61 protein-coding genes, 1 pseudogene and 1 riboswitch (2 of these 63 only partly in view) are annotated in these 56,064 nt (G+C 70.6%); of the genes and pseudogenes, 4 read left to right on the plus strand and 58 right to left on the minus strand.

Annotated features, from left to right (window positions below; all coding sequences use genetic code 11):
• The 7 genes from thiC to thiE form a co-directional block, all read right to left on the minus strand.
• Window positions 1-358 carry the start of a phosphomethylpyrimidine synthase ThiC gene (gene thiC / locus PVK37_RS02315; protein WP_275032015.1) on the minus strand. It extends 1,235 nt beyond the left edge of the window, so only the first 358 of its 1,593 coding nucleotides appear in the window; its start codon is at window positions 356-358; its stop codon lies beyond the left edge, outside the window.
• Between the two features lie 17 nt (window positions 359-375).
• Complete coding sequence (gene thiD, locus PVK37_RS02320) at window positions 376-1,164, minus strand: bifunctional hydroxymethylpyrimidine kinase/phosphomethylpyrimidine kinase (RefSeq protein WP_275032016.1); 789 nt, start codon at window positions 1,162-1,164, stop codon at window positions 376-378.
• Complete coding sequence (locus tag PVK37_RS02325) at window positions 1,161-1,769, minus strand: thiamine phosphate synthase (protein WP_275032017.1); 609 nt, start codon at window positions 1,767-1,769, stop codon at window positions 1,161-1,163. Before PVK37_RS02325 ends, thiD begins: the two co-directional genes overlap by 4 nt.
• A 179-nt stretch (window positions 1,770-1,948) precedes the next feature.
• Window positions 1,949-2,716: a thiazole synthase gene (locus PVK37_RS02330; protein WP_423790984.1), complete on the minus strand. Its 768-nt coding sequence runs from the start codon at window positions 2,714-2,716 to the stop codon at window positions 1,949-1,951.
• 5 nt (window positions 2,717-2,721) lie between these two features.
• Window positions 2,722-2,922 (minus strand): sulfur carrier protein ThiS, encoded by a 201-nt coding sequence (thiS, locus tag PVK37_RS02335; protein WP_275032019.1) that lies wholly within the window; start codon window positions 2,920-2,922, stop codon window positions 2,722-2,724.
• Window positions 2,913-4,223 carry a glycine oxidase ThiO gene (gene thiO / locus PVK37_RS02340; RefSeq protein ID WP_423790985.1) on the minus strand — a complete coding sequence of 437 codons (1,311 nt, stop codon included), beginning with the start codon at window positions 4,221-4,223 and terminating at the stop codon, window positions 2,913-2,915. Before thiO ends, thiS begins: the two co-directional genes overlap by 10 nt.
• Window positions 4,217-4,843 (minus strand): thiamine phosphate synthase, encoded by a 627-nt coding sequence (gene thiE / locus PVK37_RS02345; RefSeq protein WP_275032021.1) that lies wholly within the window; start codon window positions 4,841-4,843, stop codon window positions 4,217-4,219. Before thiE ends, thiO begins: the two co-directional genes overlap by 7 nt.
• A riboswitch (TPP riboswitch) is annotated at window positions 4,838-4,947 on the minus strand. Its footprint overlaps the gene before it by 6 nt.
• A 358-nt stretch (window positions 4,948-5,305) precedes the next feature.
• Between thiE and PVK37_RS02350 the strand changes: the two genes are divergently transcribed.
• From PVK37_RS02350 to PVK37_RS02360, 3 genes are all read left to right on the plus strand, one after another.
• Window positions 5,306-11,143 (plus strand): ThuA domain-containing protein, encoded by a 5,838-nt coding sequence (locus PVK37_RS02350; protein WP_275032022.1) that lies wholly within the window; start codon window positions 5,306-5,308, stop codon window positions 11,141-11,143.
• Between the two features lie 71 nt (window positions 11,144-11,214).
• Window positions 11,215-11,763 carry a hypothetical protein gene (locus PVK37_RS02355; RefSeq protein ID WP_275032023.1) on the plus strand — a complete coding sequence of 183 codons (549 nt, stop codon included), beginning with the start codon at window positions 11,215-11,217 and terminating at the stop codon, window positions 11,761-11,763.
• 301 nt (window positions 11,764-12,064) lie between these two features.
• Window positions 12,065-12,997, plus strand: a complete 933-nt coding sequence (locus PVK37_RS02360; RefSeq protein WP_275032025.1) for a hypothetical protein — start codon at window positions 12,065-12,067, stop codon at window positions 12,995-12,997.
• 56 nt (window positions 12,998-13,053) lie between these two features.
• On the opposite strand, the gene PVK37_RS02365 is transcribed toward PVK37_RS02360, so the two are convergent.
• Genes PVK37_RS02365 through PVK37_RS02375 form a run of 3 tightly spaced genes read right to left on the minus strand, consistent with a single transcriptional unit; the run spans window position 13,054 to window position 16,357 of the window.
• Complete coding sequence (locus PVK37_RS02365) at window positions 13,054-13,998, minus strand: aldo/keto reductase (protein WP_275034923.1); 945 nt, start codon at window positions 13,996-13,998, stop codon at window positions 13,054-13,056.
• A gap of 38 nt (window positions 13,999-14,036) precedes the next feature.
• Window positions 14,037-15,710, minus strand: a complete 1,674-nt coding sequence (locus tag PVK37_RS02370; RefSeq protein ID WP_275032026.1) for an ABC-F family ATP-binding cassette domain-containing protein — start codon at window positions 15,708-15,710, stop codon at window positions 14,037-14,039.
• A gap of 41 nt (window positions 15,711-15,751) precedes the next feature.
• Window positions 15,752-16,357, minus strand: coding sequence for a class I SAM-dependent methyltransferase (locus tag PVK37_RS02375; RefSeq protein WP_275032027.1), 606 nt, complete (start codon window positions 16,355-16,357; stop codon window positions 15,752-15,754).
• 606 nt (window positions 16,358-16,963) lie between these two features.
• Between PVK37_RS02375 and PVK37_RS02380 the strand changes: the two genes are divergently transcribed.
• On the plus strand, window positions 16,964-17,689 hold the full coding sequence (locus PVK37_RS02380) for a hypothetical protein (RefSeq protein ID WP_275032028.1): 726 nt from the start codon (window positions 16,964-16,966) through the stop codon (window positions 17,687-17,689).
• A 122-nt stretch (window positions 17,690-17,811) separates the two neighbouring features.
• Here PVK37_RS02380 and truA read toward each other — a convergent pair whose 3' ends face one another.
• The 48 genes and pseudogenes from truA to nusG form a co-directional block, all read right to left on the minus strand.
• Window positions 17,812-18,642, minus strand: a complete 831-nt coding sequence (gene truA / locus PVK37_RS02385; protein WP_275032029.1) for a tRNA pseudouridine(38-40) synthase TruA — start codon at window positions 18,640-18,642, stop codon at window positions 17,812-17,814.
• A 69-nt stretch (window positions 18,643-18,711) separates the two neighbouring features.
• Window positions 18,712-19,290, minus strand: a complete 579-nt coding sequence (rplQ, locus tag PVK37_RS02390) for a 50S ribosomal protein L17 (RefSeq protein ID WP_275032030.1) — start codon at window positions 19,288-19,290, stop codon at window positions 18,712-18,714.
• A gap of 34 nt (window positions 19,291-19,324) precedes the next feature.
• Window positions 19,325-20,347, minus strand: a complete 1,023-nt coding sequence (locus tag PVK37_RS02395; RefSeq protein ID WP_076466647.1) for a DNA-directed RNA polymerase subunit alpha — start codon at window positions 20,345-20,347, stop codon at window positions 19,325-19,327.
• A 96-nt stretch (window positions 20,348-20,443) separates the two neighbouring features.
• Entirely contained in the window at window positions 20,444-21,070 is a 627-nt protein-coding gene (gene rpsD / locus PVK37_RS02400; protein ID WP_275032031.1) for a 30S ribosomal protein S4, read from the minus strand.
• Window positions 21,071-21,084: 14 nt separating this feature from the next.
• The gene (gene rpsK / locus PVK37_RS02405) at window positions 21,085-21,492 is read right to left on the minus strand and encodes a 30S ribosomal protein S11 (protein ID WP_030329919.1); all 408 of its coding nucleotides are present in this window, start codon (window positions 21,490-21,492) and stop codon (window positions 21,085-21,087) included.
• A gap of 18 nt (window positions 21,493-21,510) precedes the next feature.
• Window positions 21,511-21,891 carry a 30S ribosomal protein S13 gene (rpsM, locus tag PVK37_RS02410; protein WP_007073012.1) on the minus strand — a complete coding sequence of 127 codons (381 nt, stop codon included), beginning with the start codon at window positions 21,889-21,891 and terminating at the stop codon, window positions 21,511-21,513.
• A 267-nt stretch (window positions 21,892-22,158) separates the two neighbouring features.
• Window positions 22,159-22,272: a 50S ribosomal protein L36 gene (gene rpmJ, locus PVK37_RS02415; RefSeq protein WP_012184307.1), complete on the minus strand. Its 114-nt coding sequence runs from the start codon at window positions 22,270-22,272 to the stop codon at window positions 22,159-22,161.
• Window positions 22,273-22,370: 98 nt separating this feature from the next.
• Entirely contained in the window at window positions 22,371-22,592 is a 222-nt protein-coding gene (gene infA / locus PVK37_RS02420) for a translation initiation factor IF-1 (RefSeq protein ID WP_007073013.1), read from the minus strand.
• 350 nt (window positions 22,593-22,942) lie between these two features.
• A pseudogene (locus PVK37_RS02425) lies at window positions 22,943-23,518 on the minus strand (DUF1707 SHOCT-like domain-containing protein); the annotation flags it as partial.
• 444 nt (window positions 23,519-23,962) lie between these two features.
• Entirely contained in the window at window positions 23,963-24,814 is an 852-nt protein-coding gene (gene map / locus PVK37_RS02430; RefSeq protein ID WP_275032048.1) for a type I methionyl aminopeptidase, read from the minus strand.
• Between the two features lie 88 nt (window positions 24,815-24,902).
• A complete protein-coding gene (locus PVK37_RS02435; RefSeq protein ID WP_275032049.1) occupies window positions 24,903-25,556 on the minus strand; it encodes an adenylate kinase in 654 nt (217 codons plus the stop codon).
• A complete protein-coding gene (gene secY / locus PVK37_RS02440) occupies window positions 25,557-26,885 on the minus strand; it encodes a preprotein translocase subunit SecY (RefSeq protein ID WP_275032050.1) in 1,329 nt (442 codons plus the stop codon).
• 238 nt (window positions 26,886-27,123) lie between these two features.
• Complete coding sequence (rplO, locus tag PVK37_RS02445; RefSeq protein ID WP_275032051.1) at window positions 27,124-27,567, minus strand: 50S ribosomal protein L15; 444 nt, start codon at window positions 27,565-27,567, stop codon at window positions 27,124-27,126.
• Window positions 27,567-27,749 (minus strand): 50S ribosomal protein L30, encoded by a 183-nt coding sequence (gene rpmD / locus PVK37_RS02450; RefSeq protein ID WP_088982062.1) that lies wholly within the window; start codon window positions 27,747-27,749, stop codon window positions 27,567-27,569. Before rpmD ends, rplO begins: the two co-directional genes overlap by 1 nt.
• Window positions 27,749-28,363 (minus strand): 30S ribosomal protein S5, encoded by a 615-nt coding sequence (gene rpsE, locus PVK37_RS02455; protein ID WP_091290339.1) that lies wholly within the window; start codon window positions 28,361-28,363, stop codon window positions 27,749-27,751. Before rpsE ends, rpmD begins: the two co-directional genes overlap by 1 nt.
• Before the next feature lie 34 nt (window positions 28,364-28,397).
• Window positions 28,398-28,787, minus strand: a complete 390-nt coding sequence (gene rplR, locus PVK37_RS02460; RefSeq protein WP_091102576.1) for a 50S ribosomal protein L18 — start codon at window positions 28,785-28,787, stop codon at window positions 28,398-28,400.
• Window positions 28,784-29,326, minus strand: coding sequence for a 50S ribosomal protein L6 (rplF, locus tag PVK37_RS02465; RefSeq protein WP_275032055.1), 543 nt, complete (start codon window positions 29,324-29,326; stop codon window positions 28,784-28,786). The genes rplR and rplF overlap by 4 nt, the downstream gene beginning before the upstream one ends.
• 16 nt (window positions 29,327-29,342) lie before the next feature.
• Entirely contained in the window at window positions 29,343-29,750 is a 408-nt protein-coding gene (gene rpsH / locus PVK37_RS02470; RefSeq protein ID WP_275032056.1) for a 30S ribosomal protein S8, read from the minus strand.
• A gap of 96 nt (window positions 29,751-29,846) precedes the next feature.
• Entirely contained in the window at window positions 29,847-30,032 is a 186-nt protein-coding gene (locus PVK37_RS02475) for a type Z 30S ribosomal protein S14 (RefSeq protein WP_007073023.1), read from the minus strand.
• A 1-nt stretch (window position 30,033) separates the two neighbouring features.
• Window positions 30,034-30,603 (minus strand): 50S ribosomal protein L5, encoded by a 570-nt coding sequence (gene rplE, locus PVK37_RS02480; RefSeq protein ID WP_341483414.1) that lies wholly within the window; start codon window positions 30,601-30,603, stop codon window positions 30,034-30,036.
• Window positions 30,603-30,923 carry a 50S ribosomal protein L24 gene (rplX, locus tag PVK37_RS02485; RefSeq protein WP_186499712.1) on the minus strand — a complete coding sequence of 107 codons (321 nt, stop codon included), beginning with the start codon at window positions 30,921-30,923 and terminating at the stop codon, window positions 30,603-30,605. The genes rplE and rplX overlap by 1 nt, the downstream gene beginning before the upstream one ends.
• Window positions 30,920-31,288, minus strand: a complete 369-nt coding sequence (gene rplN, locus PVK37_RS02490) for a 50S ribosomal protein L14 (protein ID WP_007465279.1) — start codon at window positions 31,286-31,288, stop codon at window positions 30,920-30,922. The genes rplX and rplN overlap by 4 nt, the downstream gene beginning before the upstream one ends.
• A gap of 97 nt (window positions 31,289-31,385) precedes the next feature.
• Window positions 31,386-31,667, minus strand: a complete 282-nt coding sequence (rpsQ, locus tag PVK37_RS02495) for a 30S ribosomal protein S17 (RefSeq protein WP_088982057.1) — start codon at window positions 31,665-31,667, stop codon at window positions 31,386-31,388.
• The gene (gene rpmC, locus PVK37_RS02500) at window positions 31,664-31,900 is read right to left on the minus strand and encodes a 50S ribosomal protein L29 (protein WP_091650250.1); all 237 of its coding nucleotides are present in this window, start codon (window positions 31,898-31,900) and stop codon (window positions 31,664-31,666) included. Before rpmC ends, rpsQ begins: the two co-directional genes overlap by 4 nt.
• Window positions 31,900-32,325, minus strand: a complete 426-nt coding sequence (gene rplP, locus PVK37_RS02505) for a 50S ribosomal protein L16 (protein ID WP_007465292.1) — start codon at window positions 32,323-32,325, stop codon at window positions 31,900-31,902. The genes rpmC and rplP overlap by 1 nt, the downstream gene beginning before the upstream one ends.
• Before the next feature lie 3 nt (window positions 32,326-32,328).
• Window positions 32,329-33,204, minus strand: coding sequence for a 30S ribosomal protein S3 (gene rpsC / locus PVK37_RS02510; protein WP_275032058.1), 876 nt, complete (start codon window positions 33,202-33,204; stop codon window positions 32,329-32,331).
• Window positions 33,204-33,665, minus strand: coding sequence for a 50S ribosomal protein L22 (gene rplV / locus PVK37_RS02515; RefSeq protein WP_275032059.1), 462 nt, complete (start codon window positions 33,663-33,665; stop codon window positions 33,204-33,206). The genes rpsC and rplV overlap by 1 nt, the downstream gene beginning before the upstream one ends.
• A gap of 35 nt (window positions 33,666-33,700) precedes the next feature.
• Complete coding sequence (rpsS, locus tag PVK37_RS02520; protein ID WP_013735950.1) at window positions 33,701-33,982, minus strand: 30S ribosomal protein S19; 282 nt, start codon at window positions 33,980-33,982, stop codon at window positions 33,701-33,703.
• A gap of 12 nt (window positions 33,983-33,994) precedes the next feature.
• Window positions 33,995-34,834 (minus strand): 50S ribosomal protein L2, encoded by an 840-nt coding sequence (gene rplB / locus PVK37_RS02525; RefSeq protein ID WP_275032060.1) that lies wholly within the window; start codon window positions 34,832-34,834, stop codon window positions 33,995-33,997.
• A 12-nt stretch (window positions 34,835-34,846) separates the two neighbouring features.
• Window positions 34,847-35,149 carry a 50S ribosomal protein L23 gene (gene rplW / locus PVK37_RS02530; RefSeq protein WP_007465304.1) on the minus strand — a complete coding sequence of 101 codons (303 nt, stop codon included), beginning with the start codon at window positions 35,147-35,149 and terminating at the stop codon, window positions 34,847-34,849.
• The gene (gene rplD, locus PVK37_RS02535) at window positions 35,146-35,796 is read right to left on the minus strand and encodes a 50S ribosomal protein L4 (protein WP_275032061.1); all 651 of its coding nucleotides are present in this window, start codon (window positions 35,794-35,796) and stop codon (window positions 35,146-35,148) included. Before rplD ends, rplW begins: the two co-directional genes overlap by 4 nt.
• A complete protein-coding gene (gene rplC, locus PVK37_RS02540; RefSeq protein WP_275032062.1) occupies window positions 35,793-36,458 on the minus strand; it encodes a 50S ribosomal protein L3 in 666 nt (221 codons plus the stop codon). Before rplC ends, rplD begins: the two co-directional genes overlap by 4 nt.
• Window positions 36,459-36,469: 11 nt before the next feature.
• Window positions 36,470-36,778, minus strand: a complete 309-nt coding sequence (gene rpsJ / locus PVK37_RS02545; RefSeq protein ID WP_007073037.1) for a 30S ribosomal protein S10 — start codon at window positions 36,776-36,778, stop codon at window positions 36,470-36,472.
• 351 nt (window positions 36,779-37,129) lie between these two features.
• Window positions 37,130-38,323 carry an elongation factor Tu gene (gene tuf / locus PVK37_RS02550; protein WP_275032063.1) on the minus strand — a complete coding sequence of 398 codons (1,194 nt, stop codon included), beginning with the start codon at window positions 38,321-38,323 and terminating at the stop codon, window positions 37,130-37,132.
• A gap of 172 nt (window positions 38,324-38,495) precedes the next feature.
• The gene (fusA, locus tag PVK37_RS02555) at window positions 38,496-40,601 is read right to left on the minus strand and encodes an elongation factor G (protein WP_341483437.1); all 2,106 of its coding nucleotides are present in this window, start codon (window positions 40,599-40,601) and stop codon (window positions 38,496-38,498) included.
• Window positions 40,602-40,670: 69 nt separating this feature from the next.
• Window positions 40,671-41,141, minus strand: a complete 471-nt coding sequence (gene rpsG, locus PVK37_RS02560; protein WP_046567226.1) for a 30S ribosomal protein S7 — start codon at window positions 41,139-41,141, stop codon at window positions 40,671-40,673.
• A 1-nt stretch (window position 41,142) separates the two neighbouring features.
• Window positions 41,143-41,517: a 30S ribosomal protein S12 gene (gene rpsL / locus PVK37_RS02565; RefSeq protein WP_014440718.1), complete on the minus strand. Its 375-nt coding sequence runs from the start codon at window positions 41,515-41,517 to the stop codon at window positions 41,143-41,145.
• Window positions 41,518-42,025: 508 nt separating this feature from the next.
• The gene (locus PVK37_RS02570; protein WP_275032065.1) at window positions 42,026-42,451 is read right to left on the minus strand and encodes a hypothetical protein; all 426 of its coding nucleotides are present in this window, start codon (window positions 42,449-42,451) and stop codon (window positions 42,026-42,028) included.
• 473 nt (window positions 42,452-42,924) lie between these two features.
• Window positions 42,925-43,293 carry a hypothetical protein gene (locus PVK37_RS02575; RefSeq protein ID WP_275032066.1) on the minus strand — a complete coding sequence of 123 codons (369 nt, stop codon included), beginning with the start codon at window positions 43,291-43,293 and terminating at the stop codon, window positions 42,925-42,927.
• Window positions 43,294-43,397: 104 nt separating this feature from the next.
• Window positions 43,398-47,291: a DNA-directed RNA polymerase subunit beta' gene (locus PVK37_RS02580; RefSeq protein WP_275032067.1), complete on the minus strand. Its 3,894-nt coding sequence runs from the start codon at window positions 47,289-47,291 to the stop codon at window positions 43,398-43,400.
• Between the two features lie 90 nt (window positions 47,292-47,381).
• Complete coding sequence (rpoB, locus tag PVK37_RS02585) at window positions 47,382-50,822, minus strand: DNA-directed RNA polymerase subunit beta (RefSeq protein WP_275032068.1); 3,441 nt, start codon at window positions 50,820-50,822, stop codon at window positions 47,382-47,384.
• Window positions 50,823-51,394: 572 nt separating this feature from the next.
• Window positions 51,395-51,781: a 50S ribosomal protein L7/L12 gene (gene rplL, locus PVK37_RS02590; RefSeq protein ID WP_275032069.1), complete on the minus strand. Its 387-nt coding sequence runs from the start codon at window positions 51,779-51,781 to the stop codon at window positions 51,395-51,397.
• Window positions 51,782-51,835: 54 nt separating this feature from the next.
• On the minus strand, window positions 51,836-52,381 hold the full coding sequence (gene rplJ / locus PVK37_RS02595) for a 50S ribosomal protein L10 (protein WP_275032070.1): 546 nt from the start codon (window positions 52,379-52,381) through the stop codon (window positions 51,836-51,838).
• Between the two features lie 462 nt (window positions 52,382-52,843).
• Window positions 52,844-53,536, minus strand: coding sequence for a hypothetical protein (locus PVK37_RS02600; protein WP_275032071.1), 693 nt, complete (start codon window positions 53,534-53,536; stop codon window positions 52,844-52,846).
• A complete protein-coding gene (locus PVK37_RS02605) occupies window positions 53,533-54,360 on the minus strand; it encodes an ATP-binding cassette domain-containing protein (RefSeq protein ID WP_275032073.1) in 828 nt (275 codons plus the stop codon). Before PVK37_RS02605 ends, PVK37_RS02600 begins: the two co-directional genes overlap by 4 nt.
• Window positions 54,361-54,443: 83 nt before the next feature.
• Window positions 54,444-55,160 carry a 50S ribosomal protein L1 gene (gene rplA, locus PVK37_RS02610; protein ID WP_275032074.1) on the minus strand — a complete coding sequence of 239 codons (717 nt, stop codon included), beginning with the start codon at window positions 55,158-55,160 and terminating at the stop codon, window positions 54,444-54,446.
• A gap of 83 nt (window positions 55,161-55,243) precedes the next feature.
• Complete coding sequence (rplK, locus tag PVK37_RS02615; RefSeq protein WP_275032075.1) at window positions 55,244-55,675, minus strand: 50S ribosomal protein L11; 432 nt, start codon at window positions 55,673-55,675, stop codon at window positions 55,244-55,246.
• Window positions 55,676-55,866: 191 nt separating this feature from the next.
• Window positions 55,867-56,064, minus strand: the 3' end of a protein-coding gene (nusG, locus tag PVK37_RS02620; RefSeq protein WP_275032076.1) for a transcription termination/antitermination protein NusG. It continues 525 nt past the right edge of the window; the window shows 198 of its 723 coding nt (coding positions 526-723); its start codon lies beyond the right edge, outside the window — the gene reads right to left on this strand; the stop codon is at window positions 55,867-55,869.

Consider the following 56,064-nt stretch of genomic DNA (forward strand, 5'->3'; position numbering starts at 1 on the left):
GCACCGCCCGGCCGGCCGCGATCTCGTCCCGGACGAACTCGGGTGCCGTCCCCTCCCGGATCGCCACGAACTCCATCTCCGGCGTGACGGTCCCGGCGCGGGCGTACGCAAGCTGCGTGGGCCGTTTCCCGTCGGCCCCGCCCAGCGGCGTGCCGGCACCGCGCACCGGGGCCACGTCGCCCCGCTCGGCGATCCACGGGCCGCGCAGCGGCGGCAGCCCGACCTCCGGGTCCGAGCCGGGGCCGGACGTGTCGTAGAGCCGGACCGGCGGATTGTCCCCGGTCAGATCCACCTCGGCGAAGGGCACCCGGACGTCCGGCCGGCTCCCGGTGACGTAGACCTTGCGACGTGCCTGCATGACAGCCTCCCTGATGATCAACAGGACCAGCCGAAGTGGTCCAGCGGGCCGCGCCCGGATCCGAGCGCCCAGTCCCGCGCGCCGGCCAGCGCGCGGGTGACGTACTCCTTGGCGGTCTGCACCGCCACCGGCACCGGGTCGCCGGCCGCGAGCCGGACGGCCACCGCCGCCGAGAACGAGCAGCCGGTGCCGTGGTCGTGCCGGGTCGGCACCCGGGGCGCGCGCAGCAGCGTGGTGCCGCCGTCGCCGTGCAGCACGTCGACCGCCTCCCCGGCGGCGGCCACGTCCCCGCCGGTCACCACCACCCAGGCCGGGCCGGTGGCGGCCAGCGTCTCGGCGGCGGCGACCATCTCCTCGACCGTGGTGACCCGGGCTCCGGTGAGGGCCTCGGCCTCCGCCCGGTTCGGCGTCGCCACCAGCGCGTACGGCAGCAGCCGTTCGACCGCCTCGGCGACGCCGAGCCGGTGTCCACTGGTGGCGACCAGCACCGGGTCGACGACCAGGTTGGGCAGTCGACCGGCCCGTGCCGCCTCCGCCACCGCGTCGGCGACCGCCGGGGTGCCGAGCATGCCGGTCTTCACCGCCCGGACCCGGAAGTCGGCGAGCACGCTGTCGAGTTGGTCGGTGACGGTCCGGGGTGGCAGCGGCAGGACGGCGTCGACACCCCGGGTGTTCTGCGCGGTGACGGCGGTGAGGACACTGGTGCCGTACGCGCCGAGGGCGGCGAAGACCTTCAGGTCGGCCTGGATGCCGGCTCCGCCTCCGGAGTCGGAGCCGGCGATGGTGAGCACGGTCGTCGGGGTCACGGGTTCTCCCTCTGGTTCCGGTCGGCCTGGGCGAAGGCGCTGGTGAGGGTGGTGGCCGCGGTGGCCGGGTCGGCGGCCCGCATGATCGCGCCGAGCACCGCCACCCCGACGGCTCCCGCCCCGACGCAGGCGTGCACCTGGTCCGGGGTCGTCACGCCGCCGAGGGCGAGCACCGGCACCGGGCTGTACCGGATCAGGTCGGCGAGTCCGGCCGGGCGCAGCGGCGGGCCGTGGCCGGGCTTGCTGCCCGTCGGGTAGACCGGCGAGAGGGTGACGTAGTCCTCGGTGGTGAGTCGGGACAGTTCGGCCCGGTCGTGGCAGGAGCGTCCGACCAGCGCGACGTCCGGTGGCGGGTACGGGCCGGCGGCGGGCAGGTGCACGGCGTCGCCGCCGAGCGGGTCGGGGCCGGCGACGACCAGGTTGCCGCCCGCCCCGGCGAGGACGGCCCGCAGGTCAGCGGCGAGGGCGGCGCGCTCGGCGCGGGGCAGGTCCTTCTCCCGCAGCACCACCCAGCGCACTCCCCCGGCCACCGCGTCGGTGACCACCTCCGGCAGCGGCCGGCGGGCCGCCCACCGGTCGGTGAGGACGACGACCCCGGACGGCACCGCCGGTCGGCTCCTGCCGCGGATCGACCCGCCGCCGGTCGGGTCCGGCCGGCCCTTTCCCTCGCGGCGCGGTTCCGGCCAGTCCGACCGGCCGCCGGCAAAGTCCGGCCGGCCCGGTCGACCGCCGGCAGGGTCAGGCCCGCCGGGTCCGCCGCCGGCGCGGTCCGGCCGGTACGGGGTCACAGGACGGGCCGACCGTCGTCGGGTGTGGAGGCCAGCGCGTGGAAGCGGCGCTCGATCCGGCCGGCGCGGTAGGCGAGCCGACCGGCCCGGACGGCGTGGCGCATGGCGGTGGCCATCGTCTCCGGGTCGGCGGCCCGGGTGACCGCGCTGGCCAGCAGCACCGCGTCGCAGCCCAGTTCCATCGCCAGCGCGGCGTCGGAGGCGGTGCCGATGCCGGCGTCCAGGATCACCGGCACGTCGACGCTCTGCCGGATCAGCCGGATGTGGTGCGGGTTGCCGATGCCCAGCCCGGAGCCGATCGGCGCGCCGGCCGGCATCACCGCCGCGCAGCCCACGTCGGCCAGCCGGCGGGCCAGCACCGGGTCGTCCGAGGTGTACGGCAGGACGGTGAATCCGTCCTCGACGAGCTGTTCGGCGGCCCGGAGCAGTTCCACCCCGTCGGGCAGCAGCGTGCGCTCGTCGCCGATCACCTCGAGTTTGATCCGGTCGGTCCCGAACGCGTCCCGGGCCAGGTGGGCGACCTTCACCGCCTCACCGGCGGTGTAGCAGCCGGCGGTGTTGGGCAGCAGCTGCACCCCGCACCGGTCCAGCAGGTCCAGCAGCCCCCCGGCGGTGCCGGCGGTGTCCACCCGGCGCAGGGCCAGGGTGACCAGTTCGGTGCCGGAGGCCCGGATGGCCCGTTCCAGCACGTGCAGGTTGGCCGCGCCCCCGGTGCCGAGGATCAGCCGGGAGGTGAGGGTGGTGCCGCCGAGGACGAGGGTCACCGCCGTCACCCGCCCTGGGCCGCGGTGAGCACCTCGACCCGGTCGCCGGCGCGCAGCTCGGTGGCCGACCAGCCGGTACGCGGCACCACCTCGCCGTTCACCGCGACCGCCACGCCGCGCCGCTCGCCGGTCACCAGGTGGACCAGGTCCGCCACCGTCGCGCCGCCGGGCAGACTCCGGCCGACGCCGTTCACCGTCAGTTCCACCTGTCCTCCTCCTGTCGGGTGCCGGAATCGGTCACCGGCCGGTGGTCGGGACGGTCCGTGCCGGTGCCGGTGCCGGCGGTCCCCGCGCTGGACCCCGGCCCGGCCGTTCCGGGTCCCGCACCGGCCGTACCGGATCCCGGTCCGGTTGTTCCGGAGCCCGCACCGGCTGTTCCGGTGAAGCGGGCCGGGGTGAAGGGGGCCAGCAGCGGGTCCGGTACGCCGGTGCTGACCAGGTCGGCCATCAGGTCGGCGGTGACCGGGGTGAGCACGATGCCGTGCCGGTGGTGGCCGGCGGCGACGAGCACCCCCGGGCGGCCGGGCAGCGGACCGAGCACCGGGGCGTTGTCCGGGGTGCCGGGGCGGAACCCGACGGCCGTCTCGACCAGGTCGTATTCGGACAGCTCGGGGACCAGGTCGACGGCGGCCCGGAGCAGCCGCAGCACCGCTCCGGCGGTGACCGTGTCGTCGGTCCGTTCCTCGACGGTGGCCCCGACGACCACCTCGCCGTCGGTACGCGGGACCAGGTAGACCGGCTCGCCGTCGGCGTACCCCCGGATGACGTGCCGGAAGCCCGGCGGGCCGGCGTCGGGCGCGCGGAGCCGGAGGATCTGGCCCTTGACCGGCCGGACCGGCAGGCCGGTGAGGGCGGCGGTGCCGCAGCCGGCGGCGACCACGGTGACCGGCGCGGACAGGTCGGCGAGCTGCCGGACCGGGCCGGTGACCAGCGTCGCCCCGGCCCGCTCGGCGGCGGTACGCAACGCGACCAGCAGCCGGCGCGGGTCCACCTGGTGGTCGCCGGGGGCGAACGCGCCGCCACGGACCCGGGGGGCCAGCGCGGGCTCGCGGTCGCGCAGCCCGCTCGGGCGCAGCGGCGTGATCGGCAGGCCCAACCCCTGCTGGTACGCCCAGAGCCGGCGGGCCCCGGCCAGGTCGTCACCGGTGAGCCCGACGACCAGCGTGCCCTCGGTCCGGTGGCCGGGGTCGACGCCGCTGGCGGCGGCCAGTTCGGCGGCGAACGCCGGCCAGCGGGCGGCGGACTCGACGAGCAGCCCGGTCAGTTCGGTCTCCCCGAAGTACGCCTCGGCGACCGGGGCGAGCATTCCGGCGGCCACCGTGGACGCCCCCGAGCCGGGGGCCGGGTCGTGCACGGTCACCGCGAGTCCGCGTGCGGCGCACCGCCAGGCGACCGCCCAGCCGATCACCCCGCCCCCGACCACCGCCACCTGCGGAGTGGGATGTGGTCTGCGCCGCAGGGGGCGGGCGGGGCCACCGGCGGGCACCGGAGCGCCCCCGGTCAGCACCCGAGGGCCCGGAGCAGTTCGGCGGTGGCGCGGGCGGGGTCGGTGGCGGTGGAGAGCGCCCCGACGACCGCCACCCCGTACGCCCCGGCGGCGCGCAGGGCCGGCACGGTCGCCGCGGTGACGCCGCCGATGGCGACCACCGGCACAGGTACAGCCCCGGCCACCGCGCGGACGCCGGCCGGGCCGATGGGTGGCGGCAGGCCGTCCTTGGTGGTGGTGGCGTGGCAGGGGCCGACGCCGAGGTAGCTGGCGCCGGCGGCGACGGCCCGGGTGGCGGTCACCGGTTCGCGGGCGGTCGCGCCGAGCACCGCGTCCGGGCCGAGTACCCGGCGGGCGGCGGCCACCGGCAGGTCGTCGGCTCCGACGTGGCCGCCGGCCGCGCCGACCGCGAGGGCCACGTGCAGCCGGTCGTTGACCAGGCAGGTCGCGCCGGCCGGCGTGCACAGTTCGCGGACCCGGCGGGCCAGGTCGTACGTCTCGCGGTCGGTGGCGTCGTCGCTGACCCGGACCTGCACCACCAGTTCGGGTCCGGCGACGCCGAGGGCGGCGCGGACCACGGTGAGCGGGTCGTACCCGGGCCGGGTGTCGGTGATCAGATGCAGTCGTCCCAGGGACGGCACGGCAACTCTCCTCCCTGCGCCGGCATTACCCGGATCAGGTTCGACGGTCGGGGGCGGTCAGCCCCCCTCTCAGCCCGGTCCACCGGGCTCCCGTGGGTTACTTGGCTGCCACCATAGGACGGGCCCGGTGGATCCGCCAAGGGGTGAGGTGGGGATTCGCGCCAACCGTGAAGGTCGTCACGGGGGCCGGGGAGCGGCGCGGACCGCGTGAGGTGTCGGCGGGCAGCCATGGATTACATCCGCATTTGCGGGATCTTATTGGAAATTGTCGATCACTCGTTACAGAACCGTTACACAGCCATGCCTTGCCCGACACACTTCGGACGGCGCTAATTTGTTCAGCGAATGAGCAAAATCCGGTACGCAGGCCCTGGCACGGCCCGCGCACCGGTCCCAGGGACGGTCTTCGGCGCGCCGACCCGCTCGCGTACACCCCTGTCCATCAGGACAAAGGAGACCGCAGTGTCCCGACCCCCTCGGGGCCGCACATCACGTGCCCCGCTGACAGCTGCCCTGCTTTCCCTCACCCTCACCGCCACCACCCTGCTCAGCGCACCCGCCGCGCAGGCCGCCCCGGACGGGCCGGTCAACCGGCCCGGTGCCGACACGGCCGGCGCGGTGAACGCGCAGGCCGTGACCGACCCGTTCTCGGTGCTGGTCTTCTCGAAGACCGCCGGCTTCCGGCACGGCTCCATCCCGGCCGGTATCACCGCCATCCAGCAACTCGGCGCGGCCAACAACTTCACCGTCGACACCACCGAGGACGGGGCCGCGTTCACCGACGCCAACCTCGCCAAGTACCAGGCGGTGATCTGGCTCTCCACCACCGGTGACGTCCTCAACGCCGACCAGCAGGCGGCGTTCGAGCGGTACATCCAGGGTGGCGGCGGCTACGCCGGTATCCACGCCGCCTCCGACACCGAGTACGACTGGGCCTGGTACGGCAAGCTGGTCGGCGCGTACTTCAACAGCCACCCGGCCAACCAGACCGCCACCGTCAAGGTCGAGGACCCGGCGCACCCCTCCACGGCGGACCTGCCGGAGCGGTGGAGCCGCTACGACGAGTGGTACAACTACCGCACCAACCCCCGGGGCAGCGTGCACGTCCTGGCCAGCCTGGACGAGAAGTCGTACGCCCCGGGCTCCGGCGCGATGGGTGCCGACCACCCGATCGCCTGGTGTCAGGAGTACGAGGGCGGCCGCTCCTGGTACACCGGCGGCGGCCACACCAACGAGTCGTTCGCCGAGCCCGACTTCCTCGCCCACCTGCTCGGCGGCATCCAGACCGCGGCCGGGGTGCTGGACTCCGACTGCGGCGCCTCGAAGACCGCCAGCTTCGAGAAGATCACGCTGGACAGCAACACCAGCAACCCGATGGAGCTGGACATCGCTCCGGACGGCCGGGTCTTCTACATCGAGCGCGACGGCCGGGTGCAGATCATCAAGCCGGACACCGGCAACACGGTGACCGCGATCGACCTGGACGTGTTCACCGGCAACGAGGACGGCCTGATCGGCATCCGGCTCGACCCGGACTTCGCCACCAACAACTGGGTCTACCTCTACTACGCCCCGAACGACGGGGTGGCCCGCAACGTGATCTCCCGGTTCACCGTCACCGGGGACACCATCGCGCTGTCCAGCGAGAAGCGGGTACTCCAGGTCGACACCCAGCGCAACACCTGCTGCCACGCGGGCGGCAGCATGGTCTTCGACTCGGCCGGCAACCTGTACCTCGCCACCGGTGACAACACCAACCCGTTCGAGTCGAGCGCCTACACCCCGATCGACGAGCGCGCCGGCCGCCAGGACTACGACGCCCAGCGCACCTCGGGCAACACCAACGACCTGCGCGGCAAGGTCATCCGGATCCACCCGGAGGACGACGGGACGTACACCATCCCGCAGGGCAACCTGTTCGCGCCGGGCACCGCGAAGACCCGCCCGGAGATCTACGCGATGGGCTTCCGGAACCCGTTCCGGATCGGCATCGACCCGGGCACCGACACCCTGTACGTCGCCGACTACGGGCCGGACGCCGGCTCCGCCAACGCGAACCGGGGCCCGGAGGGCCTGGTCGAGTGGAACATCGTCGGCACCCCCGGCAACTACGGCTGGCCGTACTGCACCGGGGCCAACTCGGCGTACAACGACTACCAGTTCCCGTCCGGCCCGAGCGGGGCGAAGTTCGACTGCGCCGCCCCGGTCAACGACTCGCCGAACAACACCGGTCTGACCAACCTGCCGCCGGCCATCGCGGCCACCGTCTGGTACGGCTACGCCGCCAACCCGCTCTTCCCGGAGATCGGTGGCGGCGGCGCGCCGATGGGCGGCCCGGTCTACCGGTACGACGCCGACCTGAACTCCACCCGCAAGTGGCCCGCCTACTACGACGGCAAGGCCATGTTCGGCGAGTGGAACCAGTCGAAGATGTACACCATGCAGCTCACCGGGGACGGCAAGTCGCTGGTCGACATCAACCAGCTGCTCGCCGGGATGAACTTCATCCGCCCGATGGACTTCGAGTTCGGCCCCGACGGCGCGCTCTACATGATCGAGTGGGGCAGCGGCTTCGGCGGCAACAACGACAACTCCGGGGTCTACCGGATCGACTACATCGCCGGTGACCGCGCCCCGATCGCGGCGGCCAGCGCCGACCCGACCTCCGGCGCGAGCCCGCTGACCGTCACGTTCTCCAGCGCCGGTTCCCGGGACCCGGACGGCGGCGCGCTGACCTACGCGTGGGCGTTCGGCGACGGGGGGACCTCCACCGAGGCCAACCCGACCCACACGTACACCACGGCCGGTGACTACACCGCCCAGCTCACCGTGACCAACCCCAAGGGTCGTACCGCGGTGGCGAACGTGCTGGTGACGGTCGGCAACACCGCGCCCACGGTGACCATCGAGTTCCCGCCGGACGGCGGCTTCTTCGACTGGGGCGACCAGGTCAGGTACACGATCAAGGTGACCGACCCCGAGGACGGCACCATCGACTGCGCCAAGGTCCAGCTCCAGGTGCTCCTCGGCCACGACCAGCACGCCCACCCGCTGGAGCAGCACACCGGCTGCACCGGCGCGATCCAGACCTCGCTGGCCTCCGGACACGGGGCCGAGGCCAACGTGTTCACCGTGCTCGAGGCGACCTACACCGACGCCGGCGGCGCCGGCGGCGCCAGCCCGCTCACCGGGCGGGCCATCGAGATCCTCCAGCCCAAGCGCAAGCAGGCCGAGTACTTCAGCGCCACCGGCCGCGCCGCGGGCAGCACCGGCGGCGGTGACGCCGGCGTGCAGCTGGAGACCACCACCGACCCGGCCGGCGGCGGCCAGAACATCGGCTTCATCGAGGACGGCGACTGGTGGTCGCTCGACCCGGCCAACCTGACCAACATCGACTCGGTCCGGTTCCGGGTCGCGTCGGCGGTCGCCGGTGGACGGATCGAGATCCGCTCCGGCGCGGCCGACGGCCCGCTGCTCGGCCAGGTCGACGTGCCGGGCACCGGCGGTTGGCAGACCTGGGTCGACGTGACCGCACCGGTCAGCGGCCCGGGTACCGGATCGCTGTTCTTCGTGGCCAAGGACCCGGCCAACGGCACGGGTTCGCTGTTCAACGTCAACTGGATGGACTTCCTCGGTCGCGGTGTGACCGAGAACGCTCCGCCGCAGGTCAGCGCGACCGCCACCCCGGCCACCGGGACCGCGCCGGTCACCGTCACCTTCGACGGCACGGCCACCGACGCCGAGGGCGACACCCCGCTGACGTACGCCTGGGACTTCGGTGACGGCGGCACGGCGACCACCCTGGACGCCACCCACACGTACACCGTTCCGGGCACCTTCACCGCCATCCTGACGGTGACCGACAGCCGGGGCGCGAAGTCGTACGCCAGCGTGCCGGTGAAGGTCGAAGCGCCGAACACGTCCTGCTTCGGGGCGCGCTCGGACGACTTCCTCGGCAGCAGCCTCGACAAGGACCGCTGGACGGTGGTCCGGGAGAACCAGCTCTACTCGGTCGCCGGCGGCGCGCTGCGGCTGCCCACCGCGGTGGGTGACCTGTACGGCACCCGCAACGACGCCACCAACCTGGTGCTCCAGCCCGCGCCCAGCGGTGCCTGGCAGGCCACCACGAAGGTGACGTTGCCGATCACCGCCAACTACCAGCAGGCCGGCCTGCTGATCTACGGCGACGACGACAACTACGCCAAGGTCGACCTGCTCTACTCCGGCAGCCGTCGGGTGGAGTTCATCCGGGAGACCGCCGGCACGCCGCGCAACGAGGGTGCCGACGCCACCAACGCGCCGGCCGGTGACACCGTCTACCTGCGGCTGATCAGCGACGGGACGAACCTGACCGCGGCGTACTCCGCCGACGGCCAGACCTTCACCCCGGTCGGCCGGGCCGCCGCGCTCGCCGGCATCACCAACCCGCGGATCGGGGTGTTCGCCCTCAACGGCGGCACCGAGGCGCCGGTGGTGGACGCGGTCTTCGACTGGTTCCAGGTCACGCCGGACGAGCCGGCCGGGGCGGTCACCCCGTCCGACGAGTTCGACGGCACCACGCTCGACAAGTGCCGCTGGAACGCGGTGCTGCGGGAGGACGCGACCAAGTACCGGGTCGCCGACGGCGCGCTCCGCATCGACGTGCCCAACGGTGACATCTACGGCACCGGCAACACCGGGCCGACGAACTTCATTCTCCAGACCGCGCCCAGCGGCGACTGGACCATCGAGACGAAGATCGACGGCAGCGCGTTCAACGAGCAGTACCAGCAGGGTGGTCTGATCGTCCACGCGGACGACGACAACTACCTGAAGTTCGACTTCATCGCGGACAACACCGCAGGGTCGGCGGTCAGCCGGCGGATCGAGTTCCGTAGCGAGATCGGTGGGGCGGTCCAGGACCCGCAGCCGCAGGTGCAGAACCTGACCTCGGGTGTGTGGCACCTGCGACTGGCCCGGTCCGGTAACACCTACACCGCGTCCTACTCGGCCGACGGTACGGCGTGGACCACGTTGGGCGAGCTGACCAACAGCGCCGTCGGGGCCACCCCGAAGGTCGGTCTGTTCACCCTGGGTGCCAACCAGACCGCGTCCAAGCCGGCGGTGTTCGACTACTTCCGGCTCACCGAGGGCCAGGTGGAGGAGGACGACACCGCGCCGGTGACCACCGCCACGGTCTCCGGCACCCCGACCGAGGGCTGGTACACCGGCCCGGTCACCGTCACGCTGGCCGCGGCCGACGAGGACGGTGGCAGCGGGGTCGCCAGCACCGAGTACCAGCTCGACGGGGCGAACACCTGGACGGCGTACACCGCCCCGGTGGCGGTCTCCGGTGACGGCGAGCACGAGCTGCGGTTCCGGTCGACCGACGAGGCCGGCAACGTGGAGGCGACGAAGTCCGTCACGGTGAAGATCGACGCCACCGCGCCGGTCAGCACCGCGACCTTCGCCCCGGCCAACGACGAGGGCTGGCACGCCGGGGCGATCCCGGTGGTCCTCGCCGCCACCGACGCCGGTTCCGGGGTGAAGACCCTGGAGTGGTCGCTCGACGGCGGCGCGTGGACCGCGTACACCGCACCGGTCGAGGTGACCGGGGACGGCAGCCACGAGCTGCTCTACCGGGCCACCGACAAGGCGGGCAACGCCGAGACGCTGAAGTCCGCGATCGTCAAGATCGACGGTACGAAGCCGACGCTGCTGGTCTCCGGTATCGCCGACGGTCAGCTCTACGGTGACAGCCAGGACGTCCGGGTGACCTGGCAGGCGGTCGACCCGACCTCGGGCATCAAGAGCGTGGTCGGCAAGCTGGACGGCGCGACGTACGCCAGCGGCACGCTCCAGGCCATGTACGAGCTGTCGCTCGGCCTGCACGAGCTGACCGTGACCGCCACCGACAAGGCGGGGAACAAGACCACCACGACGGTCCGGTTCTTCGTCACCACCTCGTTCCGGGACATGCAGAACCTGCTGGACCGGTTCAAGGCGACCGGACGGTTGACGGCGAATGCGCACAAGCAGCTCACGGCCAAGCTCGACGCGGCCCGCAAGGCCGAGGCGAACGGCAATGACACCAAGGCGATCAAGCACCTGACCGAGTTCCGGACGCTCGCCGCCACCGCCTCGCTGGTCCGCGAGGCGGAGGTACGGGACGTCCTGGTCCGGGACGCCGACGCGATGATCGTCCGCCTGGGTGGTACGGCCAGCCAGGCCGGCGTCAAGGCGAACGACGGCAAGACGACCAAGGGCACCGGCCGGCTGGGTGGCGACACCACCCGGCTCGCCCCCGGTCGCTCGCTCTGATCACCGGGCCCCCTCCCGGCGCGTCCGCGCCGGGAGGGGGCCCCTTCCGTTCTGCGATGGAGAGGTTCCCCATGCGTATCCGGACCGCACTGGCCGCCGCCCTCGTCGGCCTGGCCCTGGTGTTCCTGTCGGCCGGTCCGGCCGCGGCGCACACCGGAAAACTCAAGCTCGTGGTGGCCGGCGACGGGGCCGACGGGGTCACCGTCCAGGCCAGCTACGCCGACGGCCACCGGCCGGACCTTCCGGTCAGCCTGGTCCTCACCGCCACCGGCCCGGACGACCGCAAGGTCGGCCCGGTGGAACTCCAGCCGTCCACCGAGGGGCAGGGCTTCTACATCACCGGTCCGCTGCTCTCCCCCGGCCGTTGGACGGTCACGGTGACCGCTCCGGCCTCGATCGGCGGTACCGGCACCGCCCGGGTGGAGGCCCGGGCCGCGGAGCCGGTCCCACCGCCCCCCACCGCGCGCGCCCGCGCGGACGCCCGCGACGTCACCGAGATCCGGGCGGCCGGACGCACCGGGGAGTCCACCTGGTGGCTCCCGGTGGGCGTCGGGGTGCTGGCGCTGCTGGTGGTCGCCGGCGCGTTGACGGCGTTCGTCGGCCGACGCCGCCGGCCCTGACCCGACCGACCCGCTACCGCCCCGGAAACCGCCACCCCACTACCGACCCGGAAACCGCCGCGCAGTCGCCGGCCCTCGAACCGCCGCGCAGTCGCCGGCCCTGACCCCGCGAGCGGGCGGATCGCGGGGCCGTCCCGGCGAACCGCGAGGTCACCGGGCCGCGAGCAGCCCACCGAGCACTGTGGACGGCCCCCACCGGCCGTGGCCTCGGTGGACCTCCGCGCCACCTTCCGGAAGAGAAAATCTCACAATCTCCCGTTCGGGGCAGCGCGTGACCGTCCGATCACGGCATGCTGTCCTGATGCCGCGATCTCCCCAGGTTCCGCCCGGTCTGGCGTCCCGGCCCTTCCGGGGCAGCACAGCCGTGGCCGACGGGCTCCTCACCTGGACGATGTTGCGCGGACGGGCCTGGCAGCGACTGCTGCCCGACGTCTACGTCCACCGGGTGGGCCACCAGCCGGACGACCATCGCCTGTGGTGCGAGGCGGTGGCGCTGGTGCTCCCGACCGGTGCGGCGATCGCCGGGCTGAGCGCGGCGTACCTGTGGGGTGCGGGAACCCTCCCGCCGGGTGCGCCGGTCACCGTCGTACTGCCCCGCGCGGCCCGGATGCGCCCGCACGCCCGGGTGGCGGTCACCCGTTCCGTACTGTCCGACGACGACATCGACGTCCAGGCGGGGCTGCCGGTCACCACCGCCCTGCGCACCGCGTTCGACCTGGCCCGCCGACCACCGCGCACCGAGGCGGTGGTCGCCGTGGACGCCATGCTGCACCACCGGGTCGTCGACCTGCCCGCCCTGCGCGAGTACGCCGCCCAGCGGTCCGGCTGGCCCGGCCTGCCCCTGCTGCGCGAGGTGCTGTCCCTGGTCGATCCGCTCGCCGAGTCACCGATGGAGACCCGGCTGCGGCTGCTGCTGCTCGACGCCGGGCTGCCGCCGCCGGCCGCCCAGTACGACGTGCACGACGGTGCCGGCCGGTTCGTCACCCGGGTGGATCTGGCCTATCCCACCCGGCGGGTCGCCATCGAGTACGAGCCCGCCCCGACCCGTGAGCCGGCGCAGGCCCGCCGGGAGGCGTCCCGGTTCCACTCGTTGCGTACGGCGGGCTGGCGGGTGGTCCGGTGCACGGCGGACGACGTGCTCCGTCATCCGGGCCGGACCGCCCGCATGGTGGCCGGTGCGCTCCGGCTGCGCCCGACCGGCCAACCCACCGGCCGCCCCGGTGCCCTGCCCTGACCCGGCCACCACCCACCGGCCGGCCGGTTGGTCCGCCCCGACCCGGGCGGTCCGGGTCAGAGGAGGGCACGCAGCGCGGCGATGTCCTCGTCGTCCGGTTGCCAGGTGCCTGCGGCGACGTTGGCGCGTACCTGCTCGGGGGTGGTGGCCCCGGCGATCACCGAGGTCACCGCCGGCTGGGCGGCCAGCCCGCCGATGGCCACCTGGAGCAGGCTGATCCCGCGCTGTTCCGCGTATGCCTCGAGGGCCTCGATGGTGTCCCAGTCGGCGGCGGCGAGCCGGGCCGCGTACCGCCCGCCCCCGGCGAGCCGGCTGCCGGCCGGCGGCTGCTCACCGCGCCGGTACTTGCCGGTGAGCAGCCCGTTGGCGAGCGGGAAGAACGGCAGCAGGCCGAGGCCGAACCGTTCGCAGGCCGGCACCACCTCGGTCTCGGCCGAGCGTTCCAGCAGGCTGTAGTGGTTCTGTGCGCTGACGAACCGGGCCGTGCCGGCCGACCGGGCGACCCAGTCCGCGTCGGCGATCTGCCAGCCGGCGAAGTTGGAGTTGCCCAGGTAGCGGACCTTGCCGGCGCGGACCAGGTCGTCCAGGGCGGCCAGGGTCTCCTCGATCGGCGTACCCGGGTCGGGCTCGTGCAGCTGGTACAGGTCGATGTGGTCGGTGCCGAGCCGGCGCAGGGACGCCTCGACCGCGCGGGCGACGTACCGGCGGGCCCCCCGGGCGCCGTGGTCCGGGCCGTTCATGCCGTGCATGTCCATGCCGAACTTGGTCGCCACCACCACGTCGTCCCGCCGCCCGCGCAGGGCCGCGCCGAGCAGTTCCTCGGAGCCGCCCTGGGGTTCGCCGTAGATGTCGGCGGTGTCGAAGAAGTTGACGCCGGCGTCGAGGGCCGCGTCCACCACCGCCCGGGTCCCGTCGAGGTCCAGCTTGCGGCCGAAGTTGTTGCAGCCGATGCCGACCACGGACACCACGAGCCCGGAGTCGCCCAGCCGGCGATAGGTCATCTCAGTCACGAGCAGACTCTATGCCGCGCGGCCGTCCGTCACCCCCACACCGGCTCCGGGGTCTCGCCGACCTCGCCGTCCCCGGCGAACAGCACGAACCGGTCGAAGGTGCGGGTGAACCACCGGTCGTGGGTGACCGCGACCACCGTGCCCTCGAACGCCTTCAGCCCCTCCTCCAGGGCCTCGGCGCTGGCCAGGTCGAGGTTGTCGGTGGGTTCGTCGAGCAGCAGCAGGGTCGCGCCGGACAGCTCCAGCAGCAGCACCAGGAACCGCGCCTGCTGGCCGCCGGAGAGGGTGCCGAAGCGTTGGTCGCCCTGCCCGGCCAGCTCGTACCGGCCGAGCGCGGCCATCGCGGCGTGCCGCTCCATCCCGGCCCGGTGCTCGTCACCCCGCCAGAGGATCTCCACCAGGGTCTTCGCCATCAGCTCCGGACGGTCGTGGGTCTGCGAGAAGTGCCCGGGTCGGACCCGGGCCCCGAGCCGTACCACCCCGTCGTGGGTGACCGGGGCGAGCCGCTCGGCCCCGTCGACCGGCCCGTTCGCCGGGTCCGGGTCGGTGCCGCCGCGGGCCAGCAGCCGCAGGAAGTGCGACTTGCCGGTGCCGTTCGCGCCGAGCACCGCGACCCGGTCGCCGTACCAGATCTCCAGGTCGAACGGGTAGGTCAGGCCGTCGATTTCGAGCTGTTCGCAGATCACCGCGCGTTTGCCGGTCCGTCCGCCGGTCAGCCGCATCCGGATGTCCTGGTCCTTCGGGGGTACCGGGGGCGGGCCGGCCTCCTCGAACTTGCGCAGCCGGGTCTGCGCGGCCTGGTACCGCGACGCCATCCCGGCGTTGTACGCCGCCTTCTGCTTGTACATCAGCATCAGCTCGCGCAGCTTCTGGTGTTCCTCGTCCCAGCGACGGCGGCGCTCGTCGAGCCGGTCGTGCCGGGCCACCCGGGCCTCGTACCAGGTGGCGAAGCCGCCCGGGTGCACCCAGGCGCTGCCGCCCTCCACCGCGACCACCCGGTCGGCGGTCCGGGCCAGCAGTTCCCGGTCGTGCGAGACGTAGAGCACCGACTTGGCCGACTCCCGCAGCCGGGCCTCCAGCCAACGTTTGCCGGGCACGTCGAGGAAGTTGTCCGGCTCGTCGAGCAGCAGCACCTCGTCGGGTCCGCGCAGCAGCAGCTCCAGCGCGAACCGTTTCTGCTGACCGCCGGAGAGGGTCCGGACCGGCCGCTCCCGGGCGGACTCCCAGGGCAGGTCGAGCACGATGGTGGCGACGGTGTCGAAGAGCACCTCGGCGTCGTACCCGCCGGCCTCGCCCCAGGCGGCCAGCGCGTCCGCGTACGCCAGCTGGGCCTTGCCCGCCGAGGTGCTGAACCTGCCGCGCAGCTCGGCGGCGCGCATGGCCGCCTCGGTCTCGACCAGCCGGCGGCCGGCGTCGCGCAGCGTGGGCGGGGCGAGGCCGAGCGCCAGGTCGGCGAGGGTGGACTCGTCGCCGATCATGCCGATGAACTGGCGCATCACGCCCAGTCCGCCGAACCGGGCGATGCCACCGGTGGAGACCGGCAGGTCGCCGGAGACCATCCGCAGCAGGGTGGTCTTGCCCGCGCCGTTCGGCCCGACCAGGGCGACTTTGGCCCCCTCACCCACCCGGAACGACACGTCGGCGAAGAGTTCCCGACCGTCCGGCAGGGTGTGCGCCACCCCGGCCACGTCCACGTATCCCACGGCGGCATCCTGCCCGAGCGGGCCGGGCGCGGGACAGCCAATTACCGGGTGACCCGCAGCACCCGGTAGCCCTTCTGGCTGGCGTGCCGCTCCACCTGCCAGCCCTGCTCGGTCAGCCAGCGGTACAGCGAGTCACCACCGAGGTGCCGGGCGACCACCAGCCAGGCCACCCCGTCCGGGGCGAGGCGCGGCAGCCAGCGCAGCAGCAGCACGTGCAGCTCGTCCTTGCCGATCCGGATGGGCGGGTTGGACCAGAGCTGGGCGAAGGTCACCTCGTCCGGTACCTCGTCCGGCGCGGCCACCGTGACCCGGTCGGCGACCCCGACCCGGGCGGCGTTGCCGGCGGTCAGCTCCCGGGCCCGTTCGTTGACGTCGACCGCCCAGACCGTCGCGGCCGGGGCCTGGGTGGCGAGCACACAGGTGATCGGACCGAATCCGCAGCCGAGGTCGAGCAGTGCCCCACCGGTGCCGGTGCCGGGCAGTTCGGCCTTGCGCAGCAGCACCGCGGTACCGGGGTCGAGGCGGTCGGCGGAGAAGACCCCGCCGGCGGAGTCCAGTGTGTAGTCGCGCCCGGCGACGGAGAACTCGACCTCGCGCCGGGACGACGGGCCGGTGGGGTGGGGGCTGAAGTAGTGGTCGCCGGTCACGTCCGCATTGTCGCGCACCGGGTCGGGCCGGCGGGTCGGTGGTCGGGTGGTCGGACCGCCGGTGTGCCCGGCGGCTACCCGTCGGCACCGGGCGCGCCCGCCGGGAATCGACACCGGACCACAGTGCCGCGATTTCCGCTTTTAACCCCCAAAGGGGCTAATGCCCCTTAATCTATGCGCATGGTGTACCGGCACGCGTCCGAAGAGGACGCCTCCGAGCAGTTCCGGCAGGCCGGAACCGACCCCTCGGCCCCCGACGCCCGACGGGCGCGGCCGGTCGGCCCCGCGCCCTCCCGCTTCCCTCCCCCGATACCGCCCCGAACCATCCGGCCGGCGGCCGAACCGGCCCGCGGTGCCGTCCCGGTACCCCAGCCGGTGGCACCACCGGTCGCCCCGGCCGGACAGCCGACGGACATGGCATCGTCCGAGCTGTCCTTCTCGGCCGAACCGGACCCAGCGTCCGCCCTGTCCTTCACGGCCGAACCGGGCCCACCTGACCCACCGGGCGACCAACCGACGCGGCCGGTCCACGGCAATCCGACGGAGCCGGCGGCGGCACATCCGACAGCGCAGCGGCCAGCGGGGCCGGGCGGACGGCTCTGGCAGGTGGTGGTCGGCTGCGCGGCCGCCCTGGTGCTGCTGGGCATCGGCGGCCTCGGCACCACGGCGGTCCTGATGGAACGGGAGTCCCCGACGGGCACCGGAAGCGGACCGACCGCCTCACCGGCCGCCACCGGGACCGAGCGCCCCGCCCGGGTGGGCCTGGACTCCCGGGACACCGATCCGCTGCCGCTGACCGCGAAGGAGCTGTTCCCCGGCCGACAACTCGTCGTCGCCACCGGACAACCTGGCTACCAGGTGCTCCGCACCCAATCCAGCGGAAGCTGCGCGGCCGCGGCCACCGACGACATCGCCGACCTGCTGGTCCAGCTCGGCTGCAACCAGGTGGTACGCGGCACCCTCCGCGCTCCCGACAAGGGGTACCTGGCCACCGCCGGACTGTTCAACCTCACCGACCGGGCCACCGCCGAGCGGGTCCAGGAGCGGATCCGGGAGATCCTCCAGGAGCATCGTGGCCGGTTCACCGGCCTGGTAGCCGGCGACGACACCAAGGTCCTGACCACCGCCGCCGCCCGGGTGTCCTGGCAGGCCAGCGGCCACTACGTCGCCTACAGCATGGTCGTCCGGGCCGACGGCGAGCCGGTACGCGCCGACGACGCGACGGCCAAACAGATCCTGCTCGACCTGGTCCAGCGGCACCTCACCAAGGGAGTACTCGACCGGCGGGCCGACGCCGACCTCACCCAGCCCAGCACCGACCCGGACGACTGACGCCGGTCGACGCGAGCGACACCTGACGCCGGTCGGCACGCGAGCGACACCTGACGCCGGTCGGTACCGGAGAAAGACTGACGCCGGTCGACGCGGGACCGGCACCCCGGTCACGGGACCGGTCAGGACGCGGTCGGCACCCGGAGTCGCCGGGTGAGGTCGGCGCGGCGGGCGTACTCGGCCGGATCGTCGGGGTAGCCCACCGCCACCAGGGTCAGCCCGTGCGCGGGCGCGACGGTGACCTCACTGGACCGCTCCCGGCGGGTCAACAGGCCGGCCGGCCAGTCGGCGGGCTTGCGCCCCTCCCCGACCGCCAGCATCGCACCGACCAGGCTGCGCACCATCGCCTGACAGAACGCGTCCGCCTGGACCGTGGCGACCAGCAGCCCGTCCGGGTCCCGTCGCCAGTCCAGCCGGGTCACCTCGCGCAAGGTGGTGGCGTTCTCCTTGCGCCGGCAGTACGCGGCGAAGTCGTGCTCCCCCACCAGACCGGCCGCCGCCGCGTTCAACGCGGCCAGGTCCAGGGGCCTCGGCCAGGCCAGCACCTCGTGCCGGCGCAGCGGCTCCGCCCCCCACGGGGCGTCGGTCACCCGGTACTCGTAGCGGCGGAAGGTGGCCGAGAAGCGGGCGTCGAAGTCGGCCGGCGCCTCGGTCAACGCCCGGACCCGGACGTCCGGCGGCAGCAGGCGGGCCAGCCGGCGCAGCAGCGCGCCCCGGTGCGCGGCCCACACCTCGGCCGGCAGGTCCAGGTGGCACACCTGACCGGCGGCATGCACCCCGGCGTCGGTACGCCCGGCCACGGTCAGCCCGGTCGCGGTGCCCGCGCCGAGGACCAGGTCCAGTGTCGCGGTGAGCACCCCGGCCACCGTCCGCCGCTCCGGCTGGGCCGCCCACCCGGAGAAACCGGTGCCGTCGTACGCGACGTCCAGCCGCAGCCGGATCCGCTCCTCCACCCGTACCTCCCGTTCATGCGTCGGGCCCGACACCCGCGAGGGGTGCCGGGCCCGACGGTGGCCTCAAGCTCAGGCCTTGTCGTTCTCGCCGGTCTTGTCGTTCTCGCCGGCCTCGTCGCTGTCCTCGCGGGCGGCCGGGGTGTCCCCGGAAGCCGACACGGGCGCCTCGGCGTCCTGGTCGTCGGCCTTGGCCTGCGGGGCCTCCTCCGCCGGCGCGAGCGCCTCGACCTTGTCCTGCTGCGCGGCCTTGCGGGCGGCGGTCTTCTTGTTCGCCTTCGGCTCGGCGACCTGAAGCTCCTCCACCAGCTCGATGATCGCCATCGGCGCGGCGTCACCCTTGCGCGGACCGGTCTTCACGATCCGGGTGTAGCCACCCTGACGGTTGGCGTACCGCGGCGCGATCTGGTCGAACAGGGCGTAGACCACGTCCTTGTCCTTGACGACGCCCAGCACCCGCCGACGCGCGGCCAGGTCGCCGCGCTTGGCCTTGGTGATGAGCTGCTCCGCGAGCGGACGCAGCCGCCGGGCCTTCGTCTCGGTGGTCTGGATCTTGCCGTGCTGGAACAGCGCGGTGGCCAGGTTGGCCAGCATCAGCCGCTCGTGCGCGGGGCTGCCGCCGAGGCGGGGACCCTTGGTGGGCGTGGGCATGGTTGGTGCTCCTCGTTTAGATGCTCAGCCGCGGTTACAGCTGCTCGGTCTCGCGGTAGTCGTCGGTGTCGTAGTCAGCCTCGCCGAAGGTGTCCACGACGTGTGCCGGGTCGAAGTTGGGCGCGGAGTCCTTCAGGCCCAGCCCCATTCCGGCGAGCTTCATCTTGACCTCGTCGATCGACTTCTGACCGAAATTGCGGATGTCGAGGAGGTCGGCCTCGGTGCGCCCGATCAGCTCACCGACGGTGTTGATGCCCTCGCGCTTGAGGCAGTTGTAGGACCGGACGGTGAGGTCCAGTTCCTCGATCGGCAGGGCCAGGTCCGCCGCGAGCTGGGCGTCCTGCGGGGACGGCCCGATGTCGATGCCCTCGGCGGTCTCGTCCAGCTCCCGGGCCAGCCCGAAGAGCTCCACCAGCGTCGAGCCGGCCGAGGCCAGCGCGGTACGCGGCCCCATCGACGGCTTGGTCTCGACGTCGATGATCAGCCGGTCGAAGTCGGTCCGCTGCTCGACCCGGGTCGCCTCGACGCGGTACGTCACCTTCAGCACCGGCGAGTAGATCGAGTCGACCGGGATCCGGCCGATCTCGGCGCCCGCCTGCTTGTTCTGCGCGGCGGTGACGTAGCCGCGACCCCGCTCGACGGTCAGCTCCATGTCGAGCCGGCCCTTGCCGTTCAGGGTGGCGAGCTTCAGGTCCGGGTTGTGCACCGAGACGCCGGCCGGGGGCTGGATGTCACCCGCGGTCACGTCGCCCGGACCCTGCTTGCGCAGGTACATGCTGACCGGCTCGTCGTGCTCGGAGCTGACGCACAGCTCCTTGATGTTCATGACGAGCTCGACCACGTCCTCCTTGACCCCGGGGATGGTGGTGAACTCGTGCAGCACACCGTCGATCTTGATCGAGGTGACCGCGGCACCCGGGATGGACGACAGCAGCGTACGCCGCAGCGAGTTGCCCAGGGTGTAGCCGAAGCCCGGCTCCAGCGGCTCGATGGTGAACCGGGACCGGGTCTCGTTGATCGACTCTTCGGAGAGGGTCGGTCGCTGGCTGATGAGCATGTTGTCTCTTCTCTTCCGGGGCGCCCGCTATATGACGCCCACGACACAACTGGCGCGGTGGCCCGCCGGCGAGGCGGGCCACCGCAGCGAGCCCTGTTACTTCGAGTAGAGCTCGACGATGAGCTGCTCCTGGACCTGCGTGTCGATGACCTGCCGGGCCGGGAGCGAGTGCACCAGGATCTTCATCTGGCTGGGGATCGCCTCCAGCCACGCCGGGACCGACTTCGAGCCGGCCTCGGCCTGCGCCACGATGAACGGGGTGAGCTCCTTGCTCTTGCCCCGGACCTCGATGATGTCGTGCTCCTTCACCCGGAACGACGGGATGTCGACCTTCTTGCCGTTCACCGTGAAGTGCCCGTGCTTGACGAGCTGACGGGCCATGTCCCGGGACTTGGCGTAGCCGGCCCGGTAGACCACGTTGTCGAGCCGCGACTCGAGGATCTGGAGGAGGACCTCACCGGTCTTGCCCGGCTTGGCCACGGCCTCCACGTAGTAGCCGTGGAACTGCTTCTCGAGAACGCCGTAGACCCGACGGGCCTTCTGCTTCTCGCGGAGCTGGAGCAGGTACTCCGTCTCCTTGGTGCGACCCCGGCCGTGCTGTCCGGGCGGGAACGGCCGGGACTCGAACGGGCACTTCGGGCCATCGCACTTGCTGCCCTTGAGGAACAGCTTCATCTTCTCCCGCCGGCAACGGCGGCAGTCAGCACCGGTGTAACGAGCCATCTCTCTCTAACCTCTCAGACCCGGCGACGCTTCGGCGGACGGCATCCGTTGTGCGGCTGCGGGGTGACGTCGGCGATCTGGCCGACCTCCAGCCCGACGGCCTGCAGCGAACGGATCGCGGTCTCCCGGCCGGAGCCGGGGCCCTTGACGAACACGTCGACCTTGCGCATGCCGTGCTCCATCGCCCGGCGCGCGGCGGCCTCGGCGGCCAGCTGCGCGGCGAACGGGGTCGACTTGCGCGAGCCCTTGAAGCCGACCTGACCGGCGGAGGCCCAGGAGATGACCGCGCCGGTCGGGTCCGTGATGGACACGATCGTGTTGTTGAAGGTGCTCTTGATGTGCGCCTGCCCGTGGGCGACGTTCTTGCGTTCCTTGCGCCGGACCTTCTTGACGGCGGCTCCGGCACGAGCCTTCGGTGGCATAAGTCTGTGCGCTCCTAGTTACTTCTTGCCGGGCTTCTTCTTGCCGGCGACGGTCCGCTTCGGGCCCTTGCGGGTACGGGCGTTGGTCCGCGTCCGCTGGCCGCGCACGGGCAGGCCCCGGCGGTGCCGGATACCCGCGTAGCAGCCGATCTCGACCTTGCGGCGGATGTCAGCGGCGACCTCGCGGCGCAGGTCGCCTTCTACCTTGTAGTTGGCCTCGATGTGGTCGCGGAGCTGGACCAGCTCCTCGTCCGTGAGGTCCCGGGCGCGCTTGTCCGGCGAGATGCCGGTCGCGGCGAGCGTCTCCAGGGCGCGGGTGCGACCCACACCGAAGATGTACGTGAGCGCGATCTCCATCCGCTTCTCGCGGGGGAGGTCGACGCCGACTAGACGTGCCATTAGCGGGCGTACTCCCTTTGGTGTTCTGGCGGAGGTGTGGACCCGTCCCACCCCGCTACCGGCCGTCCCTGTCCTTCCGGCGCTGAACTGCGCCGGCGACCGGGATCGGTCGCTGCCCGAGCGGGCCCCGGCCTCCGACCGGGGGTCAGCCACGCGGGAGTACGCGATGCGTACCGCTCGTGGCTGGGACGAGCTGGTGATGTGGTGTCAGGACCTGCGGCCCGAACCGACCCGGCCGACCGTGTCGCACGGTCGGTCAGGGCTGGCTCAGCCCTGGCGCTGCTTGTGGCGCGGGTCGGTGCAGATCACCATGACCCGGCCGTGCCGGCGGATAACCCGGCACTTGTTGCAGATCCTCTTGACGCTCGGCTTGACCTTCACGGTTGCCTTACTTCCCATCTGGCCCGGCGACGCGAAGAGATCACGCGACACCGGACGTCGAAGACGGACACGGGGACGACCCGGCCGCCGTCAGGTGGTTACTTGTAGCGGTAGACGATGCGGCCGCGGGTCAGGTCGTACGGCGAGAGTTCGACGACGACCCGGTCCTCCGGCAGGATGCGGATGTAGTGCTGCCGCATCTTGCCGCTGATGTGAGCCAGCACCTTGTGACCGTTCGCGAGCTCCACCCGGAACATGGCGTTCGGCAGGGGCTCGATGACTCGACCCTCGATCTCGATGGCTCCGTCTTTTTTCGGCATGTCCTCCGCTGTCCTGACGTCGGTTACTCCGGACGGCCCACAACGTCTTACACGAACCCCTGATCATGATCAGAATGCTCGAGCCAGCCGCGGCTCCGGGCCCCCACCGAAGCGCAGGGTGGGCATGCCGGAGTGGACGCTGTGCGCCGATCTGAAAGTGTACGCCGGCCGTCCGGTGCTCGCCAAACCGGCCACCCCGGTCACCCAAAATCAGGACGAAGAACCACGGATCAGGCAGACGGCCGGCCGTCGTCGCCGGTCTGCTCCCGCTCGGCGGTCAGTTCGCCCGCGCCCGGCTGCTCCCGCTCGGCGGTCAGTTCGCCCGCGCCGGGCTGCTCCCCGGCGGCGGTCAGTTCGCGTTCCTGCCGCTCGGCCTTCAGCCTCCGCCGCTGCTCCCGCTTCTCGGCCTTACGCAGCCTCTTGCGCTCCTGCTCGGCCACCCACCGCTCCGGCTCACCCCGGACCAGCCCGAGCGCGGTCTGGACCACCAGGATCGCCCCCCACGGCCCGGCCACCCAGCCCGGCCAGAAGTAGACCGGACCACCGTCGAGCACCGAGATCACCGCCCACACCGCCACGGTGACCGCGACCACGGTGAGGTACGGCTCCCACGTCTCCACCAGCCACCGGACCGTCGCCGAACGGGCCGCGACCGGCTTCCCGGCAGGCGCGGACACAACCACCCCGCCGCCCACCCCGGGCGCCGGCTGGGGCACGGCCACCGTGCCACCGGCCGCGGTCGCCGGGTCGGGCAGGTCGGCCAGCACGACGTCCAGCTCACCGTACGTCCGGGCGAGATAGGCCCGCTGGAGGCGGTCGTCGTACTCGTGCAGGTCCAGCCGACCCTCGTCGAGCGCGACCCGCAGCCGGCCGGCCACCGCCTCCCGGTCCGCGTCGGCAGCCCGCATTCCGTCGCGTCGGTCCATGTCGCCAAGCATGTCACGAGCCGGCGACGGCCCTTGGCCCGGTCTTGTGGATCATGGTTCGTGCCCGTCGTGCACGGTACGGCGACGGTGCCTCTCCGACGCCCGGGACGCCCGCCGTCCGGACCCGGATGCCGGGCCGGGGCCGGATGCCGGGCCGGGGCCGGATGCCGGGCCGGGGCCGGATGCCGGGCCGGGGCCGGATGCCGGGCCGGGGCCGCACGCCGCCGGGGCCGGCGGTGACACCACGGTGGGTGGCAGCTCAGGTGTAATCGGTTCGGCGTGTCGTGTAGCTGAGCCGCCCAGAAAGCCGGAGCGACGCGCCGCCGTCGCGGGGCATCCGTACCATCGGGGCTGCGGGACGGCCCGCGGGCGGTGTGGGGACCCCAGGAAAAGCCGGAGCCGATCCGTGCGGTCCGTAGACGCTGCGGCGGTCGGTGGTGCGGGTCAGGCGGCCGGCGTGTCGGCCGGCTGCCGGGAGGTCACCAGGTCGCCCAGCCGGGACCGGCCGCCGTCCGGTGCGGTCAGCACCCACACGCCGTCCGGCAGCAGCGCCATGGAGTGCTCCACGTGCGCCGCCACCGACCCGTCCCGGGTCACCACCGTCCAGCCGTCGGCGAGTTCGGCGGTACGCGGCGAACCCATCGTGATCATCGGCTCGATGGCCAGCGCCATCCCGGCCACCAGCCGGGGCCCGCGTCCCGGCCGGCCGTGGTTGAGCACGTGCGGGTCCTGGTGCATCTCGGTGCCGATGCCGTGCCCGCCGTACCCGTCGACGATGCCGTACCGGCCACCCTTGCGTACCGCGGTCTCCACCGCGTGCGAGATGTCGGTGAGCCGGCCGCGGCCGTTCGCCGCGCCCCGGGCCGCCGCCGCGATCCCCGCCCACATGGCGTCCTCGGCCACCTCGGCCATCCGCAGCAGCGCCGGGTCGACCCGGCCCACGCCGACGGTGATCGCGGCGTCGCCGTGCCAGCCGTCCAGCACCGCGCCGCAGTCGATCGAGATCAGGTCGCCCTCGTGGAGCACCTGGTCGGGTGCGGGGATGGCGTGCACGATCTGCTCGTTGACCGAGGAGCAGATCGACGCCGGGAAGCCGTGGTAGCCCTTGAACGAGGGGACCGCGCCGGCCGCCCGGATCACCGACTCGGCGATGGCGTCGAGATCGCCCGTGCTCACCCCCGGGGCCACCGCCTCGCGCATCCGCTGCAACGCGGCGGCCACCACCAGACCGGCGGCCCGCATCTTCTCGATCTGCTCGGGGGTCTTCAGCTGGATGTCCAGCTGCTGACGGCGCATGGCGCGGTCACCTTTCGTCGACGGGGAGGTGGAGCCACGCGTCGCGTGCTCCCCCTCCCCGCACTCTATCGCCGTCCGGAGCTGGCGTTCAGCCGCCGTAGGAGCGCAGGGCGTCGATGGCCCGGACGGTCACGTCCTCCACCGGGCCGGTCGCGTCGATCCCGACCAGCTTGCCCTGGGCGCCGTAGTAGTCCACCAGCGGCGCGGTCTTCTCGGCGTACTCCCGCAGCCGCGCCGCGATGGTCTCCGGCTTGTCGTCGTCCCGCTGGAACAGCTCCGCGCCGCAGCGGTCACAGATGCCGTCCCGGGTGGTGGCGTCGAACTCGACGTGCCAGATCTTGCCGCAGCCCCGGCAGGTACGCCGGCCGGAGAGCCGCCGGATCACCTCGTCGTCGTCGACGACCAGCTCCAGCACCAGGTCCAGCGCGGTACCCAGGTCGGCGAGAAGCTTGTCCAGCGCGGCGGCCTGCGGGGTGGTGCGCGGGAAACCGTCGAGCAGGAAGCCCTCGGCGGCGTCCGGCTCGGCGAGCCGGTCCCGGACCATGTTGATGGTGACCTCGTCCGGAACCAGCTTGCCTGCGTCCATGTACCGCTTGGCCTCGACGCCCAGCGGCGTGCCCTGGGAGACGTTCGCCCGGAAGATGTCCCCGGTCGAGATCTTCGGGACGGCCAGGTGGGCGGCGATGAACTCCGCCTGTGTGCCCTTGCCCGCCCCCGGCGGGCCAACCAGAACGAGTCGCATCTACCGCAGGAACCCTTCGTAGTTCCGCTGCATGAGTTGGCTCTCGATCTGCTTCACGGTCTCCAGACCGACGCCGACCATGATGAGCACAGCGGTGCCGCCGAACGGGAAGTTCATGTACGCCTGGCTGTCCAGCCAGATGAAGAAGAAGTTCGGCAGGATCGAGATGATCGCGAGGTAGAGCGCGCCCGGGAGGGTGATCCGGCTGAGGATGAAGTCGAGGTACTCGGCGGTCGGCTTGCCGGGGCGGATGCCCGGAACGAAGCCGCCGTACTTCTTCATGTTGTCCGCGACCTCGGTCGGGTTGAACGTGATCGAGACGTAGAAGTACGTGAAGAAGATGATCAGCAGGAAGTACACCGAGATGTAGATCGGGCTGGTCGGGTCGACCAGGTTGTTCTGGATCCACGCCTGGGTCTTGCCCGGGTTGTTCTGGTCGAAGAACTGGAGCGCCAGCTGCGGCAGGTACAGCAGCGAGGAGCCGAAGATGACCGGGATGACACCCGCCTGGTTGACCTTCAGCGGGATGTAGGTCGAGGTGCCGCCGTACATCCGCCGGCCGATCATGCGCTTGGCGTACTGCACCGGGATCCGGCGCTGGGCCTGCTCGATGAAGACGACCGCGGTGATGACCAGCAGGACCAGCGCGATGACCAGGGCGAACCACTCCCAGCCCTTGGTCTGCTTGATCTGCCAGCCCTCGCTGGGGAGGCGGGCGGCGATCGAGGTGAAGATCAGGACGGACATGCCGTTGCCGACGCCCCGGTCGGTGATCAGCTCACCGAGCCACATCACCATGCCGGTACCGGCGGTCATGGTCATGACCAGGATGGTCAGGGTCAGCCAGTCCGGGATACCGGTCCCCTGCGGGATGATCGGGAACTGGTCGCACTGGTTGTTGAACAGCTGCCCGGAGCGGGCCAGCGCGACGAACGCCGACGCCTGGAGGACACCCAGACCGAGGGTCAGGTACCGGGTGTACTGGGTGATCTTCGCCTGGCCGGCCTGGCCCTCCTTGCGGAGCTGCTCCAGCCGCGGGATCACCACCGTCAGGAGCTGCAGGATGATCGACGCGGTGATGTAGGGCATGATGCCCAGCGCGAAGACCGAGAGCGACAGCAGCGCACCGCCGGAGAACAGGTTGAGCAGGTTGAAGACCCCGTTCGACCCGCCCTCCATGCTGTCGATGCACTTCTGGACGTTCGCGTACGAGACGCCGGGGCTGGGCAGTGTCGCGCCGAACCGGTAGACCGCGATGATGCCGACTGTGAACAGCAGCTTCTTGCGCAGGTCAGGCGTACGGAACGCACTGAGAAAGGCGGACAGCAACTTCTTCCTCCTGCGCGAGGCGGGCCGCCGGTGGTGGTCCCTGGCGGGGCGGGGTGGCAGTCGGGCGAGCGCCCGATATCCATAGCTGGGAACGGACTCTAACAGCCCGACCGCTGTCCGGGCAGGCTTGCCCGGGAACATATATCGCTAACGATGTGATTCGGAACACTGACACGCAGTAGAACCGTGGCGCCCGCCAGTTGTCGTCAACTGAACGAGCGCCACGGTCCTGGATGCCTTACAGCTCGGTGACCGAGCCACCGGCAGCGGCGATCTTCTCCTTGGCCGACGCGCTGAACGCGTGCGCCGACACCTGGAGCGCCACCCCGCCGAGATCCCCGGTGCCGAGCACCTTGACCGGGTGGCCCTTGCGGACCGCGCCGACCTCGACCAGCTCGGCCGGGCCGACCTGACCGCCGTTGGGGAACAGTTCGGCGAGCCGGTCCAGGTTCACGACCTGGAAGACCACCTTGAACTTGTTCTTGAAGCCCTTCATCTTCGGCAGGCGCATGTGGATGGGCATCTGCCCACCCTCGAACGCCGGCGAGATGTTCTTGCGGGCCTTGGAACCCTTGGTACCGCGACCGGCGGTCTTGCCCTTGGAACCCTCACCACGACCCACCCGGGTCTTGGCGGTCTTGGCTCCCGGCGCCGGGCGCAGGTGATGGACCTTGATCGTCATTACTCGACCTCCTCGACCTTCACGAGGTGGTTGACCGCGAAGATCATGCCCCGGATCTCGGGACGGTCCTCCTTGACCACCACGTCGTTGATCCGCTTGAGACCGAGCGACCGCAGCGACTCACGCTGGTTGTGCTTGGTCCCGATCCCGGACCGGACCTGGGTGACCTTCAGGCGTGCCATCAGGATGCCACCCCCGCCCGCGAGGCCAGCATCGCGGCCGGCGCGACGTCCTCCACCGGCAGGCCACGACGCGCGGCGACCTGCTCCGGGGACTCCAGCCCCTTCAGGGCCGCCACCGTGGCGTGCACGATGTTGATCGGGTTCGACGATCCGAGGCTCTTGGAGAGCACGTCGTGGATACCCGCGCACTCCAGCACGGCACGCACCGGCCCGCCGGCGATGACACCCGTACCGGCCGAGGCCGGCTTGAGCAGCACCACGCCCGCGGCGTCCTCGCCCTGCACCGGGTGCGGGATCGACTGGCCGATCCGCGGCACCTTGAAAAAGTGCTTCTTGGCCTCCTCGACACCCTTGGCGATCGCCGCGGGCACCTCCTTGGCCTTTCCGTAGCCCACGCCGACGGTGCCGTCGCCGTCGCCCACGATCACCAGGGCGGTGAAGCTGAAGCGACGACCACCCTTCACGACCTTGGCGACGCGGTTGATCGCGACGACCCGCTCGAGGTGCGGGGTCTTCTCGACGGGCGCGTTTCCGCGGCCGCCCTCACGGCGGTTGTCGCGGCGACCACCCTCGTTGCCACCGGACCCGCCGCCACGGCGCTGTTGACCTGGCATCAGCAGCCTTCCTTCTCTCTCGTGACGGGGTTTGCTAGAACTCGAGTCCGGCTTCGCGAGCGGCGTCGGCCAGCGCGGCTACCCGCCCCGCGTACCGGTTACCACCGCGGTCGAAGACGACCTTCGAGATGCCGGCGGCCTTGGCCCGCTCGGCGAGCAGCGCGCCGACCTTGCCGGCCAGGGCGCTCTTGTCGCCCTCGGAGCCGCGCAGCGAGGCGTCCAGGGTCGAGGCCGACGCCAGGGTGTGCCCCTTGGTGTCGTCCACGATCTGGGCCACGATGTGCCGCAGCGACCGGGTGACGACCAGGCGGGGACGCTCGGCGGTGCCGCTGATGTTCTTGCGGACCCGGAAGTGCCGACGCGCACGCCCGACGGCACGCTTGGCGGCGACGCCGCGGCGGCGCTTGAGCAGCGTGGCGCTCACTTCTTACCTGCCTTTCCGGCCTTGCGGCGGATTACCTCGCCCTGGTACTTCACGCCCTTGCCCTTGTAGGGCTCCGGCGGGCGGATCTTCCGGATGTTGGCGGCGACCTCACCGACGAGCTGCTTGTCGATGCCGGCCACGTGGAACAGCGTCGGCTTCTCGACGGTGAAGGTGATGCCGTCCGGCGCGGGCACCAGGACCGGGTGCGAGAACCCGAGTGCGAACTCGAGGTCCTTGCCCTTGGCGGTGACCCGGTAACCGGTACCGGCGATCTCCAGGCTCTTCTTGTAACCCTCGGTGACCCCGACGATCATGTTCGCCACCAGGGTACGGCTCAGGCCGTGCAGTTCCTTGGCCTTGCGCTCGTCGTTCGGCCGGTTGATCTGCAGCTCGCCGCTGTCCGCCTTCTCCACCGTGATCGGCTCGGAGAGGGTGTGCGACAGCTCGCCCTTGGGGCCCTTGACCTTGACGGTCTGGCCGTCGATCGTGACATCGACGCCGGCTGGCACCGGGATCGACTTACGTCCAATACGCGACATTTCTACCTGTCTCCCGTTACCAGACGAAGGCGAGGACTTCCCCGCCAACGCTCCGCTTGCGGGCCTGCCGGTCGGTGAGCAGCCCCTGGGACGTCGAAATGATCGCCACGCCGAGGCCGCCGAGCACCCGCGGGAGCCCGTCCGACTTGGCGTACACCCGGAGACCGGGCTTGGAGACGCGCTTGATGCCGGCCAGGCTCCGCTCCCGGTTCTGGCCGTACTTCAGCTCGACGACCAGTCGCTTGCCGACGGTGCCCTCCTCGGGCTCCTCGACCGACCAGGTGGCGATGTAACCCTCGGTCTTCAGGACCTCGGCGATGTTCGCCTTGATCTTGGAGTAGGGCATCGTCACCCGGTCGTGGTACGCCTGGTTGGCGTTACGCAGACGCGTGAGCATGTCTGCGATCGGGTCGGTCATCGTCATGGATTTCGTCTACCTTTCTCGCCGGGGTTCCCGCGGGTACGCCCGGGGCCTACGGCGAAGAGACAGTGCAGCTGACGCGCGGAGCGCGCCGGGCTATTACCAGGAAGCCTTGGACACGCCGGGCAGCTCACCGCGGTGGGCCATCTCCCGGATGCACACCCGGCAGAGACCGAACTTGCGGTAGACCGCCTTCGGACGCCCGCACCGCTGGCAGCGGGTGTACGCGCGAACCGAGAACTTCGGCTTCGCGGCCGCCTTGAGGATCAGCGCCTTCTTGGCCATCTCAGTTCTCCTTGAACGGGAAGCCCAGGAGCTTGAGCAGCGCCCGGCCCTCGTCGTCGGTCGTGGCGGTGGTGACCACCGTGATGTCCATGCCCCGCTGGCGATCGATCTTGTCCTGGTCGATCTCGTGGAACACCGACTGCTCGGTCAGACCGAACGTGTAGTTGCCGTGCCCGTCGAGCTTGCGCCCGTCCAGGCCGCGGAAGTCACGGATACGCGGCAGCGCGATGGACAGCAGCCGGTCCAGGAACTCCCACATCCGGTCGCCGCGCAGGGTGACCTTCGCGCCGATCGGCATGCCCTCACGGAGCTTGAACTGCGCGATCGACTTGGTCGCCCGCCGCACCTGCGGCTTCTGGCCGGTGATGGTGGCCAGGTCGCGGACCGCGCCGTCGATCAGCTTGGCGTCCCGGGCGGCCTCGCCGACACCCATGTTGACGACGATCTTGACGAGCCGCGGCACCTGCATCGGGTTCGCGTAGTCGTGCTGCTCCCGCAGCTTCGCCACGATCTCGTTGCGGTACCGCTCCTTGAGGCGCGGCAGGGTCTTGGTTTCGGTAGCCGTGGTCATCAGAGGTCCTTACCGGTGCTACGCGCGATGCGGACCTTCTGGCCGTTGTCGTCGATCCGGTACCCGATACGGGTCGGCTTGCCCTCGGAGTCCAGGACCTGCACGTTGGAAACGTGGATCGGGGCCTCCTGGGTGACGATGCCACCGGTCTTGGCGCCACGCTGGGTGGTGCGGATGCGGGTGTGCTTCTTGACCCGGTTCACGCCCTCGACCAGGACCTTGTCCTGCCGCGGGTAGGCCGCGATGACCTTGCCCTTGGCGCCCTTGTCCTTGCCGGCGATGACGACGACCGTGTCGCCCTTCTTGACCTTCACGGTCACAACACCTCCGGCGCGAGGGAAATGATCTTCATGAACCGCTTGTCCCGCAGCTCCCGACCGACCGGGCCGAAGATACGGGTACCGCGCGGGTCCCCGCCGTCCTTGATGATGACGGCGGCGTTCTCGTCGAAGCGGATGTACGAGCCGTCCGGCCGCCGCCGCTCCTTGGCGGTGCGGACGACGACCGCCTTGACGACGTCGCCCTTCTTCACACCGGCACCCGGGATCGCGTCCTTGACGGTGGCCACGATGACGTCGCCGATGCTCGCGTAGCGCCGACCGGAGCCACCGAGAACCCGGATGCACAGGATCTCCCGGGCACCCGTGTTGTCGGCGACGCGCAGTCGCGACTCCTGCTGAATCACGTCTATCTCCTATGTCTGCCGGTTCTCCGGCCGCTACCCGCGGCCGGAGCCTGGCGGAACCCGCGCCCGACCGACGCCGGGCGAGCTCGAGCCTTCGCTACTTGGCCTTTTCCAGGATCTCCACGATCCGCCACCGCTTGGTGGCCGACAGCGGCCGGGTCTCCATGATCAGGACCCGGTCGCCGATGCCGGCGGCGTTCTGCTCGTCGTGCACCTTCAGCTTGCTGGTCCGGCGCATGATCTTGCCGTACAGCGCGTGCTTGACCCGGTCCTCGACCTCGACGACGACGGTCTTGTCCATCTTGTCGCTGACCACCAGGCCCTCACGGACCTTACGGCGGGCCCGCACGGTGGCGGTGGTGTTCTCGGTCTCGCTCATGATGCAGTCACCTCAGTCGGCGCGGCCGAGAGCCCCAGCTCGCGCTCACGCATGATCGTGTAGATCCGGGCGATCTCCCGACGGATGACCTGGAGCCGCCGGTTGTTGTCGAGCTGACCGGTGGCGGCCTGCACGCGGAGGTTGAACAGCTCCGCCTTGGCCTCCCGCAGCTTCGTGACCAGCTCCTCGTCGGAGAGCTCACGCAGCTCGGCGGCCTTAACGCCCGCTGCCATCAGGATTCACCCACTTCGCGCGTCACAATGCGGCACTTCATCGGGAGCTTGTGGATCGCGCGACGCATCGCCTCTCGCGCGATCTGCTCGTTGGGGAAGGACATCTCGAAGAGAACCCGCCCCGGCTTGACGTTCGCGACCCACCACTCGGGCGAGCCCTTACCGGAACCCATCCGGGTTTCCGCCGGCTTCTTGGTCAGCGCCTGGTCCGGGAAGATCGTGATCCAGACCTTGCCGCCACGCTTGATGTGACGGGTCATCGCGATACGAGCCGACTCGATCTGCCGGTTCGTGACGTACGCCGGCTCGAGAGCCTGGATCCCGAACTCGCCGAACACCACCCGGTTGCCACCCTTGGACGCGCCACTGCGGTCCGGGTGGTGCGGCTTGCGGAAGCCCTTCGGGGGCTTGCGCGGCATCAGCATCTGTCAGCCCTCCTGCTGCGTTTCTGCCGGAGCGGTCGCGGTCGCGGCGACGGCACCAGCGTCGACCGGCTCGCCACTCGGCGTCTCGGCCTGCTGCGCGACGGTGGTCGCGGCGGCGGCCCGGCCAGCCTCGGTACCACCGGCGGTCGTGCCGGAGGAACCGGAGCGGCCACGACGGGGACGCTCGGGCCGGTCGCCACGCTCACCACGGCGCGGGCGGGACGGAGCGGCCTCGGCCGGGGCCTCCCGGCCCGGAACCGCGTCGCCCTTGTAGATCCAGACCTTCACGCCGATCCGGCCGAAGGTGGTACGGGCCTCGAAGAAGCCGTACTCGATGTTGGCCCGCAGCGTGTGCAGCGGAACCCGACCCTCGCGGTAGAACTCGGTCCGGCTCATCTCGGCGCCGCCCAGACGACCCGAGACCTGCACCCGGATGCCCTTGCAGACCGGGTTCTTCATCGCCGACTGCATCGCCTTGCGCATCGCCCGACGGAAGCTGACCCGGCTGGAGAGCTGCTCGGCGACGCCCTGGGCGACCAGCTGCGCGTCCGACTCGGGGCTCTTCACCTCGATGATGTTCAGCTGGACCTGCTTGCCGGTGAGCTTCTCCAGCTCGCCACGGATCCGGTCGGCCTCCGCACCCTTACGGCCGATGACGATGCCCGGCCGGGCGGTGTGGATGTCGACCCGGACCCGGTCCCGGGTCCGCTCGATGTCGACCTTGGAGATGCCGGCCCGCTCCAGCCCCTTGGACATCATGCGGCGGATCTTGACGTCCTCGCCGATGTAGTCCTTGTAGAGCTTGTCCGCGAACCAGCGGGACTTCCAGTCGGTCGAGATGCCGAGCCGGAACCCGTGCGGGTGAACCTTCTGACCCATTACTCGGCGCCCTCCGTCTTGCTCTGCGTCTCAGCCGGCTCGGCCTGCTTCGCCGGGGCCGACTTCTTCGCCGCCGCGGACTTCTTCGGCGCGGCCGGAGCGACCGCCTCGACCGCCACGGTGATGTGGCACGTGCGCTTGCGGATCCGGTACGCCCGGCCCTGCGCCCGCGGCCGGAACCGCTTCATGGTCGGGCCCTCGTCGACGAACGCCTCGCTGACGAGCAGCGCGTCGGGGTCCAGCCGCTCGTTGTTCTCCGCGTTGGCGATCGCGCTCGCGAGCACCTTGTACACCTGCTCGCTCGCAGCCTGCGGCGCGAACTGCAGCACCGTGAGCGCCTCCTTCGCGGGCAGGCCGCGGACGAGGTTGACCACCCGGCGCGCCTTCATCGGCGAGATGCGCACGTGTCGCGCAATCGCCCGCGCGCCCGGAAGCACCGGAGCGTCGCCCTTTCCTGGCATCGCTGTAACCCCTTGTTCCTCTATCCGTGGCTCGCCTAGCGGCGGCGGCTCTTCCGGTCGTCCTTCTCGTGACCCTTGAACGTGCGGGTCAGCGCGAACTCGCCGAGCTTGTGCCCGACCATCGCCTCGGTGACGAACACCGGGACGTGCTTACGCCCGTCGTGCACGGCGATCGTGTGTCCCAGCATCTCCGGGATGATCGTCGAGCGCCGCGACCAGGTCTTGATGACGTTCTTCGAGCCCTTCTCGTTCTGCGTCTCCACCTTCTTGAGCAGGTGGTCGTCGATGAACGGGCCCTTCTTCAGGCTGCGAGGCATGTCTTATCTCCCTCAGCCGCGCTTACGCGTGGCGTAGCGGCGGCGGACGATCAGCCGGTCACTCGGCTGGCCCTTGCGACGGGTGCGGCCCTCGGGCTTACCCTGCGGGTTCACCGGGTGGCGACCACCGGAGGTCTTACCCTCACCACCACCGTGCGGGTGGTCGACCGGGTTCATGGCGACACCACGGACGGTCGGGCGCTTGCCCTTCCAGCGCATCCGGCCGGCCTTGCCCCAGTTGATGTTCGACTGGTCGGCGTTGCCGATCTCGCCGACGCTGGCGCGGCAGCGCACGTCGACCCGCCGGATCTCGCCGGACGGCATCCGGAGGGTGGCGTACGCGCCCTCCCGGCCGAGCAGCTGGATACCGACACCGGCCGACCGGGCCAGCTTGGCGCCACCGCCGGGACGCAGCTCCACCGCGTGGATGGTGCTACCGACCGGGATGTTGCGCAGCGGCAGGTTGTTGCCGGGCTTGATGTCCGCGCCCGGACCCGACTCGACGGTGTCGCCCTGCTTCAGGTCCTTCGGCGCGAGGATGTAGCGCTTCTCGCCGTCGGCGTAGTGCAGCAGCGCGATGCGCGCGGTGCGGTTGGGGTCGTACTCGATGTGCGCGACCTTCGCCGGCACGCCGTCCTTGTCGACCCGCTTGAAGTCGATCAGGCGGTACTGGCGCTTGTGGCCGCCACCGTGGTGCCGGGTGGTGATCCGACCGTGGGCGTTGCGTCCGCCCTTCTTCGGCAGCGGAGCCAGCAGCGACTTCTCCGGCGTCGACCGGGTGATCTCAGCGAAGTCGGCGACGCTCGAGCCACGCCGGCCCGGCGTCGTCGGCTTGTACTTACGGATAGCCATTGTCTACACCCCTCAGCTGACCGGGCCGCCGAAGGCCTCGATACGGTCTCCGTCAGCCAGCTTCACGATCGCGCGCTTGGTGGCCTTGCGCTGGCCGAACCCGGTCTTGGTCCGCTTGCGCTTGCCCTGGCGGTTGAGCGTGTTGACCGTCAGGACGCGGACGTTGAAGATCTGCTGGATAGCGATCTTGATCTCGGTCTTGTTGGCGTCCGGGTGCACCAGGAAGGTGTACCAGTTCCGGTTCAGCTCGCTGTAGCTCTTCTCCGAGACGACCGGCGCGACGATGATGTCGCGCGGGTCGGCGATCGTGCTCACTTGCCACCCTCCTCGGTGGTCTCGGCGGGAACGCCCAGGAACTCGTCCAGGGCCTCCTTGGTGAAGACCACGTCGTCGGCCACCAGCACGTCGTACGTGTTGAGCTGGCCGGCCTCGATCAGGTGCACCCGCGGCTCGTTGCGCAGCGACACCCAGTTCAGCTCGTCGGTGCTGCTCAGCACGACCAGGACCCGACGGGCCCCGGTCAGCTTCGCCAGCGTGGCCAGGGCCGCCTTGGTGGACGGCTTCTCGCCGGAGACGAACGCCTCGACGACGTGCACCTGGCCGGCGCGGGCCCGGTCGGAGAGGGCGCCACGCAGGGCGGCGGCCTTCATCTTCTTCGGGGTCCGCTGGCTGTAGTCGCGCGGCACGGGACCGTGCACGACGCCACCGCCGGCGAACTGCGGCGCGCGGGTCGAGCCCTGGCGGGCGCGGCCGGTGCCCTTCTGCTTGTACGGCTTCTTGCCGCCACCGGAGACCTCGCCACGGGTCTTCGTCTTGTGCGTGCCCTGGCGGGCGGCCGCGAGCTGGGCCACCACGACCTGGTGCATCAGCGCGATGTTCGCCTGCGCGTCGAAGATGTCGGCCGGCAGCTCGACCGAGCTGCTCTTGGTGCCGTCGACGGCGAGCACGTCAACCGTGGTCACTTCGCCGCACCGCCCTTCTTCACCTTGGTCTTGGCCGCGGTACGGACCAGGACCAGCGCGCCCTTGGGGCCGGGGATGGCACCACGGACGAGCAGGAGGTTGTTCTCGGTGTCGACCGCCTGGACGGTCAGGTTCTGGACGGTGTAGCGCACGCCACCCATCCGGCCGGCCATCCGGGTGCCCTTGAACACGCGGCCCGGGGTGGCGCAGGCGCCGATCGAGCCGGGCGAGCGGTGCTTGCGCTCGACACCGTGGCTGGCCCGCAGACCGTGGAAGCCGTGCCGCTTCATCGGGCCGGCGTAGCCCTTGCCCTTGGTCTTGCCGGTCACGTCGATCGAGACGCCCGGGGCGAACTCGGCGACGGTGACCTCCTGGCCGGGGGCGTACTCGCCGGCGTCGGTGGTGCGCAGCTCGACGATGTGCCGGCGCGGCGCCACGTCCGCCTTGGCGTAGTGGCCGCTGATCGGCTTCTTGACCTTGCGCGGGTCGATCGCGCCGTAGGCCAGCTGGATGGCCGAGTAACCGTCCTTCTCGGCGCTACGAACCTGGCTGACGACGCACGGGCCGGCCTGCACCACGGTCACCGGGACAACCTTGTTGTTGTCCCAGACCTGGGTCATGCCGAGCTTCGCGCCCAGGATCCCCTTTACTTGCCTGTCCATTTGTCCGGTCCCTACAGCTTGATCTCGATGTCGACGCCAGCCGGCAGGTCGAGGCGCATGAGCGAGTCGACCGTCTTGGGGGTCGGGTCGATGATGTCGATCAGCCGCTTGTGCGTACGCATCTCGAAGTGCTCGCGCGAGTCCTTGTACTTGTGCGGCGAACGGATGACGCAGAAACGGTTGATCTCCGTGGGCAGCGGCACCGGGCCAGCGACCTGCGCCCCGGTACGCGTCACCGTCTCGACGATCTTCCGAGCCGAGGAGTCGACGACCTCGTGGTCATAGGCCTTGAGCCGGATGCGGATCTTCTGTCCCGCCATGGTGGCTTCTGTTCCTTCTCTCGATGCCGCTGTGTTGCGGGCGCCTGCACCGGCTGGCACAGGCCCACTTCCGCCGACCCCCGCGGTCGGGCGTGTCGCGCCCTCGGGCCAGGCTCCGCCCCGGGACTCCGGAGCGATTCTGACCGCACGGTGGGTCAAGGCGCCGATCGCTCTACCGCGACCTGAACGCCGTGCGAGGGTGGTTGGCGGCCTACCGCCAACCACCCTACGCCCGACTGTTCTCTCGCCCGGAGGTTCGGCATGAATCCGAACGCAGGCGGCGAACCGTCGTTACGCAACCTGACTAGTATGCCGTACGACCGACGGCGGGTCTAATCGGGGTTACCCAGCTCACTTGATGATCTTGGTGACGCGACCCGCGCCGACCGTACGACCACCCTCACGGATCGCGAACTTGAGGTTCTCCTCCATGGCGATCGGCTGGATCAGCTTCACGCTCATGGTGGTGTTGTCGCCCGGCATGACCATCTCGGTGCCCTCGGGCAGCGTGACGACGCCGGTGACGTCCGTGGTCCGGAAGTAGAACTGCGGACGGTAGTTCTGGAAGAACGGGGTGTGCCGGCCGCCCTCCTCCTTGGAGAGGATGTAGACCGTCGCCTCGAACTCCGTGTGCGGGGTCGTGGTGCCCGGCTTGACGACCACCATGCCGCGCTCGACGTCCTCGCGCTTGATACCCCGCAGCAGCAGACCGACGTTCTCGCCCGCGCGGGCCTCGTCGAGCAGCTTGCGGAACATCTCGATACCGGTGCAGACCGTCTTCATCGACTTCTCCTTGATGCCGACGATCTCCACCTCCTCGTTCGGCTTGAGGATGCCGCGCTCGGCGCGACCGGTGACGACGGTGCCCCGACCGGTGATCGTGAAGACGTCCTCGATCGGCATCAGGAACGGCTTCTCGGTCTCGCGCTCCGGCTGCGGGATCGCGGTGTCGACCGCGTTCATCAGCTCCAGGAGCTTCTCGGTCCACACCGGGTCGCCCTCGAGGGCCTTCAGCGCGGAGACCTGGACGACCGGCAGGTCGTCACCCGGGTACTCCTGGTTCGAGAGCAGCTCACGAACCTCGAGCTCGACGAGCTCCAGGAGCTCCTCGTCGTCGACCATGTCGCTCTTGTTGAGCGCCACGACGATGTACGGCACGCCGACCTGGCGGGCCAGCAGCACGTGCTCGCGGGTCTGCGGCATCGGACCGTCGGTCGCCGCCACCACCAGGATCGCGCCGTCCATCTGCGCGGCACCGGTGATCATGTTCTTGATGTAGTCGGCGTGCCCGGGGCAGTCGACGTGCGCGTAGTGCCGGTTCTCGGTCTGGTACTCGACGTGCGCGATGGAGATGGTGATACCGCGGGCCTTCTCCTCCGGCGCCTTGTCGATCTCGTCGAACGGCGTGTACGGGTTCAGGTCCGGGAACTGGTCGTGCAGGACCTTGGTGATGGCCGCCGTCAGCGTCGTCTTACCGTGGTCGATGTGACCAATGGTGCCGATGTTGACGTGCGGCTTAGTCCGCTCGAACTTCGCCTTCGCCACTGGTGTCCTCCTGTGGACTTCTTGGTTCGTACGCCCCGGCGCGCCGTTGTGACGCTTAGGACTCTGTCGACAGCCTTTCCGACCAGAACGGTCGGAGAGCTTGTGGGACTTGCGGCGGTGAAGCCTACAGGCCCGGTCTCACGCAGCCTCCGCGGAGGCCGCGGGCGAGAAACTACTCGCCCGTGGCCTTCGCGATGATCTCCTTCGCCACACTGGCCGGAACCTCGGCGTAGGAGTCGAACTGCATGCTGTAGCTAGCCCGGCCCTGGGTCTTCGACCGCAGGTCGCCGACGTAGCCGAACATCTCCGACAACGGCACCAGAGCCTTCACGATGCGGGCGCCACTGCGCTCCTCCATCGCCTGGATGATGCCGCGGCGGGAGTTGAGGTCGCCGATGACGTCACCCATGTTCTCCTCAGGAGTGGTGACCTCAACAGCCATCATCGGCTCGAGGAGGGCCGGGTCGGCCTTGCGGGCCGCCTCCTTCATCGCCATCGAGCCGGCGATCTTGAATGCCATTTCCGACGAGTCGACCTCGTGGTACTGACCGTCCACCAGGGTGAGCTTGACGCCCACCAGGGGGAAGCCGGCGAGGATGCCGTACTGCATGGCGTCCTGCGCGCCCGCGTCCACCGACGGGATGAACTCCCGGGGGATACGGCCACCGGTCACCGCGTTGGCGAACTCGTAGGTCGGGGCCTCGTTGCCGAGCGGCAGCGGTTCCACGCTGATGATCACCCGGGCGTACTGGCCGGAACCACCGGTCTGCTTCTTGTGGGTGTACTCGATCTTCTCCACCTTGCGGCGGATCGTCTCGCGGTACGCCACCTGCGGCTTACCGATGTTGGCCTCGACGTTGAACTCGCGGCGCATCCGGTCGACCAGGATGTCCAGGTGCAGCTCGCCCATGCCGGAGATGACCGTCTGACCGGTCTGGTCGTCGAGCTTGACCCGGAAGGTCGGGTCCTCCTCGGCGAGCCGCTGGATGGCGGTGCTGAGCTTCTCCTGGTCGGCCTTGGTCTTCGGCTCGATCGCGACCTCGATCACCGGCTCCGGGAAGGTCATCGACTCCAGGATGACCGGGTTCGCCGGGTCGCAGAGCGTGTCACCGGTGGTGGTCTGCTTCAGACCCTGCACCGCGATGATGTCGCCAGCCTGGGCGGAGCTGCGCTCCTCCCGCTTGTTGGCGTGCATCTGGTAGATCTTGCCGATCCGCTCCTTGCGGTCCTTGGTGGAGTTGACCACCTGGGAGCCGGACTCGAGCGTGCCGGAGTAGATCCGCACGTAGGTGAGCTTGCCGAGGTGCTTGTCCGTCTGGATCTTGAAGGCCAGCGCGGAGAACGGCTCCGACTTCGACGGCTTCCGCTGCAACGGGGTCTCACCGTCGGTGGCGGTGCCCTCGATGGCCGGGATGTCCAGCGGCGACGGGAGGTACGCGACCACCGCGTCGAGCATCGGCTGGATGCCCTTGTTCTTGAAGGCGGTACCGGTGAGGACCGGGTTGGCCTTGCCGGCGATGGTGGACCGACGGATGGCGGCCTTGACCTCCTCGACGGAGATCTCCTCGCCCTCCAGGTACTTCTCCATCACCGCGTCGTCGACGTCGGCCAGGGTCTCCATCAGCTTCTCGCGCCACTCGGCGGCGGAGTCGGCGAGGTCGGCCGGGATCTCCTCGACCGCGTAGTCCTCACCCTTCTGGGTCTCGCCGCGCCAGGTCAGGGCACGCATCTCGACCAGGTCGACGACGCCGATGAAGTCGGACTCGTTGCCGATCGGGATCTGCAGCACCAGCGGGGTGGCGTTGAGCCGGTCGATCATCATCTGCACGCAGCGGAAGAAGTCGGCACCGGTCCGGTCGAGCTTGTTGACGAAGCACATCCGGGGGACGTTGTACTTGTCGGCCTGACGCCAGACGTTCTCCGTCTGCGGCTCCACGCCGGCGACACCGTCGTAAACGGCCACCGCACCGTCCAGCACCCGCAACGACCGCTCGACCTCGACCGTGAAGTCGACGTGGCCGGGCGTGTCGATGATCTGGATCGTGTGGCCCTTCCACTCACACTTGGTGGCGGCGGAGGTGATGGTGATCCCCCGCTCCTGCTCCTGCTCCATCCAGTCCATGACGGCAGCGCCCTCGTGGACCTCACCGATCTTGTACGTGATGCCGGTGTAGAACAGGATCCGCTCGGTGGTCGTGGTCTTACCGGCATCGATGTGCGCCATGATGCCGATGTTGCGTACGTTGGCGAGCGCGTCTGCTGCGGCGGCCACTTCAATCCCTACTTATCGTCGTCTCGACTCAACTGGTGGTGGTTCCGGCGTCCGGAGACGCCGGAACCAGATGTGTTACCAGCGGTAGTGCGCGAAGGCCTTGTTGGACTCGGCCATCTTGTGCGTGTCCTCGCGCCGCTTGACGGCGGCACCGAGGCCGTTGCTGGCGTCCAGCAGCTCGTTCATCAGCCGCTCGACCATGGTCTTCTCGCGCCGGGCGCGGGAGTAGGTCACCAGCCAGCGCAGCCCGAGGGTGGTCGCCCGCGCGGGGCGCACCTCGACCGGGACCTGGTAGGTGGCGCCACCGACCCGGCGGCTGCGCACCTCGAGGGTCGGCTTGACGTTGTCCATCGCCCGCTTGAGGGTGACGACGGGGTCGGTGCCGGACTTCTCGCGGCAGCCCTCCAGGGCCGCGTACACGATGCGCTCGGCGAGCTGACGCTTGCCACGCAGCAGGATCTTGTTCACGAGCTGGGTGACCAGCGGCGAGTTGTACACCGGGTCAGCGACCAGCGGTCGCCGCGGAGCGGGTCCCTTACGCGGCATGTCAGCTCTTCTCCTTCTTCGCGCCGTAACGGCTGCGCGCCTGCTTGCGGTTCCGGACACCCTGGGTGTCCAGCGAACCGCGAACGATCTTGTAACGCACGCCGGGGAGGTCCTTCACCCGGCCGCCACGGACGAGCACGATCGAGTGCTCCTGCAGGTTGTGACCCACGCCCGGGATGTAGGCGGTCACCTCGATCTGGCTGCTGAGCTTGACACGAGCGACCTTGCGCAGCGCCGAGTTCGGCTTCTTGGGGGTGGTGGTGTACACGCGGGTGCACACGCCGCGCCGCTGAGGGGAACCCTTCAGCGCCGGGGTCTTGGTCTTGCTCGTCTTCGCCTGTCGGCCCTTGCGGACCAGCTGCTGGATCGTGGGCACCGGGTTTCTCCGCTCCCTTCGGCCGCTTCCACGCGGCCGCGCCGTCTGCTCGTAGCCGCCCTGATGAGCGACTCTCCTACATTCCGACCAGGGCCGCCTCGCGGAGGTCCCGGCACCCGCGGTCGGGCGTGTCGCCCGATTCACGGTTTCCGGTGCCGACGCGGACGCCGCACCGGGTCTGTCCCCTGGCACACGGTCACCCGCTCGCCAGGGGTTGTGGCTTGTCGTGACGCTGTCCGACGACCAGGTCGGCGGCTCCAGCGCACGCACGAGTTGCCCGGACTGGCCGGGCACAAGGGGAAAGAGTACCTACCACAAGCGTGCAGGTCAAAACGGGGTGGTCCGGAAGAATGCGTCCCCGCCCTTCCGGCTTCCCTCGACCTGCCCGTCCGCGTCGGGCATCTACGGGTAACAAGTGTAACGGCTTCCCCGTGCGACGACCCGTCGACCCCGGGGAGCCACCGTCCCACCCACCGGACCACGGCTACGGGTGAACCGGACGCCGGGTTCAGGCGAACTGCATGAGGACCGCCAGCCCCAGTCCGAGCAGGCTGAGCGCCACCCCGGTGGCACCGCAGCTGATCCCCGCCACGGCCAACCCGCGACCGGTGAAGCGGACCGCCGGCGGCGGTGCCGGCCGACGGAGCTGACGGGTACCGAGCAGGCCGGCCACCACCGCACCCGCCCCGGTGAGCAGACCGAGCAGGGTGAAGGCGCCGGCCGCCCAGGCACCCCAGCCGCCCGACGCGCCGGCCAGGCCGAAGCAGCCCACCAGCAGCGAGACCAGGATCGAGACGATACCGGCGACCAGCGAACCGACGGCGAGACCGGAAGTGACCGGCGGCACCTCCAGATGCGCCACCCCGAACGGCGTACCGGGGACGGGATCGATCCGCTTGGGGGGACGCTGCGCCTCCCGTGGCGGTGGCGGCACCGGCGGCCCACCGTACGGACCGGCCGGCGGCCCACCGTACGGACCGGCCGGCGGACCCCCTGGCGCACCCACCGGAGGGCCACCGTACGGGCCCACCGGAGGGCCACCGTACGGGCCGGCGGCGGCCGGGGCGGACACGCTCCCGGAGGGCGCGGCGACCGTCCGGCCCGTGCCGGCACCCGCCTGCCCCGATCCGGCGGGAGCGTCCTCCGGTGGGGCCGACGCGGCGGGACCGGACCGGGGGCCGGCGGCCGACCCGTCCGGTGCGGCCGGCGCGGCCGGCGCGGGACTCCCGGAGTGCACGGGATCCGGCGGTGCCGCCGGCCGTGCCGGATCGTCCGCCGACGGCCGAGCCGGTTCGGTCACGAGGTCCTCCTGTCGACGGGCACCGGCCGGGGCGGGTGCCGGGGGGCCAGGCTAGCGCCCGGGTTCGGGTGGTCCCCGCCGGGCGCGGTCACCTCAGCCTGGCGGGGTCAGTTCACGTTCGGGGCGAAGTCCTGGGTGAAGGGCGCGTCCGCCAGCCGGACCACCGCGATCACCACCACGGCCAGCAGCGTCAGCGCGGCCAGGCCGAGGCCGGTCCAGGCCAGCCGCTCCCCCCGCCGCAGCCAGACCGCGCCGGTCAGGAAACCACCCGAGGCGTACGCCTCGCGGCGCGCCTGCCGGCAGAGCTGGAGCGCCACCGTCGCCGGCACGATCCCGCCGACGAAGACGCCGGTCAACGCGGCGATCAGCCCGAGGGCGAACACCGCCCGGGCCTTCGTCGAGCGGGCCGGGTCAGGGTCGAGCGGGTCACGCAGCCCCTGACGCACGGCGGGTGGATGCCCGGGCGCCGTCGTCATGTCCTCCATCATGCCGCCCCGGTGCCGCCCGCCGCCGCCAGAGGCCGGGCCCGGTGGAAACGACGAGGCCCCCGGCACGCGCCGGGGGCCTCGTCGTCACTGCGTCAGCGGTACGACCCGAAGTCGAAGTCGTCCAGCGGCACCGCCTGGCCGCTGGCCGGCCCGAAGCCGTAGTCGGTCTCCGGGTAGCCGGTCATCGAGTAGACCTTGGCCTTCGCCTCCTCGGTCGGCTCCACCCGGACGTTGCGGTACTTGGAGATACCGGTACCGGCCGGGATGAGCTTACCGATGATCACGTTCTCCTTGAGGCCGATCAGCGAGTCGCTGCGGGCGTGGATCGCCGCGTCCGTCAGCACCCGGGTGGTCTCCTGGAAGGAGGCCGCCGACAGCCACGAGTCGGTGGCCAGCGACGCCTTGGTGATACCCATCAGCACCGGACGGCCGGCGGCGGGCTCGCCGCCCTCGCCGACGAGTCGGCGGTTCTCCGACTCGAACAGCGCCCGGTCGACCAGCACGCCCGGCAGGAACTCGGTCGAGCCGGAGTCGATGACCGTCACCCGCTTGAGCATCTGGCGGATGATGATCTCGATGTGCTTGTCGTGGATGAGCACACCCTGCGAACGGTAGACCTCCTGGACCTCCTGGGTCAGGTGGACCTGGACCGCGCGCGGGCCGAGGATGCGCAGCAGCTCGTGCGGGTCGATGGTGCCCTCGGTGAGCTTCTCGCCGACCTCGACGTGACCGCCGTCGTGGACGCCCGGCCGGAGCCGGACCCGCTTCGAGATCTTGTCGTACACGATCTCGTCGCTGCCGTCGTCGGGGATGACGATGATCTTCCGGGACCGCTCGCCGTCCTCGATCCGGATCCGGCCGGGGGTGTCGGCGATGGGCGCCTTGCCCTTCGGGACCCGGGCCTCGAAGATCTCGGTGACACGGGGCAGACCCTGGGTGATGTCCTCACCCGCGACACCACCGGTGTGGAAGGTACGCATCGTGAGCTGGGTACCCGGCTCACCGATCGACTGGGCGGCGATGATGCCGACCGCCTCGCCGATGTCCACGGTCTTGCCGGTCGGCAGCGAACGCCCGTAGCAGGCACCGCAGACACCCAGCTTCGACTCGCAGGTCAGCACGCTGCGCACCCGGACGTTCTCCACCCCGGCCGCGACGATCTTGTCGACCAGGATCGAGTTCAGGTCCGCGCCCCGCTCGACGACCACGGTGCCGTCCGGCCCCTTGATGTCGTCGGCCAGGGTCCGGGCGTGCACGCCGGTCTCGGCGTGCTCGTGCACCACCAGCTTGCCGTCGATCCGCTCGCCGACCTGCATCGGGATGGCCCGGTCGGTGCCGCAGTCCTCCTCGCGGATGATGACGTCCTGCGACACGTCCACCAGACGCCGGGTCAGGTAACCCGAGTCGGCGGTCCGCAGCGCGGTGTCCGCGAGACCCTTCCGGGCGCCGTGCGTGGAGATGAAGTACTCCAGTACGGACAGACCCTCCCGGTAGCTCGACTTGATCGGTCGCGGGATGATCTCGCCCTTGGGGTTGGCCACCAGACCACGGATCGCGGCGATCTGCCGGAGCTGGAGCAGGTTACCGCGGGCCCCCGAGTGGATCATCTTCCACAGCGGGTTCTCCCGGGGCAGCGAGGTCTCCAGGTTCTTGGCGACCTCGTTGGTGGCCTTGGTCCAGATCTCGATGAGTTCGCCGCGGCGCTCCTCACCGGTCATCAGGCCCCGCTGGTACTGCTTGTCGATCCGGTCGGCTTCCTTCTCGTACCGGGACAGGATCTCCTTCTTGCTCGGCGGGGTGACCACGTCCTCCATGCCGATGGTGACGCCGGACCAGGTGGCCCAGTGGAAGCCGGCCTCCTTGAGCCCGTCCAGGGTGGCCGCCAGGGCCACCTTCGGGAACCGCTCGGCGAGGTCGTTGACGATCGCGGAGAGCTGCCCCTTGCGCACCTCGTAGTTCACGAAGCGGTAGCCGACCGGCATGGTCTCGTTGAACAGCACCCGGCCCAGGGTGGTGTCGACGATCAGCTGCTCGCCCTCGACCCAGTCCTCCGGCGCGACCCACGGCTCGGCGCCGGCACCATTGTCGATGCCGGTGATGCCGCGCAGCCGGATCCGCACCGGCGACTGGAGGCCCAGCTCGCCGTTGTCGAACGCCATCCGCGCCTCGGCGTCGGAGCTGAACGTCCGCCCCTCGCCCTTGCCACCGGGGGTGAGGTGGGTGAGGTGGTACAGACCGATGATCATGTCCTGGGTGGGCATGGTCACCGGCTTGCCGTCGGCCGGCTTGAGGATGTTGTTCGACGACAGCATCAGGATCCGCGCCTCGGCCTGGGCCTCGGCGGACAGCGGCACGTGCACCGCCATCTGGTCACCGTCGAAGTCGGCGTTGAACGCGGTGCAGACCAGCGGGTGGATCTGGATGGCCTTGCCCTCGACCAGCTGCGGCTCGAACGCCTGGATGCCGAGTCGGTGCAGGGTCGGCGCCCGGTTGAGCAGCACCGGGTGCTCGCCGATGACCTCTTCCAGCACGTCCCACACGACCGGCCGCTGCCGCTCGACCATCCGCTTGGCGGACTTGATGTTCTGGGCGTGGTTCAGGTCGACCAGCCGCTTCATGACGAACGGCTTGAACAGCTCCAGCGCCATCTGCTTGGGCAGGCCGCACTGGTGCAGCTTCAGCTTCGGGCCGACCACGATGACGGAACGACCGGAGTAGTCGACCCGCTTGCCGAGCAGGTTCTGCCGGAACCGGCCCTGCTTGCCCTTGAGCATGTCGGAGAGCGACTTCAGCGGCCGGTTACCCGGGCCGGTGACCGGACGACCACGACGGCCGTTGTCGAACAGCGCGTCGACGGCCTCCTGGAGCATCCGCTTCTCGTTGTTGACGATGATCTCGGGCGCGCCGAGGTCGATCAGCCGCTTGAGCCGGTTGTTCCGGTTGATCACCCGGCGGTACAGGTCGTTCAGGTCCGAGGTGGCGAACCGGCCACCGTCGAGCTGCACCATCGGCCGCAGGTCCGGCGGGATGACCGGGACGCAGTCCAGCACCATGCCGAGCGGCGAGTTGCGGGTGTTGAGGAACGCCGCGACGACCTTGAGCCGCTTGAGCGCCCGGATCTTCCGCTGGCCCTTGCCGGAGCGGATGATCTCGCGGAGGTTCTCCGCCTCGGCGTCCAGGTCCATGTTCTGGACCAGCGCCTTGATCGCCTCGGCGCCCATGCCGCCGGTGAAGTACTCGCCGAACCGGTCGCGCAGCTCGCGGTAGAGCAGCTCGTCGGTGACCAGCTGCTTCGGCTCGAGCTTGCGGAAGGTGTCCAGCACCTCGTCCAGGCGGTCGATCTCGCGCTGGGCCCGGTCGCGGATCTGGCGCATCTCGCGCTCTCCGCCCTCCTTGACCTTGCGCCGGACGTCCGCCTTGGCACCCTCGGCCTCCAGCTCGGCCAGGTCGGCCTCGAGCTTGGCGGCCCGCTTCTCGATCTCCGAGTCGCGGCTGTTCTCCGACTGCCGCTTCTCGGCCAGGATCTCGTTCTCGATGGTCGAGAGGTCACGGTGACGCGACTCGGCGTCCACGCTCGTCACGACGTACGAGGCGAAGTAGATGATCTTCTCGAGGTCCTTGGGGGCGAGGTCCAGCAGGTAGCCCAGCCGGCTCGGCACGCCCTTGAAGTACCAGATGTGGGTCACCGGGGCGGCCAGCTCGATGTGCCCCATGCGCTCGCGACGCACCTTGGACCGGGTCACCTCGACGCCGCAGCGCTCACAGATGATGCCCTTGAACCGGACCCGCTTGTACTTGCCGCAGTAGCACTCCCAGTCCCGCTGAGGACCGAAGATCTTCTCGCAGAAGAGTCCGTCCTTCTCCGGCTTCAGGGTGCGGTAGTTGATCGTCTCAGGCTTCTTGACCTCGCCGTGGGACCACTGACGGATGTCGTCGGCGGTGGCGAGGCCGATGCGCAGCTCGTCGAAGAAGTTGACGTCGAGCACTTGGTTATCCCTCACATCAAGTCAGCTCGGTTGATGGTTCGGCGGTACGGGTGCGGCGGCGGTGGAGCCGCGCCGCCGCACCCGGCCCGATCAGACTTCGTCGACGCTGCTCACACCCTCGTTGGGCCGGCGCGACAGGTCGATGCCGAGTTCCTCCGCCGCCCGGAACACCTCGTCGTCGGTCTCGCGCATCTCCAGCGCCACACCGTCGGAGGAGAGCACCTCGACGTTGAGGCAGAGCGACTGGAGCTCCTTGAGCAACACCTTGAACGACTCCGGAATGCCCGGCTCGGGGATGTTCTCGCCCTTGACGATCGCCTCGTAGACCTTCACCCGGCCCAGGACGTCGTCGGACTTGATGGTCAGCAGCTCCTGCAACGCGTACGCCGCGCCGTAGGCCTGCATGGCCCAGCACTCCATCTCGCCGAACCGCTGTCCACCGAACTGCGCCTTACCACCCAGCGGCTGCTGCGTGATCATCGAGTACGGGCCGGTCGACCGCGCGTGGATCTTGTCGTCGACCAGGTGGTTCAGCTTGAGGATGTAGATGTAACCGACCGCGATCGGGTCCGGCAGCGGCTCGCCCGACCGGCCGTCGAACAGCTGCGCCTTACCCGAGGAGCCGATCAGCTGCTTGCCGTCCCGGTTGGGCAGGGTCGACGCGAGCAGACCGGAGATCTCCTCCTCGCGGGCACCGTCGAAGACCGGGGTGGCCACGTTGGTGTCCGGCTCGGCCTCGGCGGCGTCGATCGAGCGCAGCGCACGCTTCCAGTCGGCGTCCTCGCCGTCGACCTGCCAACCGGTCTTGGCGACCCAGCCGAGGTGGGTCTCGAGCACCTGGCCGATGTTCATCCGGCCCGGCACACCGAGCGGGTTGAGCACGATGTCGACCGGCGTGCCGTCCTCCAGGAACGGCATGTCCTCGACCGGCAGGATCTTCGAGATGACGCCCTTGTTGCCGTGCCGGCCGGCGAGCTTGTCGCCGTCCTGGATCTTCCGCTTCTGGGCGACGTACACCCGGACCAGCTCGTTGACGCCCGGCGGCAGCTCGTCGCCGTCCTCGCGGGAGAAGGTACGCACGCCGATGACCGTGCCGGTCTCACCGTGCGGCACCTTCAGCGAGGTGTCCCGGACCTCACGCGCCTTCTCACCGAAGATCGCGCGGAGCAGCCGCTCCTCCGGGGTCAGCTCGGTCTCACCCTTCGGGGTGACCTTGCCGACCAGGATGTCGCCGGGGACGACCTCGGCGCCGATCCGGATGATGCCGCGCTCGTCGAGGTCGGCGAGCATCTCCTCGCTGACGTTCGGGATGTCGCGGGTGATCTCCTCCGGCCCGAGCTTGGTGTCCCGGGCGTCGACCTCGTGCTCCTCGATGTGGATCGAGGTGAGCACGTCCTGCTGCACGAGGCGCTGCGACAGGATGATCGCGTCCTCGTAGTTGTGCCCCTCCCAGGTCATGAACGCCACGAGCAGGTTACGCCCGAGCGCCATCTCGCCCTCGTCGGTGCACGGACCGTCGGCGATGACCTGACCGGCCTCGACGCGGTCGCCCTCGAAGACCACCGGCTTCTGGTTGACGCAGGAGCCGGCGTTGGAGCGGCGGAACTTGTGCAGCAGGTACGTCCGGCGGTGGCCGTCGTCCTGGTGGATGGTGATGTAGTCGGCGCAGAGGTCCTCGATGACACCGCCGACCTCGGCCACCACGACGTCACCGGCGTCGACCGCGGCACGGTACTCCATGCCGGTGCCGACCAGCGGCGACTCCGCCTTCACCAGCGGCACGGCCTGCCGCTGCATGTTCGCGCCCATCAGGGCCCGGTTGGCGTCGTCGTGCTCGAGGAACGGGATCATCGCGGTCGCGACCGAGGTCATCTGCCGCGGCGACACGTCCATGTAGTCGACGGCCGAGGGCGGTACGTCCTCGGTCTCGCCGCCCTTACGACGGACCAGGACCCGATCCTCGGCGAAGGTGCCGTCCGCCAGCAGCGGCGCGTTGGCCTGCGCCTTGACGAACCGGTCCTCCTCGTCCGCGGTCAGGTAGTCGATCTGGTCGGTGACCCGACCGTCGACGACCTTCCGGTACGGCGTCTCGATGAAGCCGAACGGGTTGACCCGGGCGAAGGTGGACAGCGCGCCGATCAGGCCGATGTTCGGGCCTTCCGGCGTCTCGATCGGGCACATCCGGCCGTAGTGCGACGGGTGCACGTCCCGGACCTCGAAGCCGGCCCGCTCCCGGGACAGACCACCCGGGCCGAGCGCGCTCAGCCGTCGCCGGTGGGTCAGGCCCGCCAGCGGGTTGGTCTGGTCCATGAACTGGGACAGCTGCGACGTACCGAAGAACTCCTTGATCGCCGCCACCACCGGGCGGATGTTGATCAGGGTCTGCGGCGTGATCGCCTCGACGTCCTGGGTGGTCATCCGCTCGCGGACGACCCGCTCCATGCGGGAGAGGCCGACCCGGACCTGGTTCTGGATGAGCTCGCCCACGGTACGCAGGCGACGGTTGCCGAAGTGGTCGATGTCGTCGGCCTCGTAGCCCTCCTCACCGGCGTGCAGCCGGCAGAGGTACTCCACGGTGGCGACGATGTCGTCCTCGGTCAGCGTGCCGGTGGTGATCGGCACCTGCACTTCGAGCTTCTTGTTGAACTTGTACCGACCGACCTTGGCGACGTCGTACCGCTTCGGGTTGAAGAAGAGGTTGTCGAGCAGGGTCTGGGCGTTCTCGCGGGTCGGCGGCTCGCCAGGGCGGAGCTTCCGGTAGATGTCGAGCAGCGCCTCGTCCTGGCCGGCGATGTGGTCCTTCTCCAGGGTGGTCATCATCAGCTCGGACCAGTCGAACCGCTCGCGGATCTGCTCGGCGGACCACCCGATCGCCTTCAGCAGGACGGTGACGGCCTGCCGGCGCTTACGGTCGATACGGACACCGACGGTGTCGCGCTTGTCGATGTCGAACTCCAGCCAGGCACCCCGGCTCGGGATGACCTTGACGCTGGAGAGGTCGCGGTCGGAGGTCTTGTCCGGCTGCTTGTCGAAGTACACGCCCGGCGAGCGGACGAGCTGGCTGACCACGACGCGCTCGGTGCCGTTGATGATGAAGGTGCCCTTCGGCGTCATCATCGGGAAGTCACCCATGAACACCGTCTGGCTCTTGATCTCGCCGGTGGTGTTGTTGGTGAACTCCGCGGTCACGAACAGCGGCGCGCAGTAGGTCAGGTCCTTCTCCTTGCACTCCTCGATCGAGGCCTTGACCTCGTCGAAGCGCGGTGCCGAGAAGGAGAGCGACATGGTGCCGGAGAAGTCCTCAATGGGACTGATCTCGTCGAGAATCTCCGCGAGACCCGAGCGTGCGTGCGGGTCATCAGCTGACCGGCCCTGCCAAGCCTCGTTGCCGACGAGCCAGTCGAAGGACTCGTTCTGGATGGCGAGGAGGTTGGGGACCTCGAGGTGTTCGGTGATCCTGCCGAATGAGACACGGCGGGGAGCGAAAGCGCTCGACGTACGACTGGTCTTCGCAGGGCGGGAAGCTGCCAAGATGCGTCCTTCCGAGGACCGGTGCTGCAGAACGGCTGGTACGCGTGCACTCCAATGACCCCACTTGAAATATCCTCAATCGGACATTCCGAGCAGGGGTCGAGATCGGAAGGCAGCGCAAACTAGCAGTGTAGCCGAAAGGCTAACCGCTGTCCAGCCCACCCCGCGGGTCGCCACGGAACGTGCCTCGGGACCCCTCGAACGGGGTCGACCGGGCCGCTCGGAACGCGGCGCTCCCGCTGGACCGCCCGAAGCGTAGCGGCACGGTGCTACCGCTGGCCTTACCCGGGCGTGGCCGTCGCAAGCGTGGAAGGTCTTGCTGTGTCAGCGTGCCTGTCGGGCCGGGGTTCCGTCAAGGGCTGATCACCCGCCAGAGAGCTCTTTCCCAGCGGGGTGCGACCGTCCGACACCGCAGCGTCACCACCCCTGGCGATCAAATCCCTGCTCACGGCCACTACCGGCCGCTGACACCAACGCAACGGGCGGTGACCCGTTTCCGGATCACCGCCCGTTGGCACGCGGTGTGTGCCTCAGCTCACGTGAGCCGGGGCACCGCCGAGGCGAGCGTCAGGTCACTTGAGGGTGACCTTGGCGCCCTCGCCCTCGAGCTTGGTCTTGGCCTTCTCCGCGGTCTCCTTGTTGACCTTCTCCAGGATGGCCTTCGGCGCGGACTCGACCGCGTCCTTGGCCTCCTTGAGGCCCAGGCCGGTCAGCTCACGCACGACCTTGATGACCTGGATCTTCTTGCCACCGTCGGACTCGAGGACGACGTCGAACTCGTCCTTCTCCTCCTCGACCGGGGCGGCCGGGCCGGCCGGGCCGGCCACGCCGGCGACGGCGACCGGAGCGGCGGCGGTGACCTCGAAGGTCTCCTCGAACTGCTTCACGAACTCGGAGAGCTCGATCAGCGTCATCTCCTTGAACGCGTCGAGCAGCTCGTCGGTGCTGAGCTTCGCCATGTCTGGCGTCCTTTCCTAAATCTACGGAAGATCGAACCGGGGTGCCGGGAGGCCTCAGGCCTGCTCGGCACCTTCCTTCTCGCGCTTGTCCTGCAGAGCGGCCGCCAGACGGGCGGTCTTCGACAGCGGGGCCTGGAACAGGGCCGCGGCCTTGCTCAGGTTGCCCTTCATCGCGCCGGCCAGCTTCGCCAGCAGCACCTCACGGGACTCCAGGTCGGCGAGCTTCGTGACCTCGGCCGCGGAAATGGCCTTGCCCTCGAAGACACCGCCCTTGATGACGAGCTTCGGGTTGGCCTTCGCGAAGTCACGAAGCCCCTTCGCCGCCTCGACGACGTCGCCCGAAACGAAAGTCAGCGCGGTAGGACCGGTGAACAGCTCGTCGAGGCCGCTGATGCCAGCGTCCGTCGCGGCGCGCTTGGCCAGCGTGTTCTTGGCGACCGTGTACGTGGTCTCCTGGCCCAGCGAGCGCCGCAGCTGGGTCAGCTGGGCGACCGTCAGACCGCGGTACTCGGTCAGCACGGTGGCGCCCGCGCCACGGAACTGTTCGGTCAGCTCGGCGACGGCGGTGGCCTTGTCGGCCCGGATCGGCTTGTCCGCCATGTCCCTCCTCTCTCGTTGCGCCAGGCTGGTCACCATCGAAGCCGGGCGGCGTCGGTGGTGGCGGAGGATCGCGATCAACGAGAGAAGCCCCGGCGCAGGGCGCACGGGGCGAGGGCCAGCCGGTGGATCGTGGTCGGCGGACCACATGCCATCGAGCCGGATGTCGCTTGCCGCCCTACGCGGGTCGCCCGTGTGACGCGGGACCTTCGACCGTGCCGGAGCACGGTGACCAGCGGTCTCTGGGTGGTACCTCATCCATGAGAACACGGATGACGTCCGAAAGACTACGCGACGCTTCTCCGGTCACCAAATCGCCCCCGACGTGGGCCCGGTCACCCCCGAAAGCCCGCCCGGTTCACCGCGCGACCCGCCCGGTCACCCCGACAACCCGCCCGGTCACCCCGGCGATCCGCGCCGGGACCGGCCCGACCGGCCCGGCCGGTCACCGCCCGGCGGCGGGACTCAACCCCGTGACCGGCGACGCCACCCGTACCCGGCGAGCACCACCGCCGCCCAGAGCACCGCCCAGCCGGTCAACCCGACGGCCGCCACGGCGTCCACCCCGCCGCTGGTGGCCCGCGCGGTCGCCAGAAGCGGGGGCGCCAGCCAGGGCAGCACCGCGTCGGCACGACCGGCGACCAGCGCGCCGACCACACCCACCGCGAGCACCGCCACGCCGTACCCGAGGCTGCCGGCGCACGCCCGGCTGGCCAGCGCGCCGAGCGCCACCGCCGCCGGCACGGCGAGCAGATGGGCCCAGACCCCCAGGGCGATCCCGACCGGCACCGACCGGTCACCCGCCGCCTCCGGGCCGGCGAGCCCACCCAGCGGCCAGGGCAGCACCAGCGCGAGCAGCACCAGGCCCAGCGCCGCCACGGTGGCCGCGAGCAGACCTGCGGCCTGCTCCCGGTGGCGGCCCCCGACCGCCACCACCGCCAACCGCCGCTGCACGTCCGGTTCCACGTCCAGCACCAGCTTCGTTTGCCAGGCCAGCACCGGGAAGAGCAGAACCGCGGAGACCCCGTACGCCTCGGCCGGCTCGGCGCGGCCACCGCCGTAGAGGACGCCCAGCACGACCAGGCCGGTCAGCAGGGGCGCCAGCGCCCGTCCGGTACGCAGGAACCCGGCCAGCCGGAACCGGACCAGCGCGCTCACCGGGCCACCCGGCCGCTCGGGGCGCCCGTACCCGGGGCGGCCGGATCGGTCCCGCCGGCGGCGGTGGAGTCGACGGCGCGGGACTCGGTGGCGGTGTCGGGGCGTACCCGCAGCACCTGGTGACCGGCGGAGCGCAACCGGGCGACGGTGCCGGCGACCCGGGCGGCGGGGACCGCGACCTCGACCACCACCATCTCCGCCGGGCCCGCCGACCGGCTCTCGGTGACCGTGCCGTCGGTCACCGTCCAGCACCGTGCCCCGGGCAGCCGGACCGTCTCGTTGCGGTGGTCGCTGACCAGCACCCGACCGCCGGCGGCCAGCACCTCGTCGATCACCAGCGGGACCAGTTCCCGGGCCGCCGCGTCCAGCCCCTCCCAGGGCTCGTCGAGGACCAGCAGGCCGGGGGTACGGAGCATCGCCTGGGCCAGGCCGACCTTCTGGGCGGTCCCCTTCGACAACTCCGGCAGGCGGACCGCGCGGAAGCCGGCGATGCCCAGCCGGGACGTCCACTCGTCCACCGCCCGCGCGGCCCCGGCGGCCGACAGCCCGGCCACCCGGCCCATCGCGGTGAGGTAGTGCGCCACGGTGAACGGCTGGTCGGCGGGGAACCGCTCCGGGACCCAGCTGACGTGGGCGGGGCGTCCCTCGACCCGGCCCCGGGTCGGTCGGAGCACCCCGGCGGCGACCTGGAGCAGCGTGGACTTGCCGGCCCCGTTACGGCCGAGCACGACCGCCACCTCCCCCGGGCCGACCTCCGCGTCGGCCTCCCGCAGCACCCACGGACCCCGCCGGTGGTACCGCAGCGACACGTTCCGCAACCGCATGGCACAGAGGGTGCCACAGTGGAGACGGATCGGGGCGCCGCCACCGACGTGACGACGCCCCGATCCTCCGACTACCCAGTGGCTCAGCCCTCGGCCGAGACCTCCTGGAGGTTCTTCACCAGGTTCGGGTCGACCGGCACGCCGGGGCCCATGGTGGTGGTCAGGGTGACCTTCTTGAGGTACTTGCCCTTCGCGGCGGACGGCTTGACCCGCAGCACCTCGTCGAGGACGGCCGCGTAGTTGTCGATCAGCTGCGCCTCGGAGAAGGACGCCTTGCCGATGATCAGGTGGAGGTTGGAGTGCTTGTCCACCCGGAAGGCGATCTTGCCGCCCTTGATGTCCGCGACGGCCTTGGCGACGTCCATGGTCACCGTGCCGGTCTTCGGGTTCGGCATCAGACCGCGCGGGCCCAGGATCCGCGCGATCCGGCCGATCTTGGCCATCTGGTCCGGCGTGGCGATCGCCGCGTCGAAGTCGAGCCAACCACCCTGGATCCGGGCGACCAGCTCGTCGGTGCCCACCTCGTCCGCACCCGCCCCGGCGGCCTCCTCGGCCTTCGCGCCGGCGGCGAAGACGATCACGCGGGCGGTCTTACCGGTGCCGTGCGGCAGGTTGACCGTGCCGCGGACCATCTGGTCCGCCTTACGGGGGTCGACGCCGAGGCGCATGGCGACCTCGACCGTGGCGTCGAACTTGACGTTGGTGGTCTCCTTGGCGAGCTTGACCGCCTCGGCCGGGGTGTAGAGCTTGGACCGGTCGATGACGTCGGCGGCCTTGCGGTAGCTCTTGCTGCGCTGCATGTTCTGACTACTCCTGTGGTCTCTGGCGGGCCGCGTACGTCACGCGCCCTCCCACGATTGGTTCTGGTCCGTGGTCGCCGACGTCAGTCGTTGACGATGATGCCCATCGACCGGGCGGTGCCGGCGATGATCTTCTCAGCCTGGTCGAGGTCGTTGGCGTTGAGGTCGGCCATCTTCTTCTCGGCGATCTCACGCAGCTGGGCGCGGGTGACCGAGCCGACCTTGTCCTTCTGCGGGACGCCGGAGCCCTTCTGCACACCGGCGGCCTTGATCAGCAGCCGGGCGGCGGGCGGGGTCTTCAGCACGAAGGTGAAGGTCCGGTCCTCGTACACGCTGATCTGGGCGGGGACGATGTCGCCCCGCTGCGACTCGGTCTGCGCGTTGTAGGACTTGCAGAACTCCATGATGTTCACGCCGTGCTGGCCGAGCGCGGGACCGACCGGCGGCGCCGGAGTGGCCTGGCCCGCCGGGAGCTGAAGCGTGAACGTCTTGACGAGCTTCTTCTTCGGAGGCATGTCTCTTCCTGGGGCTTGGAACTGGGAAAGTGGATCCGACGCCACCTGCGCGGCCGCGCACGGTCAGCACGACAGGGCGGGGGCGACGTTCAAGGGTAGCGCAGCCCGCTCCCGCCCCGCTCAGAGGGCCGGACAGTCGCGGGTACGGGTCGGGGGCGGCGGGCCTCGCCCGCCGCCCCCGACCCGACGCGTCAGATCTTGGTGACCTGGTTGAAGTTCAGCTCGACCGGCGTCTCCCGGCCGAAGATCGAGACGAGCACCTTGAGCTTCTGCTGGTCGGCGTTGATCTCGCTGATCGTCGCCGGCAGCGAGGCGAACGCGCCGTCGGTCACCGTGACCGAGTCACCGACCTCGAAGTCGAGGACCCTGACCTCGGGCTTGGCCTTCTT

This window comes from Micromonospora cathayae (assembly GCF_028993575.1).
GTDB classification, from domain to species: domain Bacteria; phylum Actinomycetota; class Actinomycetes; order Mycobacteriales; family Micromonosporaceae; genus Micromonospora; species Micromonospora cathayae.

What these genes read in the sequence shown, in the direction of transcription:
- rpsM (WP_007073012.1), bottom strand. Translation starts at nt 21,891, where the DNA reads ATGGCACGTCTAGTCGGCGTCGACCTCCCCCGCGAGAAGCGGATGGAG.
- PVK37_RS02605 (WP_275032073.1), bottom strand. Translation starts at nt 54,360, where the DNA reads ATGCGGTTGCGGAACGTGTCGCTGCGGTACCACCGGCGGGGTCCGTGG.
- infA (WP_007073013.1), bottom strand. Translation starts at nt 22,592, where the DNA reads ATGCCGAAAAAAGACGGAGCCATCGAGATCGAGGGTCGAGTCATCGAG.
- rpsJ (WP_007073037.1), bottom strand. Translation starts at nt 36,778, where the DNA reads ATGGCGGGACAGAAGATCCGCATCCGGCTCAAGGCCTATGACCACGAG.
- rpsG (WP_046567226.1), bottom strand. Translation starts at nt 41,141, where the DNA reads ATGCCGCGTAAGGGACCCGCTCCGCGGCGACCGCTGGTCGCTGACCCG.
- rplA (WP_275032074.1), bottom strand. Translation starts at nt 55,160, where the DNA reads ATGCAGCGCAGCAAGAGCTACCGCAAGGCCGCCGACGTCATCGACCGG.
- PVK37_RS02575 (WP_275032066.1), bottom strand. Translation starts at nt 43,293, where the DNA reads ATGACGACGGCGCCCGGGCATCCACCCGCCGTGCGTCAGGGGCTGCGT.
- PVK37_RS02360 (WP_275032025.1), top strand. Translation starts at nt 12,065, where the DNA reads ATGCCGCGATCTCCCCAGGTTCCGCCCGGTCTGGCGTCCCGGCCCTTC.
- rplE (WP_341483414.1), bottom strand. Translation starts at nt 30,603, where the DNA reads ATGACCACGGCTACCGAAACCAAGACCCTGCCGCGCCTCAAGGAGCGG.
- rpsH (WP_275032056.1), bottom strand. Translation starts at nt 29,750, where the DNA reads ATGACGATGACCGACCCGATCGCAGACATGCTCACGCGTCTGCGTAAC.
- rplF (WP_275032055.1), bottom strand. Translation starts at nt 29,326, where the DNA reads ATGTCGCGTATTGGACGTAAGTCGATCCCGGTGCCAGCCGGCGTCGAT.
- rpsE (WP_091290339.1), bottom strand. Translation starts at nt 28,363, where the DNA reads ATGCCAGGTCAACAGCGCCGTGGCGGCGGGTCCGGTGGCAACGAGGGT.
- rpsS (WP_013735950.1), bottom strand. Translation starts at nt 33,982, where the DNA reads ATGCCTCGCAGCCTGAAGAAGGGCCCGTTCATCGACGACCACCTGCTC.
- PVK37_RS02475 (WP_007073023.1), bottom strand. Translation starts at nt 30,032, where the DNA reads ATGGCCAAGAAGGCGCTGATCCTCAAGGCGGCCGCGAAGCCGAAGTTC.
- PVK37_RS02395 (WP_076466647.1), bottom strand. Translation starts at nt 20,347, where the DNA reads ATGCTCATCAGCCAGCGACCGACCCTCTCCGAAGAGTCGATCAACGAG.
- rpmC (WP_091650250.1), bottom strand. Translation starts at nt 31,900, where the DNA reads ATGGCAGCGGGCGTTAAGGCCGCCGAGCTGCGTGAGCTCTCCGACGAG.
- PVK37_RS02355 (WP_275032023.1), top strand. Translation starts at nt 11,215, where the DNA reads ATGCGTATCCGGACCGCACTGGCCGCCGCCCTCGTCGGCCTGGCCCTG.
- PVK37_RS02435 (WP_275032049.1), bottom strand. Translation starts at nt 25,556, where the DNA reads ATGCGACTCGTTCTGGTTGGCCCGCCGGGGGCGGGCAAGGGCACACAG.
- rplC (WP_275032062.1), bottom strand. Translation starts at nt 36,458, where the DNA reads ATGGACAGGCAAGTAAAGGGGATCCTGGGCGCGAAGCTCGGCATGACC.
- rplL (WP_275032069.1), bottom strand. Translation starts at nt 51,781, where the DNA reads ATGGCGAAGCTCAGCACCGACGAGCTGCTCGACGCGTTCAAGGAGATG.
- rpsD (WP_275032031.1), bottom strand. Translation starts at nt 21,070, where the DNA reads ATGGCTCGTTACACCGGTGCTGACTGCCGCCGTTGCCGGCGGGAGAAG.
- rpsQ (WP_088982057.1), bottom strand. Translation starts at nt 31,667, where the DNA reads ATGAGCGAGACCGAGAACACCACCGCCACCGTGCGGGCCCGCCGTAAG.
- rplP (WP_007465292.1), bottom strand. Translation starts at nt 32,325, where the DNA reads ATGCTGATGCCGCGCAAGCCCCCGAAGGGCTTCCGCAAGCCGCACCAC.
- rplJ (WP_275032070.1), bottom strand. Translation starts at nt 52,381, where the DNA reads ATGGCGGACAAGCCGATCCGGGCCGACAAGGCCACCGCCGTCGCCGAG.
- map (WP_275032048.1), bottom strand. Translation starts at nt 24,814, where the DNA reads ATGCGCCGTCAGCAGCTGGACATCCAGCTGAAGACCCCCGAGCAGATC.
- rplQ (WP_275032030.1), bottom strand. Translation starts at nt 19,290, where the DNA reads ATGCCCACGCCCACCAAGGGTCCCCGCCTCGGCGGCAGCCCCGCGCAC.
- rplO (WP_275032051.1), bottom strand. Translation starts at nt 27,567, where the DNA reads ATGACGATCAAGGTCCATCACCTGCGCCCGGCGCCGGGAGCCAAGACC.
- rpsC (WP_275032058.1), bottom strand. Translation starts at nt 33,204, where the DNA reads ATGGGTCAGAAGGTTCACCCGCACGGGTTCCGGCTCGGCATCTCGACC.
- rpsK (WP_030329919.1), bottom strand. Translation starts at nt 21,492, where the DNA reads ATGCCACCGAAGGCTCGTGCCGGAGCCGCCGTCAAGAAGGTCCGGCGC.
- rplB (WP_275032060.1), bottom strand. Translation starts at nt 34,834, where the DNA reads ATGGCTATCCGTAAGTACAAGCCGACGACGCCGGGCCGGCGTGGCTCG.
- rplV (WP_275032059.1), bottom strand. Translation starts at nt 33,665, where the DNA reads ATGCCAGGAAAGGGCGACGCTCCGGTGCTTCCGGGCGCGCGGGCGATT.
- rplK (WP_275032075.1), bottom strand. Translation starts at nt 55,675, where the DNA reads ATGCCTCCGAAGAAGAAGCTCGTCAAGACGTTCACGCTTCAGCTCCCG.
- PVK37_RS02365 (WP_275034923.1), bottom strand. Translation starts at nt 13,998, where the DNA reads ATGACCTATCGCCGGCTGGGCGACTCCGGGCTCGTGGTGTCCGTGGTC.
- rpmD (WP_088982062.1), bottom strand. Translation starts at nt 27,749, where the DNA reads ATGGCACGCCTGAAGGTCACCCAGGTCCGGTCCGGGATCGGGACCAAG.